Here is a 56,342-nt window from a genome sequence, read left to right as displayed (position 1 = left end):
CCTCGCGATGTTGCCAGACGCGCTGCACGAGATGACTTGTCACGCCGAAGTATAGCGTGCCGCGATAACCGCTCGCGAGCAGGTAAACACACAGGTGTCCTTTCCAACCGCTCTCTCCGTGAATAAGGACGCGGGCCTCATGCCCGCGTCCTGAACTCACCCTACAGTGCCTCGGACGCGAAATCCGCCAGGCGCGAGCGTTCGCCACGCCGTAGCGTGATGTGTCCGGAATGGGCCCACAGCTTGAACCGGTCCACGGCGTAGGTGAGGCCCGACGTGGTCTCGGTGAGGTAGGGCGTGTCGATCTGCTCCACGTTGCCGAGACAGACGATCTTCGTGCCGGGACCCGCACGCGTGATCAGCGTCTTCATCTGCTTCGGCGTCAGGTTCTGCGCCTCGTCGATGATGAGGTAGCGGCTGAGGAACGTGCGCCCGCGCATGAAATTCAGCGAGCGGATCTTCACCCGCGAGGCGAGCAGGTCGTTCGTCGCCTGGCGACCCCACGAGCCGCCTTCCTCGGGGTTGGCGAGCACCTCGAGATTGTCGGTGAGCGCGCCCATCCACGGCGTCATCTTCTCTTCCTCCGTGCCTGGCAGGAAGCCGATGTCCTCGCCCACGGAAACCGTGGCGCGGGTCATGATGATTTCGCGGTAGCGCTGTTGATCCATGACCTGGGCAAGGCCCGCGGCGAGCGCGAGCAACGTCTTGCCGGTGCCCGCGGTGCCGAGCAGGGTCACGAAGTCGACGTCCGGATCCATCAGCAGGTTCAGCGCGAAGTTCTGCTCGCGGTTGCGCGCGGCGATACCCCATACGCCGTGTGCCGCGTGGGTATGGTCGTCGAGCAGCACGAGTCGGGCGCGACGGGCGTCCTCGTCGCCGTGGACGTCCAGCACCCGCAGTTCGACGTCGTTTTCGCCGGGCATGTAAAGGCACTGGTGCGGATACCAGTCTTCGCCCTCATGCATGTCCATGTCGTAGTAAGTGCGCCCGCGCTCGTTCCACGAGCGCACTTCGGGATGACGGTTCCAGAAATCTTCCGGCAGCGCGTCGGTGCCGGTGAAGAGCAGGGCGAAATCGTCGAGCGCGCGATCGTTCTCGTAGTCCTCGGCGTCGATGCCGAAGATCGATGCCTTGATGCGCAGGTTGATGTCCTTGGTGACCAGGATCACCGGACGGTCCGGGAACTGGTCGCGCAGGTCGATCACCGCCGCGAGGATCTGGTTGTCGGCCTTGCCGTTGCCATGGCTGGCGCGCTGTTGGAAAAACAGCCGCCCCACGGCGCCGCGCTTGAGCTTGATCCCCTGTGGATTGGCCAGTTCGAGGCCGTCCTTCAGCGGGCCGCCGCGCTCGATCAGCTCGTTGATGAAGCGGCTCACCTGGCGGCCATTGCGCGAGACTTCCGAGCCACCTTTCTTCTTTTCGTCCAGTTCCTCCAGCACCGTCATCGGGATGAAGACGTCGTGCTCCTCGAAGCGGAACAACGACGTCGGATCGTGCAGCAGCACGTTGGTATCGAGGGCGTAGATGCGCTTGCTTCCGTTCATGCGGAAGTGACCTCATGCGGAGGTGGCGAAACCCGGCCGATGCAAGGCCGGGGGAGGGTGCCGCGTGACGCGGTGGCCGTCACGCGGAGGGGATGCTCTCGAGCACGGCCTGGGCATGGCCGGGAATCTTCACGCCACGCCACTCGGCGGCAAGCCGGCCATCGGGGCCAATCAGGAAGGTGCTGCGCACGACGCCCATGTGGCGTTTGCCGTAAAGCACCTTTTCGTGGATGACGTCGAATGCCTTGCACCACGTTTCGTCGGCATCGGAAACGAGCGGAAACGGCAGTTCATGCTTGGCGGTGAAGTTGGCGTGCGATCGTGCCGAATCGCGGGATACGCCGATCACCTCGGCACCGCGTGCGCGAAATTGCGCATAGAGATCGCGGAAATCCTTCGCCTCGTTCGTGCAGCCGGGCGTGTTGTCCTTGGGATAGAAGAACACCACGACCCATTGCCCCGAGAGGGCAGGGAGCGACAGCGTGCCGCCGTCGCCGAGGTGGCCTTCCAGTGCGGGTACCGTCTTGCCCTTGTCGATCATGCGTGCCTTGTTCGTCAGAATTTCACCGGATCCATGATGGCGTCGAGATTGAGGCCATCGCACAGCTCGAGGAAGTCGTCGCGCAGCGCGGCGATATGGGTTTCGGAAGGGATACCGATCGTGATCTGCGCCTGGAACATCTCGGCGCCCGTCTGCATCGCCTGGTAGCGCATGGACGAGAGCTGCTCCACGCTGATGTCGCGGCGCGAGAAGAACTCGATGATCTTCACCAGGATGCCCGGCCGGTCGGCGGCGATGACTTCGACGAGGTAAGGCAGAAGGTGCGCCGTGGGTTCGCGAGGTGCCGTGCGGTAGTGGACGATCTGCAGGTCTTCGTCGCGGGCCAGCTTGCCCACCGCGGTTTCGAGTTTCGCCACGGCGTCCCAGGCGCCGGAGGCCAGGAGCATCACGGAGGTGTCGTTGCCGATCGTGGAGACGCGGGCGTCGGCCAGGTTGCACCCGGAGTCGGCGATGCGTTTGGCGAGGGCGAGGATCGGCGCGCGATGCGCCGGCGACAGCGTCGAGATGAGGAGCTGGTTGTCGGTGGCGGCGCTGCGTGCTGCGGAACGATTCAAGATTTCACTACCCATGGCGCGACCCGCGGGGCGCGGGGCGTCGCTACGGGCCCGAGCTTACCGGTGGGGGTCCCGGACCCGCAAGGGCGGCCTGCCCCGACACGTAAAACCGACCGAATGGACGTGCCGGGGGCGCCCCGGTAACATGCGAAGTGCTGTCTACTGAACGGGTTTCACCTTGGACATCTCCGGAAGCATCACCGCGCTGGCGACGCCCTTCGCCGCCGACGGGGCCCTCGATTTCGCCGCGTTCGCCCGGCTGCTCGACCAGCAGCTCGCCGGTGGCACGCAGGCCGTGGTCGTCGCCGGCTCCACAGGCGAATCGCATTTCCTTGAGCACGACGAATACGAGCGCCTGCTCGCGTTCGCGGTGAAGCACGTCGACAAACGCGTGCCGGTGATCGCCGGCACGGGCGAGGCCGGTACGGCGAAGACCGTGGCGACCACGCGCCGCGCGAAGGCGCTTGGCGCCGATGCGGCCCTGGTGGTGGCACCGTTCTACGTGCGTCCCACGCAGGAGGGCCTGCGCCGGCATTTCCTCGTCGTGGCCGACGAGGGCGGTTTGCCGGTGGTGCTCTACAACGTGCCGTCGCGTACCGGTTGTGACATCGCTCCGGAGACCGTGGCGGCCTTGCGCGACCACCCCGCCATCGTCGGCATCAAGGAGGCCCGGGGCGACAGCGAGCGCATTCGCGCCATCGCGGAACTTGTCCGCCCGGATTTCGTCTACCTCAGCGGCGACGACGGCTCGGCCCACGAGGCCATGCTCGCCGGCGCCGCGGGCACCATTTCGGTGGTGGCCAACCTCGTGCCGCAGGCCTTCCGTGAGTTGTGCGATGTTGCCCGAGCCGGCGACGCCGCCCGCACCGCCCAGGCCGCGGCTCGCCTGGCCCCCCTGATCGATGCCCTCAATTGCGCGCCCAATCCCATTCCCGTCAAGGCCGGCCTGGCCGCGCTGGGGCTGGGTTCGGCGGCTCCGCGCCTGCCCCTGGTCGAACTGGCGGCCGGTCCGGCGCTGAACCGGGTGCGCGAAACGCTCGCGGCTCTGGCACCATTGGCGTCCGCGGCCTGACGCCCTTCCTTTCAACGGATCCAACGGAACTTTCGTTCATGAAGAAAACCTCGTACGCGCTGGTCGTCCCGGCACTGCTCCTGTCCGTCCTGGTCGTCTCCGGCTGCGGCGCGTTCCGCTCCAAGAAGGACTGGGAAAGGGCCCAGCAGGAAGCCCCGCTCGAAATCCCGCCGGGCCTCGACACCCCGTCGACCAGCGCCGCCCTGGTGATCCCCGACGTGGGCTCCGGCGCTGCCGGCGGCGACGCCCAGGCGACCCAGGGTGCCGCCCCGGTGTCCGACGGCTTCGTGCTGACCGATGCGCCGGATGCCGCCTATCGCCGCATCGGTGAGCTCTTGAGCGTGGGTGACCTGGGCAAGGTCACCGCCCACGACGACGCCACTCACACCTATCAGATCGCCGTCAGCCAGGGCGCCGCGTCCGAGGAGCGTCCGGGCCTGTTCCGCCGCATGTTCGGTGGTGGCAAGCACGACGACGAGGGCGCTTCCTCGTCGTCCAACGGTCGCAAGCAGCACATGGTGGTGCTGACGATCAACGAGAGCGGCACCGGTAGCGAGGTGCGCGCGCAGGGTGACGCCGATGGCGTGCGCCGTGTCATCGACGCGCTGAAGTCGCGGATGGGAAGCAAATAACCGCACCGTCCCGCGTCCTCGAAAACGCCACCCCCGGGTGGCGTTTTTCGTTTCGGGCCGGGCTTGGAATGTCCGGAAAAGGGCAGGCGTCGCCTACATCGAAAGAGGCATTGCCGCATCGTTCGTCGTGGCGAATCATGAGGCTGGGGCACGGAGCCCCGGGTTTTGGACCCTCAACGACAAGGATGACGTCATGGACGCTCGCCGGCCGCTGCTTCGCCTCGCCGCTGTGCTGCTTCTGGCCGGACTCGCCGCCTGTTCGGGCCTGAAAACCCGGCCCGGAGAGGGGGCCTACCCGCCGCCGCCCGTTGCCGCGCCATCGGCCGCGTCCTCCATGCCAGGCGACACCGGTCGCCTCAGTGGGTCGGATGTCGCGAGGCATCTCCAGGAGCGCTATAACGAAAACAGGGCCACGTGCGATCGGCTTCCGGCGGTCCTGTGCTCGGGCATCCTGTTGCGGGCGACGGTTCGCGGTGCCTATTACGTATGGAATCCGCGGCCCACGGCGCCGATCAGGAACGGCGTGTCGTTTTCCTGGCTGCGCAAGGATTCCGGCTTCAGCGCCTTGGCGTTCGGCTACACCAATGGCTTCATCGTGCTTCCGTATTTCTATGCCGACGCGCCGAGCGACGGTTATACGCAGTTGACGGTGTTATGCATTTTTCCGTTCGATGCCGACACCCACAACCGCACGGGAGGCAGGAACGACGGCTGCGGCGCCAACACCACGGCGACCGTGGCGAATACGGGCCCATGCCAGGATCAGGGCATCGTCACCGCCAGCCAGTGGATGGCGCGTTTCGGCAACGTGCCCAATCGCTATACGGACCAATGCGGATTCGCGCTCCATCCGTCGGCGACATCGGCCAGCGCAGCCTTCCAGGCCCAGGCGGACATTCGCAGTCAGTTGCCCCGGTATTTTTCGCTCCAGAATGAGGTCATGGTCGGCACCTGGGCGCAAAACGACGCGCGCCTCCCCCTCGAAGCGTTTTTCTATATGGCGGGCAGCCAGACGGGCAAGTCGGAAGCCGGGCAGAACCAGGCCGATTTCAAGTCGATGACGGGGCGGTGGGTGCCGGTCATCCGCATGACCCTTCCGAGCCGGGCTGGTGGGGCGGCAGCCTTCGTTTACGACGCGGCCGATCAGCAGGTTCGCTGAGCGGCGCCCGCGACAGCCACGGACCCACACGCGGAGGGGGTATTCCATGCACAGGCAATGGCGTTCGATAGCGGTGCGCCTCGGCGCGGGGCTCGCGGTGTCGCTGGGTTGCTCCGCGATGGGCTCTCCGGCGATGCGGGGCGCGCACGATGCCGAAGGCGAGTCGGTGGCCCGGGGCATCCAGGCGCGATACGACGACGAAAGTACCGTCGGGTGCAACGGCTCGCCCACCGCGCCGGCCTTCCTGTGTTCCGGGGTGATCCTGCGCAGCACCGCTTATCCGCTGCCAGGAGGTCATGCATGGGACCCGAAGGGAGCAAGCAATCCCAAGCCGGGTGGCATCTCGTTCTCGTGGATGCGTCGTGACGCGCAGTTCAACAAGGTGGCGCACGGCTACACGCAAGGCTTCATCCTGGTGCCGGTCCTGAAGTATGGGGGGCGCCCGTTCCGTAACATGGAGGTGATGTGCGCGTACCCCATCGACGCGGCGAGCGACCTCCGCGCCAAGGCCGGTTGCGGTGCGCACCGCAGCTACCCGTCCGATAGCGGTCCTTGCCAGGCACAGGGCATTACGACGGCGAACGCGTGGGTGAACCACTATTTCAAAGTGTCGGGCGAGTACAAGCGGCACGATCACCAGTGCGGCTTTACGATGACGTCGGGCACGCCGAACGCCACCGCCGTTTTCCTCCAGGCGCTCATCGCGATGCGGGAGATCAAGGACGAGTCGTTCCGCAACCAGAATGAGCTGGTGATCCAGGAGTGGTCATTCGGTGAGGACGCGCGATTGCCGATCGAGGCGTTCTTCTACATCTCGGGTCAGGACGGGCCTTTGGGCGCGATGTCCTATCAGCAAGACCTCTACAAGACGACCGGTCGATGGGTACCTGTCGTGCGGCTCACGTTGGCCTCATCTCCCGGCGAGAGGGCGACGTTTTCGTTCCGTTCGATGGACCAGTCGGTGCCCTGACGCGTCAGGGGCCCAGGCGAGAAACGGGTTCATCGCGGAAGTCCGGGGACCCTCCCCGCGATCGACCTTATGGGCCCGGTGGAGGGTTCGATCCCGCGAGTCGTGCTGGTCTGGTCCCCAGAGCGCGTTGCACTTGGGCGTTTGGGGAGGAGACCTTGGCGTCCACCCTCGCTGCTCGGGCAGTCCTCCGCGTTCGACAGGGAAAGGCGGCTGACGCGACCACGCGCTAATTGGCCTGCGTCCGCTCCCTTGTGCGGAACTCGCCTCGAGGGCGGACACCGAAGGCTCTGGCCTTACCGTCCGCGTCGGCGGCAACGCCTGCATCCATGCGACATCCTCGCGCTTCCGCGAAGAGCCACAAAAAAGCCCCTGGAAGGGGCTCTTTGGTGTCAGCGCTTGAGCTGCTCGATCTTGTTCGGTTTGTTTTCCCAATCCTTGGCGTCGGGGAGGCCATCCTTGCGCTCGGTGATGACCGGCCACGCTTGGGACAGTTCGGCGTTCAGCGCCACGAACGACTCTTGCCCAGCGGGCACGTCGTCTTCCGGATAGATGGCGTTGATGGGGCATTCCGGCTCGCAGAGGGTGCAGTCGATGCACTCGTCCGGATTGATCACCAGGAAATTCGGGCCTTCGTGGAACGCGTCGACAGGGCAAACCTCGACGCAGTCCGTGTACTTGCACTTGATGCAGTTGTCGGTGACGACAAAGGTCATGCGGAATCAGGCGCCAGAGAAAAAGTGGCGCTCCCTACGAGGTTCGAACTCGTGTTCCCGCCTTGAGAGGGCGGTGTCCTGGACCACTAGACGAAGGGAGCGGGGTCGTACGGGAAGTACGAAGCGCGCTAGTATACCTGAGTTCCGACGCTCGGCAATGCTTTTTTGGTCCCTCGTCGGAAGGCAACGAATTCGTTACATTTAACCATCCGTACCCGACGCCGGTTGTCGACGGGACACCCACCCGACCGGGCGCGAGGGCGCTCGCCAGGATCGTAGCCGCTTGAATCCCGAAACCAGGAGCGACGCGTTGCCCGCCATGCGCATCATCCCGCGCGAGCAACACTCCATCTCCCGCAAGAACATCAGCAAAGCCGCGCTTCGCGTGCTCTACCGGCTCCACGAAGCCGGATTCGACGCCTACCTCGTCGGCGGTGCCGTGCGCGACCTCTTGCTGGGTGGTCACCCCAAGGACTTCGACGTGGCCACCAACGCCACGCCCGACGAGGTGAAGGGGCTGTTCCGCAACTGCCGCCTCATCGGCCGGCGGTTCCGGCTGGCTCACGTGGTGTTCGGCCCGGAGATCATCGAGGTGGCCACCTTCCGTGGTACAGGCGAGGAGGGCGCGGAAGGGGGCGACCGCCACATCGTCGACGGCCGGATCGTGCGCGACAACATCTGGGGCAGCATCGAAGAAGACGCCGTACGCCGGGATTTCCGGGTCAACGCCCTCTACTACGACATCGCCGATTTCAGCGTGCGGGACTACGTCGGCGGCATGCAGGATCTCGAAGACCGCAGCATGCGCCTCATCGGCGACCCGGAGCAGCGTTACCGCGAAGACCCGGTGCGCATGCTGCGCGCCGCGCGTCTGGCGGCCAAGCTCGGCTTCACGATCGACCCGGCGGCGGCCGCGCCGTTCGCCACGCTGGGGCACCTGCTGGGCGAGGCATCCCCGGCGCGCCTGTTCGACGAATCGCTCAAGCTGTTCCTTGCCGGCCACGGCCTGAAGAGCTTCCGCATGCTCGAAGCCTGTGGCTTGCTGACGTTCCTGTTTCCCGCCACCGCCCGCGCCCTCGAACGCGGCGACGACGCGCTACGCGCGCTGGTGGAACAGGGTCTGGCCAACACCGACGCGCGTATCGCCGCCGGCAAGTCGGTCACCCCGGCGTTCCTCTACGCGGTGCTGCTGTGGGGTGAGGTGCGCGACCAGGCGCAGGGCTGGATGGCGCAGGGTTTCGACATGAACGAGGCCTGGCAGCGGGCCGCCGTGCACGTGGTGGGCGAGCAGTGCCAGCGCGTGGCCATCCCGCGCCGTTTCACCTTCACGATGGAAGAGATCTGGGCCCTTCAGCCGCGCTTCGAGCAGATCCATCGCAAGCGCGTCTTCCGACTGATGTCCCATCCGCGTTTCCGCGCCGCGTTCGATTTCCTGCTGCTGCGCGCGCACGAGTCGCCGCGCATGCGCGAACTGGGCCAATGGTGGAATCACGCCCAGCAGCTGCCGCCGGAGATGCTCGCCGCGGCGCTGGGTGGCGGTGGCGTGCCGCCGAGCGACCACACCGTGGCCGCCACGGCCCCGGCCCGCAAGCGCCGTCGGCGTCGCAAACCCGCAGGCCGCGGCAAGGGCGATTCGGGCGGCGCGTGAGCGTGATCGCCCTGATTGGCCTGGGAGGCAACCTCGGGGATGTCCGTGGCCGGCTCCGGGACGCCATTGACGCGCTGGAGCGCGTTCCCGGCGTCCATGTCACGGCACGCTCGCGCATCTATCGCACGCCGCCGTGGGGCCACCTCGACCAGCCGGATTTCATCAACGCGGCCATCGCGGTATCGACATCGCTGGATGCCCATGCCCTGCTCGATGCCCTGCTCGCGGTCGAGCGCTCGCTGGGGCGCGTGCGTGACGGCGCTCGATGGGGGCCACGTACGATCGATCTCGACCTGCTCGCGTTCGGTGATGCGGTGATCCACGACGACCGGCTCGACGTGCCCCATCCGCGGATCCCCGAGCGCGCGTTCGTACTGCTGCCCCTGGCCGACATTGCCCCCGACGTCGTGCTGCCCGGCATGGGGCGGGTCGCCGACCTGCGTGCCGCGATCGATCACGGTGCCTGCCAGGTGCTGGAGTAGCGTCGGGCTTCCTTGAGCCCGGGCGCGTCCGGGAGGACAATCCCTTTTCTTACAACGAGGCGACAAGAGCGTGTACGTGGAAAAAACGAGTGCGCCGGCGCGCAAGCCGGTGACCGTGCCGGGCCTGAAGGCGATGAAAGCCGAAGGCCGGAAGATCGTGATGCTCACCGCCTACGACGCGAGTTTCGCCGCGCAACTGGAATCCGCCGGGGTCGACGTGGCCCTCGTCGGCGATTCGCTGGGCATGGTGGTGCAGGGCAGGTCGAGCACGCTGCCGGTCACGATCGACGACATGGTCTATCACACCGCTGCGGTCGCGCGAGGGCTGTCTGCGACCCTGCTCGTGGCCGATCTGCCGTTCATGAGCGACCGCGACGTACCCACGGCCCTCGACTCGGCCGCGCGCCTGGTCGCGCAGGGCGGGGCGGCCATGGTGAAAATCGAAGGGGCCGGTCGCGTTTGCACGGTGATCGCGGCCCTGGCGGAGCGCGATATCCCGGTCTGTGGCCACCTTGGCCTCACGCCGCAGTCGGTGAACCGCCTGGGCGGCTACAAGGTGCAGGGTAAGACCGAGGCCGCCGCGGAGCAGCTGTTCGCCGACGCGCAAGCCGTCGAAGCGGCCGGTGCCGACCTGCTCGTGCTCGAGTGCGTGCCGTCGTCCCTCGCCGCTCGCATCACCGCCGCGCTTTCGATTCCCGTCATCGGTATCGGCGCCGGCATCGGCTGCGATGGCCAGGTGCTGGTCGTCTACGACATGCTCGGCCTCACCCCGGGCAAGCGGCCGAAGTTTTCCAAGGATTTTCTCGCCGGGCGCGATGCCATTTCCGCCGCCATCGCCGCGTATGCCGACGATGTGCGCGAGAAACGGTTTCCCGGCCCCGAACACAGCTTCAGCTGAAGACAGACCCGATCATGCAGACCGTTACCGATGCCGCCGCCCTCCGTGCCACGATCCGTGGCTGGCGCACCGCCGGCCAGGCCGTGGCGTTTGTGCCCACCATGGGCAACCTGCACGCGGGCCACCATTCGTTGCTGAAACTCGCCCGGGCCCGGGCGGATCGCGTGGTGGCGAGCGTCTTCGTCAATCCCACGCAGTTCGGCCCCAACGAGGATTTCGAACGCTACCCGCGCACGCTGGCCCAGGACCAGGTGGGGCTTGCCGAAGCCGGGTGTGACGTGCTGTTCGCGCCCGACGTGCCGACGCTCTATCCATTCGGCGCGGCGGCCAGCGTGAGCGTGCACGTGCCCGTGATCACCGACACGCTCGAGGGTGCCCATCGACCGGGCCATTTCGACGGCGTGGCGACGGTAGTGAGCAAGCTGTTCCACCTCGTGCAGCCGGATTTCGCCGTGTTCGGCCAGAAAGATTTCCAGCAGCTGAAGGTCATCGAGCGCATGGTGCGTGACCTCTCCCTGCCGGTCAAAGTCATGTCCGGCCCAACCCTGCGCGACGATGACGGTCTCGCCATGAGCTCGCGCAATCAGTATCTGTCGCCGAACGAGCGCCAGCGCGCCCCGCAGATCTACGCCACGCTGGTGCAGATGCGCGACCTGTTCCGGCAGGGCCATGCCTGGCAGGCCCTGGAGCAGGCCGCCCGGGCTCGCCTGGAGCGGGCCGGCTTCGTTCCTGACTACGTCGCCATCCGGCGGGCCGAGGATCTCACCGAGCCGGGCGTCGACGAGCGCGAGGGTCTGGTGGCGCTGGTGGCCGCCCGGCTGGGCGCCACCCGCCTGATCGACAACCTGCTGTTCGACTGAAGTCCTTCACGAACCGGCACTTGCGTTTTGCCGCCCCACGCCCCATAAAGCGCCTCGACAGAGGAGCCCCTTCCTGACGAGCGGGACATTCCTCCGTTAGAATAGGCGTTTTGCCACCGCCACATCCCCAGAGACCGCCATGCAGCTCAACATGCTCAAGTGCAAGATCCACCGCGCCACGGTGACTCACGCCGAGCTGAACTACGAAGGTTCCATCGCTATCGACGGCAACCTGCTCGACGCCGCGGGCATCCGCGAATACGAACAGATCCACGCGTGGAACATCAGCAACGGCGAGCGCTTCGTCACCTACGCGCTGCGTGCGGACGAAGGCTCGGGCATCATCTCGGTGAACGGCAGCGCGGCGCGTCGCGTCTCCGTGGGCGACCTGGTCATCATCGCCGCGTTCGCCAGCCTCTCCGAGGCCGAACTGGCGAAATACCAGCCCGATCTGGTGTACGTCGACGCATCCAACCGCATCACGCACACGAATCATTCGATTCCCAAGCAGGCCGCCTGAATGCGATGGGCCGGCGGCTTCGTCGCCGGCCCACCACAGCTTCTCTACGCTGCACTGCGGTAAGATTCCGGCTTCCCTCCGTCGCAGCCAAGTGGAAGCCATGGATTCAAAGCACGCCCCCCTGCCTTCGTTCGAAGCGCACGCCGCCCGTCTGGCCGGCACTCATCTCCGCACCCTCGTCAACGATGACGCACGCGCGCAGCGCCTGCGCCGGCGGGTGGGCCCGATCCTCCTCGACATCACCCGGCAAAAGCTCGACGTCCCTGCGCTCGACGCCGTGGGTCAGTACATCGAAGGCACGGGCTGGCAAGCCGCGCGAGACGCGATGTTCGAAGGCAAGCACATCAACACCTCCGAAGACCGTGCCGTGCTGCACACGGCGCTTCGCGGTGGCGCGTCGCGTCATCCCGCCGCGCCGGCCGAGGTGCGCAAGGAGGTCGCCGACGCGCTCGACAAGATGGAGCAACTCGTCAGCGCCGTGCATCGCGGCGAAGGTGCCTCGGTGGGGCTCATCGATGGCGTGACCGACGTGGTCAACATCGGCATCGGTGGTTCCGACCTCGGCCCGCGCCTGGCCGTGCACGCGCTCGAACAGTTTCACGTCAAGGGCATCCGCAGCCACTTCCTCACCAACGTCGACGGCCAGGCCGCCACCGACCTGATGAAGCAGCTCGATCCGGCGCACACGCTGGTGATCCTCGTCTCCAAGAGCTTCAACACGCAGGAAACCCTGCTCAATGGCGGCGTGTTCCGCCAGTGGATCCTCAAGGCGAACGACGGCGACGAAACCCGGACGTCCAAACACTTCATCGCCGTGAGTTCCAACGTCGAGGCGGTCAACACCTGGGGCGCATCGCAAGTGCTGCCGATGTGGGATTACGTCGGCGGCCGCTTCTCGCTGTGGTCCGCCGTGGGTGCGTCGATCGCCTTTTCGATCGGCATGCAGGGATTTCGCGAGCTTCTCGCCGGTGCCGCCGAGGCCGACGATCATTTCCGCGACGCTGCCTGGCAGGACAACGTGCCCGTGCTGCTTGCCATCGCCGAACTGTGGAACCGCAACGTGCTCGGCCGCAGCAGTCGCGCGGTGGTGCCCTACGTCGACTCGCTTGCCGACCTGCCGTCTTACCTCCAGCAGCTGGAGATGGAGAGTCTCGGCAAGCACGTGCACCCGGACGATGGCAGCGAGGTCGCCCAGTCCACCGTGCCGGTCGTGTGGGGCAGCATCGGCACCAACGCCCAGCACGCGTATTTCCAGGCACTGCATCAGGGCACGGACACCGTGCCGCTCGAGTTCATCGGCCTGGTAAAGCCCGCGCACCCGCTGCGCGAGAATCACGACGTGCTGTTGTCGAACCTGCTGGCGCAGGCGGCGGCGTTGTCGCTGGGCAAGACCTTCGACGAGGCGCTCGCCGAAGCCAAGACGGGCACGGACGACGAGCGCCGTGCGCTCGCCGCCCAGCGCACCTTCAAGGGCGACCGCCCCAGCACCGTGTTCATGCTCGACTCGCTTACGCCGCATTCGCTCGGGGCGCTTATCGCGCTCTACGAACACAAGGTATTCATGCTGGGTCACCTGTGGGGGATCAACGCGTTCGACCAGTGGGGCGTCGAGTTGGGCAAGGTGATCGCCAAGCAGATCTACCCTTCGCTGGCTAACGACAAGAGCGCCGGCGACCTAGGTCAGTTCGATGGCGCCACGCGCGGCCTGATCGAGGCCATTCGCGAACGGCGCTGAGCGCTGCTTCCATGCCATGACAAAAGCCCGGTTCGCCGGGTTTTTGTTTTTTCGGTGCCGAAAAACGTTCTTTCGCACCTACAGCCGATGACGGATCGAAAACCACCGCGGCGCGATGCAGACTGCCTCTGGGGATAAACAAACCTAAGGAAGGTGGCGCCATGGATGGTCGTCGGAATGGGGCATTGGCTGCCCTTGTGTTCGTGTTGTTCGTGCTGGCCGGATGCGTGTCGCCGGTTCGCGGCCCGATGCAGGGTGTGGCCGCCACGCCTCCCACGGAAAGCGGCCCGACGGTTGCGAACCATCTTCAGTCGCGCTACGACGACACCTCGCGGGATTGCCGGGGCACGCCGGCGGTGCTGTGTTCGGGCGTGCTGATGCGCGGCACGACGTGGTCGACGGCGTTTCACTCGTGGATTCCCAATCCGTCGACATCGGCCGGTGGCGTGTCGTTTTCGTGGCTTCGCCAGGATTCCAACTTCGTCGCTGCGGCTTACCCGAACGGGTTCATCGTCTACCCGCACTTCTACTCCGACGACCCTTACTTCTACCAGCTGGTTGTCAATTGCGGCTACGTCGTCAACGCGGGAACCGGATCGCTGGCCGACAAGTGCCGGGTGCCTTGTCATCGGCAAAACATCTTCACGTCCGCCCAATGGCTGGCCACGTTTCCCTCCGGTGCCGGATGCGCGTTCAAGATTGCTCCGGGCGATGCCGCCCCGAATCCTGCAGATGCGTGGATGCAGATCGTAAACGTTCGCCAGGCACGCAACATCACCACCTGGAACGAAATCCTCGTCGCCACGTGGCCGCAGAACACGCATGCCAACATGCCGCTGGAGGCGTTCTTCTACACGAACGGCAGTGCCTCGGGACGGAGCAGCGCACAGAATGACCAGAGGGATTTTCGGGCGACGGCGGGACGATGGGTGCCGGTCATCCGTTGGACGCCGGCCACGTCCCTCGGCGGCCGGGCCCGGTTCGAATACAACGCGTCGGATCAGGCCATCACCCAGTGAGGCGTATGTCATGACGACACAGCCTGGCCACGGCCGGGCTGTGTCGTTACACCTCGAGTGTGGCGAGGTCGCCTTTTTCCTCGAGCCACTGCTTACGATCGCTGGCGCGTTTTTTCGCCAGAAGCATGTCCATGAGCTTCTGTGTGCCGTCGTCGACGTCGACCGTGAGCTGCACGAGGCGGCGCGTGTCCGGATGGATCGTCGATTCGCGCAACTGCGAGGGATTCATCTCACCCAGGCCCTTGAAGCGTGTGACTGAGACCGCGCCCTTCATCTTTTCGCGTTCGACCTTGTCGAGCATCAGGCGTTTTTCTTCCTCGTCGAGGCAGTAGAACACCTGCTTGCCCACGTCGACGCGGAACAGCGGCGGCATGGCCACAAACACATGGCCCTCCCGCACCAGGGCGGGGAAGTGGCGCAGGAACAACGCCGTGAGCAACGTCGCGATATGCAGGCCGTCGGAGTCGGCGTCGGCGAGGATCACGACCTTGCCGTAACGCAGCCCGGAGAGGTCGTCCTTGCCCGGGTCGCAGCCGATCGCGACTGCGAGATCGTGCACCTCCTGCGAGGCGAGCACGGCGCCGGACTCGACCTCCCAGGTGTTGAGGATCTTGCCGCGCAGCGGGAGGATCGCCTGGAAATCCTTGTCGCGGGCCTGCTTGGCCGAACCGCCGGCCGAGTCGCCCTCGACCAGGAAAAGCTCGGTGCGGGTCAGGTCCGTGGCGGCGCAGTCGGCGAGCTTGCCGGGCAGGGCGGGGCCCTGGGTGATCTTCTTGCGCACCACCTGCTTGGCGGCCTTCAGGCGCGCGCTGGCGCGCTCGATGGCGAGTTGGGCGATCTTCTCGCCGAGGTCGACGTGCTGGTTGAGCCACAGGCTGAAGGCGTCGTGGATCACGCCTTCGACCACGCCGGCGGCGTTGCGCGAGGACAGGCGCTCTTTGGTCTGGCCGGCGAACTGGGCGTCCTGCAGCTTGATGCTGAGCACGAACGAGAGGCGCTCCCATACGTCTTCCGGTGCCAGCTTGACGCCGCGCGGCAGCAGGTTGCGCAGGTCGCAGAACTCGCGGATGGCATTGGTGAGGCCCGAGCGCAGGCCGTTCACGTGGGTGCCGCCCTGTGCCGTGGGGATCAGGTTGACGTAGCTCTCCTGCACCAGCTCACCCTCGGGCAGCCACGCGAGCGCGACATCCAGCGCATCCGTGTCGCGGGCGAAATGCTTCACGAAGAGGTCGGCCGGCAGGGCTTCGGCACCCTGGAGCTCGCCGCGCAGGTAATCGGGCAGGCCGTCTTCGAAGTACCACTCGGTGGTTTCGCCCGTGGATTCGTCGAGCAGTCGCACCGTGAGGCCGGCGCAGAGCACGGCCTTGGCGCGCAGCAGGTGCTTGAGTCGGGAGACGAGGATCTTCGGCGTATCGAAGTATTTCGGGTCGGGCCAGAAGCGCAGCGTGGTGCCGGTCTTCTTCTTCGGCACCGTGCCGATCACCTCGAGATCGCTTGCACGGTCGCCGTCGGCGAAGCGCATGCGGTATTCCTGGCCGTCGCGACGGATGGTGACGTCCACCCGCGTGGACAGCGCATTGACCACCGAGACGCCCACGCCGTGCAGGCCGCCGGAGAACGCGTAGTTCTTGTTGGAGAACTTGCCGCCGGCGTGCAGGCGCGTGAGGATCAGTTCCACGCCGGGCACTTTCTCTTCAGGATGGATGTCCACCGGCATGCCGCGACCGTCGTCGGTCACCTCGACCGAGCCATCGTTGAAGACGGTGACCTCGATGGTCTTCGCATGGCCGGCGAGGGCTTCATCGACCGAGTTGTCGATCACTTCCTGCGCCAGGTGGTTCGGGCGGGCGGTGTCGGTGTACATGCCGGGGCGGCGCTTGACCGGATCAAGGCCGCTGAGGACTTCGATGTCTGAGGCGTTATAGCGAGTGTTCATGCGTCTGGCAGGTCGTTCGTAGCCGGGCAGGATGGGCTTTCGCCCGTCGGGTGGTCAAGCCTTGCAGGTGGCGGTATCAGTCGCTGAGACGCTGAGGCGGTCGCTATTCGCCGATCCGGCGTCCGCCCTCCGGTCGCCGCGGCGTCGCGCCGGGCGGCCCTCCACCCTAAAGGGTGGACGCCGGTCACAGCGGGGCGCAATGCCATTCGAGCCACGCCCGGTCGTCTCCCCCCAGCAATGGCGACAAAGCGGCCCGCACCGTGGCGTGATAGTCGTCGAGCCATGCCCGCTCGGAGGGCTCCAGCAGCCGCGGATCCAGCGCGCGGCGATCGAACGGGCATAGAGTGAGGGTCTCGAAGGCCATGAACTCGCCGAATTCGGTCGTGTCCGCCTGCACCACCACAGCGAGGTTCTCGTGGCGGATGCCGTGCCGGCCGGGCTTGTACAGGCCGGGCTCGATTGAGGTGATCATGCCGGTCTCCAACGGCACGAGATCGCCACCGGCGCGGGGCGGCCGAATGCCGTGCGGGCCTTCGTGCACGTTAAGGAAATAGCCCACCCCATGGCCGGTGCCGTGGCCGAAGTCCATGCCCGCGGCCCACAGCGGTGCGCGGGCCAGCGCGTCGAGTTGCGGACCGCTCGCCCCGGCGGGGAAGCGGGCGCGCGACAGGGCGATCATGCCTTTGAGGACGAGCGTGGCGTCGCGGCGCTGCTCGTCGGTCACCGGGCCCAGAGCCAGCACGCGGGTGATGTCGGTGGTACCGCCCAGGTATTGGCCGCCGGAGTCGACGAGCAGTAGCCCCTGCGCCGCCAACGGGCTGAACCCGGCCTCGGTGGCGCGGTAATGCGGCAGGGCACCGTTGGCCTGGTAGCCCGCGATGGTGGAAAAACTCTCGCCCACGAAGCCGGCCTGGGCGGCGCGTGCCTCGCGAAGAAACGTGTCGACATCGAGTTCGCTCAGCGCCTCGCCGGCGGCGAGGCCCATTTCGATGCGGCGGAAGGCGCGCGCCAGCGCCGCGCCGTCGCGGCGCATCACCTCGCGGATGTGATCGAGTTCCCCGGCCGTCTTGCGTGCCTTGCGCGCCGTGGACGGCGCGGCGGCATGCAACCGCTTCACCGCCTCGGGCAGTCCTTCCATGACCGACACCACGACCCGGGCCGGGTCGATCATCAACACGGCGTCGTCCGGTAGCGCCGCCAGCGCGGACGCGGCGGTGCCGTAGTCGGCGATGGCGATGCCGTCCGCGGCCAGGGCGGCCTTGACCTCGGCGGGGATGCGCGTGGCATCGACGAAAAGCGTGGCCTGGTCGGTCGCGACGAGCAGGTGCGCGAGAAAGACCGGGTTGTAGTCGACATCCGCGCCGCGCAGGTTGGTGAGCCAGGCGATGTCGTCGAGGCTGGAGAGCAAATGATGCGTGGCGCCGGCCCGCGTCATGGCCTGACGCACGTGGCCCAGCTTTTCGTCACGTCCGACGCTGGCGAACGGGCCGGGGTGCGCGTAGATCGCCGACTGCGGCCGGGCCGGGCGCTCGGCCCAGGCGGCGTGCGGAAGGTCGAGATCGGTGCGCAGCCGGGCGCCGGTCGGCCGCAGGCGCTCGGTCAGGCTTTCGGCACCGGCCAACGACAGGCTGTCGCCCGCCACGGCCACCACGTCGCCGTCGCCCAGGCGTTCGACCAGCCACGCCACGTGCTCGGGCGTGTGCGGCACGTTCAGCTTCATCAACGGCAGCCCGCTGCCGGCCAGTTCGGTCTCGGCCTGCGCGAAATACCGTGAATCCGTCCACAGGCCGCCACCGGTGGCGGTCACCACCAGCGTGCCGGCCGAGCCGGTGAAGCCGGAAAACCATTCGCGCGCCTGCCAGCGCGGGGGCAGGTATTCGGACAGGTGCGGGTCGGCGCTGGGCACGATCACGGCGGTGACGCCCTCGCGGGCCATGGCGGCGCGCAGGGCCTGGAGGCGGGCGGGGATGGGGGAGGGGGGAGTCGGGGTCATGCGGGCATGGTGCGACGGGGGACGGGAGATGGGAAGTGGGGGCACACTTCCTGGCGGACGGCCAAAGGCGTCGGCGGCGTCCTGGTGGGCCCATGGCGACCGGGCGCCGGGACGTGCGCCCCCACTTCCCATCGCCAACCCCTAAAAAAAACCACCTCTCGCGACACGTCGCGCACTCGGGTAAAATACAAATTTCCAGCACTGGCTGCTCGCATGACTCCCCTGATTTTCGTCACCGGCGGTGTGGTGTCTTCCCTCGGGAAAGGCATCGCAGCGGCGTCGCTTGCGTCCATTCTCGAGGCGCGCGGTCTTTCGGTCACCATGATGAAGCTCGATCCCTACATCAACGTGGATCCGGGCACCATGAGTCCTTTCCAGCACGGCGAGGTGTACGTCACCGACGACGGTGCCGAGACCGACCTCGACCTGGGCCACTACGAGCGCTTCGTCCGCACGCGCCTCACCGGCAAGAATTCCATCACCACCGGCAAGATCTACGAGTCGGTGATCCGCAAGGAGCGTCGCGGCGATTACCTCGGCGCCACCGTGCAGGTGATTCCGCACATCACCGACGAGATCAAGCACGCTATCCACGAGGCCACCCGCGGCTTCGACGTGGCCCTGGTCGAGATCGGCGGCACCGTGGGCGACATCGAGTCGCTGCCGTTCCTGGAGGCCATTCGCCAGCTGCGCATCGAGCACGGCCCCGAGAAGTGCGTGTTCGTGCATCTCACCCTCGTGCCTTTCATCAAGGCCGCGGGCGAGATCAAGACCAAGCCCACCCAGCATTCGGTGAAGGAGCTGCGCTCCATCGGTATCCAGCCCGACGTGCTGCTCTGCCGTTGCGAAGAGCCGTTGCCCGACGGCGAGCGCCACAAGATCGCGCTGTTCACCAACGTGCCGAAGAACGCCGTCATCAGCACGATCGACGTCGACGTCATCTACAAGCTGCCGATGTGGCTGCATGAGCAGGGCCTGGACGACCTCGTCATCAAGCGTCTGGGGCTCGACGCGGGCCCGGCCGACCTGTCCAGCTGGATCCGCACCGTCGAAGCCGTGGAGCGCCCACGCGACGAGATCACGGTCGCCATCGTCGGCAAATATGTCGAACACAAGGACGCCTACAAGTCGCTGGGCGAAGCGTTGCGCCACGGCGGCATCAAGCAGTCCACCCGGGTCAACCTCGAATGGGTCGATTCCGAAGAGGTGGAGGCCCGCGGTGCCCGCGCCGTGCTCGGCGGCGCCGATGCGATCCTCGTGCCGGGGGGCTTCGGCAAGCGCGGCTTCGAGGGCAAGATTCTCGCCGCCCAGTTCGCGCGCGAGAACGGCGTGCCGTACTTCGGCATCTGCTACGGCATGCACGCGGCGGTGGTGGAATTCGCGCGCAACATCGCCGGCCTGCCGCAGGCCGACTCCAGCGAAAACGACCGCAACACGCCCGACCCGGTCATCGCCCTCATCACCGAGTGGACCACCGCCACCGGCGAGGTGGAAACCCGCAGCGAGCGCTCCGACCTCGGCGGCACCATGCGCCTGGGTTCGCAGGAGTGCCGCCTCAAGGCCGGCACCCTGGCGCGCGAACTCTACGGCGAAGACGTGGTGCGCGAGCGCCACCGCCACCGCTACGAGTTCAACAATCGCTACCGCCAGCCTTTCGAGGACCGCGGCCTGGTGATCTCGGGCAAGTCGATGGACGACCTCCTCGTCGAAATCGTCGAACTGCCGCGCCAGGTCCACCCGTGGTTCCTCGGTTGCCAGGCGCATCCGGAGTTCACCTCCACCCCGCGTGAGGGGCACCCGCTGTTCATCGGCTTCGTGCGCGCCGCGCGCGAATACAAGGCCGTGCGCGAGGGCGAGCCCCTGGCCGCGCGCTCGCAGGAGTCCATCGCATGAAGCTGTGTGGTTTCGAGGTCGGTCTCGACCAGCCGTTCTTCCTGATCGCCGGGCCCTGCGTCATCGAATCGATGCAGTTGCAGCTTGACGTCGCGGGCCGCCTGAAGGAGATCACCGATCGCCTGGGCATCCCCTTCGTCTTCAAGTCGAGTTTCGACAAGGCCAACCGGTCGTCCGGCGCGAGCTTCCGTGGCCCGGGCATGGAAGAAGGCCTCAAGGTGCTCGACGCGGTGAAGAGGCAGATCGGCGTGCCGGTGCTCACCGACGTGCACGAATACACGCCGATGAACGAGGTGGCTGCCGTGGTCGACGTGCTGCAGACCCCGGCGTTCCTCGCCCGCCAGACCGACTTCATCCAGAACGTGGCCCGCGCCGGCAAGCCGGTGAACATCAAGAAGGGCCAGTTCCTCGCCCCGTGGGACATGAAAAACGTCGTCCAGAAGGCGTTCGACGTGGGCAACCGCGACATCATGGTCTGCGAGCGCGGCGCCAGCTTCGGCTACAACAACCTGGTTTCCGACATGCGGTCGCTCGCGGTGATGCGTGAGACCGGTTGCCCCGTGGTCTTCGACGCCACCCACTCGGTGCAGTTGCCGGGCGGTCAGGGCACCAGTTCGGGCGGCCAGCGCGAGTTCGTGCCGGTGCTGGCCCGCGCGGCCATGGCCGTCGGCATCGCCGGCCTCTTCGCCGAAACCCATCCCGAGCCCGCCAAGGCGCTCAGCGATGGCCCCAACGCATGGCCGCTCGACCAGATGGAAGGCCTGCTCGAGACCCTCATGGACATCGACCAGGCCGTGAAGCGTCGCGGTTTCGAGAAGCACGCCTGACGATGCGGGCGCACGCGCACCGTCCGACTGGCCCGCGCGCGTCGCCTCGTCTTATATTCGCCTTTGCATATCGACCGCGGCGCGCCCTGGCGCGCCGCGGTCGTGTTCCGTCATTCCAACTCGTTACGGGAAGCGCATGACCACCTCGATCACCCATATCCACGCCCGCGAAATCCTCGACTCGCGCGGCAATCCCACCCTCGAAGCCGAGGTCACCCTCGCCGACGGTTCGTTCGGCCGCGCGGCCGTGCCCAGCGGCGCGTCCACCGGCACGCGTGAAGCGGTCGAACTGCGCGACGGCGACAAGGGCCGCTACGGCGGCAAGGGCGTGAAAAAGGCGGTCGAGAACGTCAACGCCGCGATCGCCAAGGCGCTTGCCGGCCATGATGCCGCCGACCAGAAGGGTCTCGACGACGCGCTGATCGCCCTCGACGGCACCGACAACAAGGGCAAGCTCGGCGCGAACGCGTTGCTCGGCGTTTCCATGGCCGCGGCGCACGCCGTCGCCGCCTCCAGGAAACAGGCGCTGTGGCAATACCTCATGGTCGACGGCGGTGGCTCGCTGCCCGTGCCGATGATGAATATCATCAACGGCGGCGCCCACGCCGATAACAATGTCGACGTGCAGGAATTCATGGTGTTGCCGGTCGGCGCGCCGAGCTTCGCCGAGGCGCTGCGCTACGGCGCGGAAATCTTCCACGCCCTCAAGTCCGTGCTGAAGGGCCGCGGCCTGAACACCGCGGTGGGCGACGAGGGCGGTTTCGCCCCGAACCTCAAGTCCAACGTCGAAGCGCTCGACACGATCCTCGAAGCCGTCGGCAAAGCCGGCTTCAAGGTCGGCGCCGATATCCTGCTCGGTCTCGACGTGGCCAGTTCGGAGTTCTTCAAGGGCGGCAAGTACGATCTGGAAGGCGAGGGCAAGGTCTTCACGCCGGAGCAGTGGGTGGACACGCTCGCCTCGTGGGCGAAGCAGTACCCGATCGTCACGATCGAGGACGGCATGGCCGAAGGCGACTGGGACGGCTGGGCGCACCTCACCAAGGTGGTCGACGGCGGTATCCAGCTCGTCGGCGACGATCTCTTCGTGACCAACCCGAAGATCTTCCAGCAAGGCATCGACCGCAAGATCGCCAACGCCATTCTCATCAAGGTCAACCAGATCGGCACGCTGTCCGAGACGCTCGAAGCCATCGCGATGGCCGACCGCGCCAAGTACGCGGCGATCGTCTCGCACCGCTCGGGCGAAACCGAAGACACCACCATCGCCGATATCGCCGTGGCCACCACCGCGACGCAGATCAAGACCGGTTCGCTTTGCCGCACCGACCGCGTGGCCAAGTACAACCAGCTGCTGCGCATCGAGGAAGCCCTCGGCGCCAAGGCGAAGTACGCCGGTCGCGATGCCTTTCCCAACCTCTCCAAGCTCCCCGGCTAAAGGCGGTCAGTGAGCAACGCCGCACTCCTGCGTTGGGCCGGGCTGATCCTGGTCATCATCCTCATCGCGCTGCAGCTGAAACTGTGGGTCGGCGGTGGGGGGATGGCCGAGGTCGAGTCCCTGCGCGCGGCGGTCAAGAAACAGACCGACGAAAACGCGGGCCTGCAGACGCGCAACCAGGCGCTTGCCGCCGACGTGGAAGACCTCAAGCACGGTGAGCAGGCCACGGAAGCACGCGCGCGCCAGGAGCTCGGCCTGATCAAGCCGGGCGAAACGTTCTATCAGGTGGTGGAGCCGGGGGCCGCGGCCAGCGCGCCCCCGCCTCCGCCGCCCGTTGGCCCCGGCGGCCAGTGATGGATGCGCTGTGGTGCGTCTTACCGGCCGCCGGCAAGGGCGTCCGGGCCGGCGGCGACCGGCCGAAGCAATACCAGTGCGTCGCGGGGCGCCCGCTTATCGAACACACGCTTGAGCGGCTCGCGGCGCATCCGCGCATCGCCGGGCTGATGGTGGTGATCTCCCCCGACGATACCCATTTCGCCTCCGTCGCGCAGGTGCACGGCAAGCCGTTGCTTACCGCGACGGGCGGCAGCGAGCGCAGTCATTCCGTGCTGGCCGGGCTGCATGCGTTGCCGGATAGCGTGGGTCCGGGCGATTTCGTGCTGGTGCACGACGCCGCGCGCCCTTGTGTACGGGGCGATGACATCAGCCGTCTCATCGATCTGGCCGGCGCGGGCGAGGGTGGCCTGCTCGGGGCACCGCTGCGCGACACGCTCAAACGGGCGGGCGCGTCGGGCCACAGCGTGGCGACCGAGCCGCGCGAAGGGCGCTGGCGGGCGTTCACGCCGCAGATGTTCCGACGCGACGCGCTCGCGCGTGCACTCGCCCTTGCCGCCGACGCGGGTATCGTCGTCAGCGACGAAGCGATGGCGATGGAGCGGGTCGGCGTGGCGCCGCTGCTTGTCGAAGGCTCGGAAGACAACATCAAGGTCACGACGCCCGCGGATTTCGCGCTGGCCGAGTTCCTGATCGGGAGAACACGATGATACGGATCGGCCAGGGCTTCGACGTGCATGCCTTCGGGCCGGGTGACCACGTCATGCTCGGCGGCGTGCGGATCGCCCATGCCCAAGGCGTGCTGGCGCATTCGGACGGCGACGTGGTGCTGCACGCGTTATGCGACGCCTTGTTGGGGTCGCTCGCGCTGGGTGACATCGGCAAGCATTTCCCGCCCAGCGACGACGCCTGGCGCGACGCGGACAGTCGCCGCTTCGTCCGCGCGGTGCGCGATATGCTGAGCGAGCGGGGTTACGCGCTGGGCAACGCCGACATCACGGTGATCTGCGAGTCGCCCAAGGTGAATCCGCACGCGCAGGTCATGCGCGAGGTCATCGCCGCCGATCTCGGCGTCGACATCGACCGGATCAGCATCAAGGCCACCACGACCGAAACGCTCGGATTCACCGGGCGGCGCGAAGGCATCGCGGCCCTGGCCACCGTGCTGGTGCAACGCGCGTGAGCGAGGCCGAGGTCCGGCCGGCGTCCCGCCTGTCCGACAGGCTGGAAACGATCCACGCGCTGCTCCGCCAGCGCCATGATCGGCTGGATCCGGATCGCGACGTGCACGATGACGACGGTGCCGCGCTGAATACCATCGAGGCCGAGCTTCAGGGGCGGCTCGACGAGCTGCATCCCGCCGATCTGGCCGACCTGCTGGAGTCCCTTCCGCTGGAGGACCGTCTCGCCGTCTGGCAGCGCGTCCGCTCTGACCGCGACGGCGAGATTCTGCTTGAGGTCTCCGACTCCGTCCGCGAGTCGCTGATCGCCGACATGGACGACCGCGAAATCCTCGCGGCCGTCGAGCCCCTGGATGCGGAGGAAATCGCCGACCTCGTCGACGACCTGCCCACCGAGGTGCTGCCCGAGCTCATGGCCAGCCTCGACGCGCAGGAACGCGAGCGCGTGCAGGCGGCCCTGTCCTACGCGGACGACCAGGTCGGTTCGCTGATGGACTTCGACATGGTCACCATCCGCGAGGACATCCGTCTGGAGGTGGTGCTTCGCTACCTGCGCCGTTTCGACGAATTGCCCGCGCAGACCGACAAACTCTTCGTGGTCAACGCCGACCACGTGCTGACCGGCGTACTGCCGCTGCATTGGCTGCTGGTGAATTCGCCGGACCGGATGGTCCACGAGATCATGGCCCCCGACGTGAATACCTTCCATCCCGAAGACGACGCGTACGACGTGGCCCAGGCCTTCGAGCGCTACGACCTCGTCACCGCGCCTGTCGTCGACGGCCACATGCGCCTGATCGGGCGCATCGCGGTCGACGCGATGATCGACCTCATCCGTGAGGAAGGCGAGACCGAAGCCTTGTCGCGTGGCGGCCTGCGCGAGGAAGAAGACATCTTCGCGTCGGTATGGAAGTCGGTGCGCAACCGCTGGGCCTGGCTGGCGATCAATCTCGTCACCGCCTTCATCGCCTCGCGCGTCATCGGCCTGTTCGAGCATTCCATCGAAAAACTCGTGGCGCTGGCCGCGCTGATGCCTATCGTCGCGGGCATCGGCGGCAACTCGGGCAACCAGACCATCACCATGATCGTGCGCGCCATGGCACTGGAACAGGTCGGCGTATCCCAGGTGACCCGCCTGTGGCGAAAGGAACTGGCCGTCTCGCTGTTCAACGGACTGGTCTGGGGCGGCGCGATCGGCGTGGTCGCCTGGCTGCTCTACGGCAGCGTGTCGCTGGGCCTGGTGATGACCGCGGCGATGACGCTCAACCTGTTGCTTGCCGCTTTCATGGGCGTGGGCATTCCGATGCTCATGACCCGGATGGGGCGCGACCCCGCGCTGGGCTCCAGCGTGCTGATCACCGCGGTAACCGACAGCGGTGGCTTTTTCATTTTCCTGGGACTGGCGACGCTGTTCCTGCTGTAAAGGCTCTCACGCAATGACCGACGACCTGCTTCCCCATGCTTTCGGCGCGCCGCCGCTGCGCGCCCGCCTGCGCGCCACGCCGGACGACTTCCGGGTGGACGAGATCCTCGGCTACGAGCCGGACGGTGCCGGTGAACATGCCTTCGTGATGGTTGAAAAGCGCGGCGCGAACACCGACTGGGTGGCGCGCGAGGTGGCGAAGTTCGCGGGCGTGCCGCCGTTGAACGTGGGCTATGCGGGGATGAAGGACCGCCACGCGGTCACGCGCCAGGTGTTTACGGTGCAGTTGCCGGGCAAGGCCGACCCGGATTGGTCGGCGTTTCCGCATGCCGAGGTGGTCATTACCCCGTTGGGTCGGCATTCGCGCAAGATCAAGCGAGGGGCCTTGCGAGGTAATCGCTTCGTGCTGGTGCTGCGCGATGTCGAAGGCGACCGTGCCGACGCGGAGGCGCGGCTGACCGCGATCGCCGCACGGGGCGTGCCCAATTATTTCGGCGAGCAGCGCTTCGGCCTTGGCGGCCGCAACGTCGAGCAGGCCCGCGCGATGTTCAAGGGACGCCGCGTCGACCGCGACAAGCGATCCATCCTGTTGTCCGCGGCGCGCTCGCATGTCTTCAATGGCGTGCTGGCCGAGCGCGTTCGCGCCGGGTCGTGGGACGCCGCGATGGACGGCGACATCTGGGGGCTCGACGGCTCCCGCTCGTGGTTCGGTCCGGAGCCGTTCGATGCGACGCTGGCCGACCGGTTGGCCCGGTTCGACATCCACCCCACGGGGCCGCTATGGGGGCAGGGCGACACGCCTGCCGGTGGCGACGCGGGCGAACTGGAGCGGACCGTGGCCGCGCGTGACGCCGATCTCGCGGAGGGCCTGGCCGGAGCGCGGATGGACCAGGAGCGTCGCGCGCTTCGCCTGCGCCCAACGGAGCTGACCTGGCGCTGGCACGACGATGGTGCGCTCGAGGTCGCGTTTGCACTCCCCGCAGGCGCCTACGCCACCACCGTCATCCGCGAACTCGTCACCGAGCCGTAGGCGGGGTGCCGGCAAGATCCACATCAGCGAGGCAGGAGCCACCCTGCGGGCGATCCGGTGGCGCCGGATTCCCGCGCCATGGCGAGAAGGCCTCCTTCGCACCGTGACGCCCTGAGGGTTCGCGGACACGGTTCGCTTCCCACCCTGGCGGGGCACGTTCGTGGCGACCGACGGGGTGGGGCCGGTCGTGACGGACCCGCCCTTTGGCCGACCCGGCAATCGTCGTTCCGTGCGGAATCGGCAATTTTCTTATTGACGCGGCGCGGCATTCGCGGTGTTCTTGCCCCGCCACGGCGGCGGCGTCGTCCGTGTCTACGGAACAAGGGGGCACCATGAAGAAGCATCTTTCTCTGGGGGCGGCGGGGGCCGCTCTCGCGCTGGCGCTGATTGCCGGTCCGGCGGACGCACGCAAGGCCGACGGTCCTCCGCCGGACACCATCTGCACCATCCTCGGCACGGCCGATCGCTACGTCGATACCACGGTGACCGTACGCGCGGTGGCGTCGTCCGCGGGCAAGGTCGCCTCGTTGAGCGACAGCGGCTGCCAGGGCAGTATCGGGTTGAACATGCAGGACGAGAGCGATAGCGACCGCAAGCGTGATGTGCTGTCGTTCCGCCGGGCGATGTCGTCCAGCGGTGCCCGAGCGCAGGCGACGGTGTTCGGCCGCTTCCACCCGACAGGCAATGCCCAGGCGCCCTACGTGATCGACGTCTATTCCGTTCGCGACGTGGCCGACGTGCAGTAGGCATCGTCGCGCGACGCGCGACGCGTGCCCGACGATCGGCGCCATCCTTGCGCATCGATGTCGGTCGGGCGCCAGCACGCGGCGCTCGGTCGTGGTCTCGTCACACACCATCACCGACGCGGGTCGCACACGCGCCGCGGGGCACGTCGCATGACGGTTCGCTGCGTATCGCGACATCGCTCCGTCAACCGCGTGTCATACACCCGATACATTGCCCGGCGCCGAAAAGACGGCACCTCAGGTGTAAGGAATCTTTAAGCGAGCGCTCCTACGCTGCGCGCATGTCGCACGCCGCCCGTTGCTTTCGATGGATCGCCGAACACCCCTGGTGCCTGCTGCTGTGCTGGCTGGTGCCGGCCTGCCTGCTGCCGCCGGTCCCGATCGACGAAACGCGGTATCTCACCATTGCCTGGGAAATGCGCCAGAGCGGCGATCTCATCGGACTGACCTTGAACGGCCAGCCCTACATGGACAAGACCCCGCTGCTCTTCTGGTTGATCAACGCGAGTTGGGCGCTGTTCGGCGTCGCCACGTGGGCCGCTCGCCTGGTCGACGTCGCATTCGCGGCCGGCACCGTCGCGTTGCTGGGTGCGCTCGCCGGGCGCGTGCAGGACGACGGCGCCCGTCGTGGTGCGGGATGGCTACTTGCGCCGGTCCTGATTTTCGGCACCTTCGGCAGCGTCATCATGTTCGATGGCGCGCTGTCCTTCTTCGTGGTGCTGGCGTTGTACGCCGTGGTCGTCTGGCTTGGCCGGCGGGATGCTGTCGGGCCGCTGCTGCTCTTCGCGGCCGCGGCACTCGGGTTGTTGAGCAAGGGGCCGGTGTTCTTCCTGCATGTGCTGTTTCCGCTCGCCTTGTTGCCTTGGTGGCATCGCAAACCGGTCGACCATCCGTGGCAGTTCGCACTGGGCGTGGTGGCGGTGATGCTTCTGGCGGCGGCGCCGCTTGCCTGGTGGGCTTACGAGAGCGCGGCGCGGTTCCATGGCGTGCCTGTGTTGGACACCCTGGCGCGGCAATCGGTCGGCCGTGTCGCGGAGAGCTATGCCCACCGCCGCCCGCTGTATTGGTATGTGCCTTTGTTGCCGCTGGTGTTGCTTCCCTGGCCGCTGTGGTTACGCTGGCGCGGCGTGCACGTTCGCGACGCGATGGCCGCGCCGCTCGGACGGATCGGCCTGGCGGCCAGCGTGCCGGCGTTCGTCGCGTTTTCGCTGGTCAGCGGCAAGCAGGTGCATTACCTGATCCCGTTGCTTCCCGGGGTGGCGCTGTTCACGACGGCGATGCTCCGTGGCCCGGTATCGCTGTTGTCACCGGGACGCGTCGCGGTGGCGATCGTCGTGATCGCCCTGGCATGGATGTGGCCGTTGGCGACGGCTGCGCCGCTGTCGGCGTCGGTCTACGCGTCCGCGGCGTGGGGCCTTGGGGCGCTGGCGGTGGGCGGGGCGGTGCTGCGCCGTTTCGGTAGACGGGACGCGCAGGGCCACCTTGTCGTGACGTCGTCGGCCTCGACGCTGTTGGCGGTCTCGCTCGTGCTGCTCGTCGGCACGCGGCTCGAGGCTGGGCTGGACCCGGCGGGACTGGCCCACCTCGTTGGCGATCTCCAGCGGCGTGGCGTGCCCGTGGCGATGACCGCCGACGAGCCGGGCATGATCGGCTACCTCGCGCGGCTGCCCCGGCCGCTGCCGGTGACAGACGATCCGGTGGCGTGGGCACGGCAGCATCCTCGCGGCATGCTGCTCCTGCACGCCACGCATGGCCCGAGACCCGCCTTCGTGTCGCCCGCCATCGATCTGGTGGATGGCTGGGAGGGACTGGCGACGTCCGCCTCGTTGACCTCGCGCCCCTGACGGTGGCTCCGTGCATTGTCGCTCCGGTGCCGAGGGGGACATACAGGGCAACGCAGGTCGCTTAGCCCCTCGGACGTCCAACGAAAAAGGCCCGGGCGACGGGCCCGGGCCTTTTCGTCGTCCCGTGGCGACGCTTACTGACCGAGGAAGGTCTCGGCCTTCACGTACGGCAGGTCGTGCGCCTGGGCCACCGGCTCGCAGGTGACCTTGCCTTCGCACACGTTGAGGCCGTTGCGAAGGTGGGCATCCTGCGCGAGCGCCTTCTTCCAGCCCTGGTTGGCCAGCGCCAGCGTGTAGGGCAGGGTGACGTTGTTGAGCGCGAAGGTCGACGTGCGGGCAACGGCGCCCGGCATGTTCGCGACGCAGTAGTGCACCACGCCGTCGACGACATAGGTGGGATCGGCGTGGGTGGTGGCGTGCGAGGTTTCCACGCAGCCGCCCTGGTCGATGGCGACGTCGACGATGACCGAGCCCGGCTTCATCGTGCGCACCATGTCGTGGGTGACGAGCTTGGGTGCGGCGGCGCCCGGCACCAGCACGGTGCCGATCAGGAGGTCGGCGCGACGCACCAGTTCTTCGATGGCGGCACGCGTGGAGAACACGGTGGAGATCGAGGTGCCGAACTGCGCGGCGAGGCGCTTGAGCGCATCGGCCGAGCGGTCGACGACGGTCACCTTGGCACCCATGCCCACGGCGATGGTCGCCGCATGGGTACCCGACACGCCACCGCCGAGGATCACCACTTCGGCGGCCGGCACGCCGGGTACGCCGCCGAGCAGCACGCCGCGACCGCCCTGGGCCTTCTCCAGCGAGTGGGCTCCCACCTGCGGGGCAAGACGGCCGGCGACCTCGGACATCGGGGTCAGCAGCGGCAGCGAACCGTTGCCGGAGGTGACGGTTTCGTACGCGATGCAGACGGCGCCCGAGTCGATCAGGTCGCGGGTCTGCTCCAGGTCCGGGGCGAGGTGGAGGTAGGTGAACAGGATCTGGCCCTTGCGGAGCTTCTTGCGCTCGACGGCGAGGGGCTCTTTCACCTTCACGATCATGTCGGCGTCCGCAAACACCTGGTCGGCCGAGTCGACGATGGTGGCGCCCGCGGCGACGTAGTCGGCGTCAGCGATGCCCGCGCCCACGCCGGCACCGGCCTGCACCATCACCTGGTGCCCGTGGTGAACCAGCTCCTGCACGGAGGACGGGATGAGGCCCACGCGGTATTCGTGGTTCTTGATTTCCTTGGGTACACCGATGCGCATCGACGAATTCTCTTCGGTAGGGCGGGGGGATGGGCGAGCGGCCCGGGCGGGCGCTGCCAACGGCGCATTATGAGCGAACTTCCCTGCAATAGGTCGCCGATTTATCATCGATGGCGCAGCCTTGTTCGAATATCTGGCGGTTACCCCTATCACTGGTGAAATTTCATGCCAAGCCACGATCCAAATCTCGACGACCGTGATCGCGCCATCGTGCGCCTGCTCCAGGAGGACGGTCGCCTCACCAATCTCGAACTGGCGGCGCAGATCAATCTCTCGCCGTCGGCCTGCCTGCGCCGGGTGAAGCTGCTCGAAGACCGCGGCCTGATCGCCCGGTACGTGATGCTGCTGGACGAGAAGACGGCGGGACTGCCTGGCACGGCCTTCGTGCTGGTCACCCTCGACCAGCAGGGGCGGGCGGCGCTGGACGCGTTCGAGACGGCGATCCACGACCACCCGGAGGTCACCGAGTGCTGTCTGCTCGCGGGCGCGGCTGATTACATGGTGCGTGTGGTCTACGCGGACGCGGCGGACTTCGAGCGCATCCACACCGAAATCCTGACCCAACTGCCGGGAGTGGTGCGCGTGCAGTCGACCCTGGCGCTGCGCACGGTGAAGAAAACCACCGCGCTGCCGGTTTAGCCGTTGGGATTGGTGAAGGCCCATTCATGGCCCGATTCTCCGGCCGTGAGCGCCGTGGGGCGACGATGGCCACAGGAGGGCCCCCATGACCACGTCTGACCTGCGCAACCCGCTCAAGCGGGCACGGAACATCGGCTCCGCGAAATCCGGGGCGGCCGCCTGGATGGCGATGCAATTCACATCGATCGTCCTGGCTGCGCTGAGCGTGTGGTTCGTGGTGCTCGTGCTGTCGTTGATGCACGGCGACTACGCGAGCATCCGCCACAGCCTTGGCCATCCGGCGAACGCGACCCTGATGGCCGTGTTCGTGGTGCTGGTCGCCTGGCACACCGAACTGGGCCTTCGCAACATCTACGAGGATTACATCCAGACGCACTGGCTGCTCTTCTGGAGCGTGATCGTCACGCGCTTCGCCCTGTTGGTCATCACTGCGATGGCGCTGCTGTCGGTCATCCGGCTGGCCCTGGCCCGCTGACACGAGGAGACATCCATGAGCGACAACGGCTACCGGTGCGGTCATGCCGCACGCGAATGCACGGTGCCCGACGGTGGCCGCTTATGCAGCCGATGATGCGAGGAAAACGCTTCGACCACGGATCACTCCCGTTGCGAGTGCGGACACGAGGCCTGCGAACACCGGATGCATGCCGAACGGCGTCATTGATCGTCGACGCCGTTGCGTCGGCGATGCACCAGATGCACGAACCTAACGGGTGCCCGGCGTCGATTCCTTGTCACCCCGGTCGCGTCGATGCGTATCGACGTCCTCGTACATCTTCTGGTTGAGCTTGCTCTGCGCATGCTCCGACATGAAGCGGCGCGAAAACACGAGCGCCTTGTTCACGGCACCTGGCACCACGATGCGCTCGCCTTTCATGAGCGCACGATAGCCCTCGTCGGCGACCTCTTCCGGATCCATGAGGTGACCTTTCTGAAAAGCGACGCTCTCCCCGATGTCGCCCTTGGGGAAGAAATCCGTATCCGTCGGGCCGGGACACAGCGCTGTGACGGTCACTCCGGAGCCTTCCAGTTCGGTTGCGATCGCTTCGCTCCATGACAGCACGAAGGCCTTGCTCGCGTGGTAGACGGACATCGTGGGGCCGGGTTCGAAACCGGCGATGGAGGCGGTGTTGAGTAGCCTTCCGCTGCCTCGGGCGACCATCGCCGGCAGGATGAGCGAGGTCATCCGGAGCACGGCCTCGACGTTCAGGCGCAGCATCGACAGGTGGGTCGCGAGCGGCACGTCCGCGTAGTTGCCACGAAAACCATGGCCCGCGTTATTCACCAGGATGTCGACGGTACGACCCGACAGCGCGTGCGAGATCGCCTCGAAACTGTCACGGTCCTCCAGGTCGGCGGCGATCGGCGTGACCTCAACCGCGTGACGTTGCTGGATAGTCCATGCGACCTCGTCCAGCTCGGTTTCCTCGGGCGCGACCAGGAACAGCGGATGCCCTTCCGCCGCGAAGCGGTGGGCGAGGTGCAGGCCGATGCCGCTGCTGGCACCGGTGACGAGAACGGTTTCGACGGTCATGCGCAGCTCCTTTGATCAGGCCTGGGGCGAGGGTAGGTGCACTGCCGTGACTTCGCGGCATGGGGCACGTGAACGTCAGGGGCGACCCGCACGCCTTGCGGAGTCACCTTGCCGCGTCATGGTCGTTCAGCAATCTCGCGGCACCTCGCGCAGGACGTCACCCCTCGCGCGCGCCCGCGTGCCCACCATGGCATCGAGTCAATCCACGAGGATGTTCCGATGACGAAAGAGACCGAAAACCTGCTCGACTGGCTGCGCAACGCCCATGCCATGGAACAGCAGGCGGAGCAGATGCTGCGTGCGCAGGCCAAGCGCATCGAGCACTACCCCGACGTGAAGGCGCGGATCGAGTCCCACCTGCAGGAGACCCTGGGTCAGCAGGATCGGGTGAAAGGATGCATTGAACGCCTCGGCGGCACGACGTCCGCCATGAAGGACATGATGGGGCAGGTCATGGCCTTCGGTCAGGCCGCCGGTGGCGCCATGAACTCGGATGAGATCGTCAAGGGGGCCATCGCCAGCTACGTGTTCGAAAACCTGGAGATCGCCACCTACACGACATTGATTGCCGCCGCCGAAGCCTGCGGTGATCTCGAAACCAAGCGTGTCTGCGAACAGATCCTGCCGCAGGAAGAGGCGATGGCGGAGTGGGTGCTCACCAGCCTGCCTTCACTCGTTAAGTCGTTTCTCGCTCGTGATGCGACCGACGGCGTCGAAGCCAAGCGTTGAGCAGGTCACGTCGGCACCGGAACGCGTCGGTGCCGGAGCGTCCCTGCTTATCGGTAGACACCCAGTTGCTTGAGTAACGTCAGGTTATCTTCCAGGTGCCAGTTGTCGGTAATGCGCCCGTTGGTCACCTTGACGATATCGGTCGCGAAGAAGTGGATGGTTTCCCCGTGTCCCTGGCGTTCCTGGAACGTGCCGGTGAAGTGCCCTGCCATGTCCAGGTGGCTGACCACGCGGTCGCCGACCACCAGTTGCTGGGTTACGGTTACCTTGAGGTCGGGGACCGCCGCGAGGAAAGCCTTTGACGCGGCGGCGGGACCGCTGGGGCCCTGGGGACGTCCGGGTGGCAGGGTATGGTCAACGAAGCCGGGGGAGATCGCGCGGTCAAGCAATGCCTGGCTGCCGTTGTTCCAGAAGCCGTAGAACGCCGTCGCGGGTTCGACCCGTGCCCGCACGGCCGACGTACTCAGGCTGTGGTCGACGATCCGTTCCCTGGGTGCGGCCAAGGCCAGTGCCATGTCGTCGTCGACATGTGCGGCCGAGGCCGTACCGGCCACGGACAGGCAGAGCAGGGTGGTGAGAGCGTGTTTTTTCATGGCGCCAATCTACATCGCTGTCTGGACCCGAACATCCACCCGCCAGGATAGGTTCTATTCCTGGTGCGTTGATAATCGTCTCGATGATCCCCCGCCCCGAAGGTCGGGCAGTGGGCATCCGTAAAACGGCATGCCCTGACGACGTGTCCACGACGCGTGGTTCGATGTCATGCGTCTGTTCGTTCGCACAGGAGGACACCATGTCGACATCCCATTCCACCGTTTCCGCCGTGGGCCGAACCGTGCTCTACCGCATCGGCGTGGTCGCGCTCGTCGTCATCGTCGCGCTGGATGTCATCGCGCTCGTGGCGTATCTCATGACGTGATCGTTCTCGGTCGGACACGCGCGGTTGCCGAAACCATGACGCCATCCGCGAAAGGATGGTCCACGCCCCCTCGTCATGGAGTTCGCGATGCTAGCGACCACCTATCGCCGTCCTTACAAGGTCAGCGCCCGTCACGTTCCCGATCCCGTGATCGAGCATCCCTTCGATGCCATCGTGAAGGTCTTGCGCTCGTGCATCTGCGGGTCGGATCTTCATCTCTACCACGGCCTCGTACCGGATACGCGCGTCGGATCCATCTTCGGGCACGAGTTCGTCGGCGAAATCGTCGACGTGGGCGTTGGCGTGCAGCGGCTCAAGGTCGGCGACCGTGTGCTGGTGCCGTTCAATATCTTCTGTGGCACCTGCTACTTCTGCCAGCGCGAGCTTTACAGCAACTGCCATAACGTGAATCCGGAGGCGACCGCTGTCGGCGGCATCTACGGCTACTCGCACACCACCGGCGGCTACGATGGCGGCCAGGCCGAATACGTGCGCGTGCCCTTCGCCGATATCGGACCCACCGTTATACCCTCCCAGATGCATATCGAAGACGCGGTGCTGCTGACCGATGTCGTGCCCACGGGTTATCAGGCGGCGGAAATGGGCGACATCCGCGAGAACGACACGGTCGTGGTTTTCGGTGCCGGGCCGGTCGGTATCATGGCCGCGCGATGCGCGTGGCTGATGGGCGCGGGGCGGGTGATCGTCGTCGATGAAGTCGATTATCGGCTCGATTTCGTGCGCCGCTACGCCCAGTGCGAGGTGATCGATTTCCGCTCCGTCGGTGACATGGCCATCCACATCAAGAAGATGACCGAAGGCCGCGGGGCGGACGTCTGCATCGACGCGGTGGGCTGCGAGGCATCCGGCAGTGCCATGCAACGCCTGACCGGCATCACGATGAAGCTTCAGGCCGGTGCGGCCACGGTGCTGCACTGGGCCATCAATTCGGTGCGTAAAGGCGGCAACGTGTCGATCGTGGGCGTGTATGGCCCCACGTTCAACGCCGTGCCCATCGGCAATGCGCTCAACAAGGGCCTGACGTTACGCATGAACCAGGCCAGCGTGAAGCGCCACCTGCCGAGGCTGATCGAACACATCCAGGCCGGACGCCTCAATCCGCGCGAGATCATTACCCACCGCGTGCCGCTGGAAGAGGTCAGCGACGCCTACGAGATGTTCTCGGGCAAGAAGGACGAGTGCATCAAGACCGTGCTGATTCCGCCCGGCGCCGACCGCGTCACTGCCTGAGGATACGCCATGAACCGACCCGACATCCCCGGCTGGGGCGCCGACCTGGACCGCGCGAACCGCCCCGCCGTACCCATGGAACGCACGCCCCCCCGCCTGGAAGGCGTGCACTGGGACGACCCGCCGCCTCAGCCGATGCGTGTGGAAATTCTAAAGTCCACCGAGCACCTGCGCATGCCCCCGGTCTTCGGCACGAGCGTACCCCCGCGCGGCGTCAGCGGCTGGATACGCCGGCGTGCCTTCCGTCACAGCGAAAACGACCTGCGTCACTGGTTGATGCTGCTCTTCGCCGATCGTGTCGACGCCGTCGAGGGGGTTGTCTCCGATGCGCGGAGATCGCCCCGCGTTCGTTCGGTGGCCGCCATCGCCGGCGCGACGCTCCTCGGTGCGTGGCTGGTTCGCCGATGGCCGTAAAGGCATGCGCGTCCATGACCTGGGTTGCCTGTCGACCCGTCCGCTTAGTGGTCGTGGATCCGGGGTTGCCTGCGGACGCCGTCGCCGGGCATCGACGGACGTCCCGTTGGGATTCGTGTTCGCGTTTTCACGGCCCGCGTGTCGCCGGGCCACATCCCCGCGCCTAGTCTCGTCGCCTTACCCACGCGAACGGAGACTTTCCATGGCGATCACGTCGATCGACGATCTTTTCATTCACGAACTGTCCGATATCTACAGCGCTGAGAAGCAGCTCACCCGTGTGTTGCCCAAGCTCGCCCGCGCCGCGCAGCTGCCTGAACTCAAAAAGGCGTTCGAGGCACACCTGGAAGAAACGCAGGGACAGGTCGAGCGCATCGACCAGATCGTCGAGGCACTCGACATCCGGCTCAAGCGCGTGAAGTGCGTGGCGATGGAGGGCTTGGTCGAGGAGGGCAAGGACGTGATCGATTCCATCGAAGCGGGCCCGCTGCGAGATGCCGCCCTGATCGGCGGTGCGCAGAAGGTCGAGCATTACGAAATTGCCGCCTACGGCACCTTGTCGGCCATCGCCAAGCAGTTGGGCTACAGGGATGCCCTGCCTCTGCTGCAAGCGACGCTGAAGGAAGAGAAAGCGACCGATGAGAAGCTGAGCCTGCTTGCCGAGCAGGCGGGCAACCAGCGTGCCGCGGAGGCGTCGGCGGGCTGACCAACGGCGTTCGCCGGAGGCGCCGCGCCACGCGGTGCCTCCGGGTGCACGGGAGCGGCATCTATCCAGGCGCGTCACGCTGCATGGGCAGACGTCTTTCACGAGAGGGTACCGACCTCGCCACGGACCCACTATCCAACCACGAGAGACGACGATGGGACGCACGGCACGCATCGTATTCACCCGGCCGGACGATATCGCCCGCATCGAGCGATGGGTCAACGAACTGGCCATCAACGCGCACGTTCGCATCCACCTGGTCGACGGCCACGTCGTGGAGGGCATCGTGATGGTCACCCCGACGGTGCAGGTGTTCCATGGTCAGGACGGCGACCAGGGCATCAATGGCACGGTCAAGCTGGAGGCGCCTGTCCAACCGGGGTGGAGCGGCATCGTGTGGCTGGGCGACATCGCGCGCGTGGAACACCTGGATTCGGTGACGATGGGTGCGACGAAGGCCTGAAGGTATCGCGGCCGGCGCCTCGGCGCGAGGGTGTCATGACCGCCACGCGGCCTGGCGTGACCTGCCGGGGTTCACGCCGTTCGCATCGGCGGGTCGCGACCTTCGCGGGCGCCCGGGATAGCTTGGTGAAGCCATTCATCGTCCGCGGCGACAGCGTGGTCACGCGATGCGCGACACGCTGATCGCCTCATACCCTGGAGATATGACCATGCGCCCACGTCTTTCGTCCTGCCTGATCGTCGCCTCGCTCTCCCTGGGCACCGCGACCGCCATCGTTGCGCAGGACACCCCGAACGCCCAATCGTCCACGTCCATTGGCGCCGCTACGCATCCGCCGGGCTCCGACAAGCCCGATGCGACGTTCGTCAAGATGGCGAGTGCGTCCGGGCTGGCCGAAGTCGCGCTCGGCAAGATGGGTGCCGCGCAAGGGGGCTCGTCGGCGGTGAAGGATTTTGGCCAGCGGATGGTGGCGGACCATACCGCGGCCAACCAGCAGCTCATCGCCATCGCATCCCGGAAGGGCGTGCCCGTGTCGCAGCAGCCGCTGCCCGCGGACACCAGCGCGGCGGCGAAGATGCAGCAGAAATCCGGCGCCGACTTCGACAAGGATTTCAAGAAGCGCATGGTGATGGACCATGAAAAGGCGGTGGCCCTGTTCGAAAAAGAAGCCAGCAGCGGTGACGACACCGAACTGAAGGCCTTTGCGACCCAGACGCTGCCCACCCTCCGGCATCACCTGGAGATGGCAAAGCAGCTTCCCGACGGCAAGGGCTACCGGTAGTAAACGTGCGGACACCGGTACCGTGGGTGTCCGCTCCGTTCGCTCAGGTCAGCAAGTGATTGGGCTGCCCGGCGGCGAGGTACGCGAGCAGGTCGTTCAGCGGCATCGCCGCTTTGACGAAATAGCCCTGGATACGGTCGCAACCGTTGTCCCTCAACCAGCTGCGTTGGCGCTCGCGCTCGACGCCCTCTGCTACGACGGCCATGTCCAGTGTGCGTGCCAGCGTGATGATCGAACGGCAGATCGACGCCGCCCGCTCGTCGACGCCCAGGCCGACGATGAATGATCGATCTATCTTGAGCGCGTCGATCGGCAGGTCACGCAGGTAAGACAGGCTCGAAAATCCCGTGCCAAAATCATCGAGGGATACGCGGGTGCCTTGTTCGTTGAGGCGCGTGAGTGCGGCCAGCGCGTAGCCGGGCTCCATAAGGCTGCTTTCGGTCAGCTCGACCTGTAACGCGTGCGACGGCAATCCATGGGCCAAGGAGGCTGACCGCACCTCGGCAGCCACGTCGGTGCGGCGGAACTGCACCGCCGACACATTGACCGCGATCGATAGGTGCCCGTGGCCCGCCGCGGTCAGCGCCGCATGCGCACGCGCGGCCGTGCCGAAGGCCCAGTGGCCCAACGGAACGATCAGTCCCGTTTCTTCGCACAGGGGGATGAACGCGTCGGGGGCGATCGATCCGCCGTCGGCCTGCGGCCAGCGAACGAGGGCTTCCAGCGAGCGGATCTGGCCGTCGCGGGCGTCCACGATCGGCTGGTAATGCACCGTCAATTCGCCCCGCTCGATCGCCTGTCGCATCCGCGAGGCCATCGTCAGTCGTTCCATCGAGCGCTGGGCCATCAGGCGGTCGTAGACCTGCACCTTGCCCGGGTCATCGTCGACGTGCTTGAAATGCGCCGCGAGGGCGGCATTGGCAATGACCTGGCCGGCATCGGCGCCGTCGGCGGGGTGGCGTGCCAGGCCGATCTGGGGGTCCAGCGTATGCAGGGCGTCGTTGACCGCGACAGGTTCGGTGACGGCATCGAGCAGCGCACTCATCGTCGCGTCGTGGCTGGCGGGGTCGGTGATGGCGACGAGAAAACGTTCGCCGGGGCGGTGCGCGACCATGCCGCGCACGCCGGCGAGGCGGCCGAACCGCGACGCCACGGCACGCAGTACGCCGCGGCCGGCATCGAGGCCGAAGGTGTCGGTCACGTGGTCGATGCCGCGCAAGTGCACGTAGACCACCTCGTACCAGGCGTCGCGACCCATTCCCTGATCGAGGTAGTCCACCAGCGCTTCGGTATTGGGCAGGCCGGTGATGACATCGTGCGTGGCGCGATAGGTGAGGGCGCGTTCCGTGCGCAGGCTGTCCGTGATGTCCTCGGCCAACACCAGCCGCGCGGCATGCCCTGCGAAGTCGAGGCTGACCGCGTGCAGGCGCACGTCGAGCGTGCTGCCGTCCTTGCGCCGGTGGATCCATACCCGGTCGGGCTGCCCTTCGTCGCCGGCGCGTACGGAAGCCACCACGCGGATCAGTTCGTCGGCATCATGGGCGTCTCGGATGTCGGTGATCCGCATGGCGAGGAATTCGTCGCGCGCGTAGCCATACGAACGGACCGCGGCCTCGTTGACCTCGAGAAACACCAGCGTGGTGGTGTCGTATACCCAGAACGGAATGGGGCTCTTGTCGAAGATGAGACGGAAGCGCTGTTCCGCGTCGGCCAGCCGCGTGGTGGCGGAGGTGAGATCGCTCACATAAGCCTGTTGCGCCCGGTCACTGACCCGCAGGCGGCGGAACATGTAGCCGAAGCCCAGGCAATAAAGCAGGTAGAGCAGGGCGCTGAGGACGGTGAAGCGATACCACGGGCCCAGCACGCTGGCGGTGGTGACGCCGACGCCGACCCACAGCGGATAGTGCTCGGGTTGGCCGACGGCGATCATCCGCTCGACCCCGCCGATACGGCCGGATACGCGCTCGCCGGGTGCGCCGGCGTGCCGCAGGAGAAGCTCGGCAGGCTGGCCGATCGCGTCGGGTACGTCGCCAGTGCGCGCCAGCACGATGCCGTAGCGATCGGTGATGGCGGCGATGGCGTCGGCGCCGGCCGGCAGGTGTTCGACGACGTCCTGTAGATCCTCCTGCCGGAGCCGGGCGAACACGCGGTTGCCGCCGGGGGCCGCGACGGCCAGAGGGAGCATCCACCGGCCGTGGCGGCGTTCGAGCTTGCCCAGGCGAAGGTGCCCCGGGTTGGTGGCATCGAACCACCGGGGCAGGCTGGGGTCCCCTTCGCCGGGCGTAAGCGGCGCGCCGGACGCATCCACCAGCAGCAGGTCGGCCAGTTCGCTTCGACGTTCGGCCACCCCCGCGATGTGCCGAACGAGTTCCGCGGCGACGTCGCTCGGCACGGTGCCATCCGGCGACGCGCTGTCCGCCGCGATGCCGTTCATGGCCCGCTCCAGGTTCAGCAACTGGGCGCCGAGGATGCGTTGCCCCTCGTCGGCGAACGCCTGGTTCTGCGCCTGCGCGCCTTCCACACGACGCTGGTGGTCGGTCTCGACGATGAAGAGCAGGGACATGCCGAAGACGAATGCGAGGAAGCCTCCGACCAGACGGATGTGCCGCGTCGAATGCTCGGGTGACCCCTGGCCCATGAAACCCCTGTCGTGGACGGCGCTGTCCACGAAGCTAGCAACCTGCGTGCCGGGCGGCAAGAACGTGCGCGTGAAAGCGCGGTGGGCGACCGCGTGAAGGCGATCGCGGCGGCGCTTGGCGGCATGTGCACCCACCGCGCGCATCGTCAGGCGGCCTCCATCCGTACACGACGATGCCCTTTAGCCCCGCTTTGCCACCGAAGAACGAACGCCGGCCGGTCCACGCAAGGACGATAGGCCCACGCATGCCCCGGACGACTACCGCAGGCGACCGCCGATGCCGCAGGACGCGCCGGAGCCGCCGGGGCGGGACGACGAGCGGCGGCGCTGACCCGTCTCGCGTGGGCGTTGGCCTCAGGTCGCCGGCGTGGCGCCCGTCCTGCGGATGCCCCGTGCCAGCGCCAGCACGACCAGGGGCATCAGCATCAGCGGCAGGTTGCTCGGTCCGGGAATCCAGATCGCCAGCACGAAGGACAGCAGCGACATCATCGGCAGCGCGAGGCTGCGCCGGCGGATGGTCGCGACCTCCGCGCCGGTGACGTCGCCACGTAGATAGGGCGCGCGAAGCGCGCCGCGGAACAGGCGGTACTGGAGCAGGCCCCCGACGAGCAGGTTGAGGGCGTAGAACATCTCCGGGATGCGTTCGGCGGGATGGGTGCTCATCAGCGCCGACGAGAACGGCATGAAAGCGACCGCCATGAGCAGGGCGAGGTTGCGCCAGATGAGGGCCGGGTCGTAACGGTGCAGCAGCCCGAATACCCGGTGGTGCGCCGCCCACATGGCGCCCACCACGACGAAGCTGAGCACGAAGCCGAAGAAATGCGGCAGCAGCTCGGCCAGTGCATGCAGCCATGCCGCGTCGTCGTGCCCGTCCGGATGCGGCACGTGTATTTCGATCACCAGCAAGGTGATGGCGATGGCGAACACGGCGTCCGAAAAAAACGTCAGCCGCTCCAGTTGCGGCTCTTGCCCCTGCGACATGCCTGATTTTTCCCCTTGAACGTGCGCCGATGATGGCGTCGCCGATGACCTGTCGCAAGTCCGTGCGAGAGCGTCCCGGAGCGCGCGCACCGGAGGGGTATCATGGGCCTTTCCCTTTGACGGAGAGCCGCCGTGCCTCGCCAGCTCAAGATCGACTTCGTTTCCGACATCGCCTGCCCCTGGTGCGTCATCGGCCTGGGCGGCCTGGAGCATGCGCTGGGTGCCCTTGGCGACGAGCTGACGGCGGACATCGCCTTCCATCCCTTCGAGTTGAACCCGGCCATGGCCGCCGGTGGCGAGAACGTGCTCGAACACATCGTGCGCAAGTACGGCATGCCCGCCGCCGACGTGCGCGCTAACCGCGAGCGCATCAAGGCGCGCGCGGCGGACGTCGGTTTCACGATGAACACGTCCGACGACAGCCGCATCTACAACACGTTCGATGCGCACCGGTTGCTGGCGTGGGCGAAAGGCGAGGGCCGGCAACACGCGCTCAAGCGCAGGTTGTTCGCGCTCAACTTCACCGAGCAGGCCGATCCGGGCGACCACGAAGCGCTCATCGCCGCGGCCGCCGACGCCGGCCTGGATCCCGCCGCTGCCCGCGACGTACTCGCATCGGACCGCTACGCCGCTGAGGTGCGCGCGGATGAAGCCCACTGGCAGCGCATGGGCATCACCGGCGTGCCCGCGGTGATCGTCAACGACACCTATCTCATCTCGGGAGGCCAGCCGCCCGAGGAATTCGAACGGCAGTTGCGGCATATCCTCCAGCAGGGCTGAACTAGCCACCGAGCATGCCGAGCGTGTGCAGCCACCGCTCCACCAGTTCGGGCCAGCGGCCAATCGGCAATCGACCGGCGCGCAGCCCGAACGCGTGGCCGCCCTCGGCGTAGATGTGCAGCTCGGTGGGCACGCCCGCCTTCATCAGGGCCACGTCGTAGGCGAGCACCTGTTCCACGCCGTCGACATGGTCGTCTTCGGCCTGGAGCAGGAAGGTCGGCGGCGTGTCGGGGCGCACATGGATGTCCGGGCGCAGCCCCAGATCCGTTTCGTCGCGGGTGTCGCTGTCGTCGTCTTCATGTATCCACAGGTGCCCCGGGTAGACCGCCACCGCGAAATCTGGCCGGCTGTTCAACCGGTCGGCATCGTCGACCGGCGTGTACGTGCGCTTGTCGAAATGCGTGCTCACCGCCGCCACCAGGTGGCCGCCGGCGGAGAATCCCATCACGCCGACCTTATGCGGATCGATGTGCCATTCGGCGGCGTGCTGTCGCACGAGGCCCAGCGTGCGCTGGGCGTCCTGCAAGGCGGTCTGCACCTTCGGGTAGTAGCGCTTGCCGTTTTCCCACGTGGGGCCGGACCCGGGCACGCGGTATTTCAGCAGCACGCAGGTGATGCCGCGCGAGGTCAGCCAGTCGCAGATCTCCGTACCCTCCAGGTCCATCGCCAGCATCTGGTAGCCGCCCCCGGGGAAGACCACGACGGCCACGCCGGTGTTGTGCCCCGTCGGCGAGTACACGGTCAGGGTGGGGATCGATACGTCATGGATGGCGGCGGTGCCGGGCTTGACGGACTCCGGCACGGGGGCGCGCAGCGCGTTGGGCGGCTGTCCCGGCCAGATCGGCACCTGGACGTGGCCTGGCGAAGGTTGCCACACGGCGGCACCCGCCGGTGCGGCGATCACAAGGGTGGACAGGAACAACGCGCGGACGAGCCTGATCATGGTCGTGCACCGGCAAGGGAAGGTGCGTGCGACGCTAGACCCTCACTGGGGCGCAAACCGGTATCGAGGTAGGGAAAAACGCTGGCAGCGATTCACTCGACCGGGCCGGGCGATGTCTCGCCTGGCCGCCATCGTTCGCCGCCGCGGGTGCGCACCCGCCAGGGACCGATTACCTCGCCGTCCCGTCCGACAGGGGCTGGGGAACGACCCCCGCGTTGCGTAACTCGCGCGCGACGATCTCCTGGAAGCTCATGGCGGGGTTTAACTCGCAGAGCATGCCGACCCGGATCCAGAAGCTGGCCTGGGCGTTGATCGAGCGGCTGCTGACGGTACACGCCCGGCGGATCCGATCGTGCAACTCATCGTCGATGTTGACGATACCCATGGCGTGCCCTCGAAAAAATGATACATGGATCGTATACGAATCGTATATCAGATCGCTATCGTCACCTTCACGTGAATGCTTTGCCGAAAACGGGACTTCTGTCGCATTATGGTGGCGTGTGTTCAGGGGGCCACGGAGCGTCTCACGAGGGGCGTCACGCCGGGGCGTGTGTCGTTGTTATTACCATGCCGTGTTCGGATTCATGACTTCAGCCGTGTCGATATCGAAGGAAACGCCCCGCGGCAGCATCGCCTGCGTCGGCATGGGCATCACGCTCGGCGCGCACCTGACGCCGATGGCACGCAGCTACATCGAAAACGCCGACATCGTGCTGGCCGCGTTGTCGGACCATGTGGTCGAACTCTGGTTGCAGCGTCTCAACCCCGTGTTCCGTAGCCTCACGCCGCTCTACCGGCCCGGCAAGTCGCGTATGAAGACCTACCGCGAGTGGGTCGAGGTGATGATGACGCAGGTGCGTGCGGGTAAGCGCGTTTGCGCCGTCTTTTACGGCCATCCCGGCATTTTCGCCTGGTCGCCGCACAAGGTGATCGAGGTGGCGCGCGCCGAAGGCTTCGTCGCGCACATGGAGCCGGGCATTTCGGCGGAGGATTGCCTCTACGCCGACCTGGGTATCGACCCGGGCCGCGCCGGTTGCCAGCACCTGGAAGCGAGCCAGCTGCTTTTCTTCGAGCGAACGCTCGATACCGCCGGTACGGTGGTGCTCTGGCAACTGGGCGTGGTAGGCGATCGCTCGCTCGGTCGGTTTCGCACGCCTGATGCCTATCGCGAGCTCCTGGTGGAGCGGCTTCGCGAGGATTACCCGAACGACCATGGCGTCGTCGTCTATCGTGCGCCGACGTTGCCCGTGGAACAGCCGCACGTGCAGCGCGTCACCTTGGGTGAGCTGACGTCCGCCGAGTTCACCGGTCACGAAACGCTGGTTATTCCGCCGGCACGCGAGCTGGTGCCCCATGCCGGCATGCGGGCGCGCCTGGATGCGCTCGATGCCGTTTACCTCACCGATGACGCGCACGTTTCGACGGCCTGAGCCCGATAACGAGAACCGGCGGCTTGCCGCCAAAACATCGCATCCGACCGTCGTGGTGTTTCGAGCGGCGGGCGACACCACCACAGAACACGGAGGAATACCCCATGCGTGACACGGTTGACTTGCTCGAGGCCATCGGCCGCGATTCCACGCTTCGCAACGCATCGCCGGACGAACTGGCACGGGCCCTCGAAGCGGCCGGCGCTTCCGCCGGCCTGCGTGAATTCGCCGCGAACGGCGATGGCGCCGAACTGGCCAAGGAACTCGGTATCGAGCAGATGCACGTCGAACATATGAGCCAGACCGGCGGGTGCGAAGGCGACGAAGACGATCCGAGTCACTACCCCGACGACGACCAGGGCGAGCCCCAGTCCGATCCGGACGACGATGACAACGACCCGTCGAAATGACCTGAGGTCCATGGCTCCGGCACGCAGCGGCTCCCGGCGGGCCCGGTCCATCGTGGCCGGGCTCTTGCTGTGTCTTTGGTTTTCGGGAGCGACCGCCGCACCGGCGTCCACCACGACGCCGTCCCGCATGCCGCTGTCGCAGGTCGACGCGATACGCACGACGGATCACGCGCGTTTTCTGACGATGCTCGACGCCCTGCATCGGGATATCGATGCGCTGGGCCCCCAGGACCGTCGATACCTTCGTTTTCTCGATGGCTGGCAGGCCAACTACGAAGGGCGTTACAGCGACGCCATGGCCGCCTTGCAAGAGGTCCTCGCCGGTGGCCAACAAGATGCGCTTGGCGTTCGCGCCACCGCGATGTTGATGAACACGCTCACCGGCCAGGGCAAATACGCGGAAGCCTACGCCATGGCCACGCGGGCGGCGGATACCTTGCCCAGCGTGACCGATCCGACGGCTCGCTTCGTTCTGCTGGCGAACCTGTCGCAGATGCTGACGTTCGCGGGGCAGCCGCAGATTGCGATGACCTACGCCGACATGATGCTCAAGGCCACGCCCAAGGGCGTGTCCCGCTGCGAGGCGATGGTGCAGAAAGTGGTGGCGCTGGAGGGGGCGCGCCAGCTGATGGCGTCCAGCCCCGAGCTTCTCGACACCATCGACGTGTGCAAGACGAACGGCCAGCCCATCTTCAGCAATACGATGTCGCTGATACTGGTGGATCGGTTGCTGGAGGAAAACCGGCTCGATGAGGCGCTGGCGACGCTCCGCCGGATCACGCCCAGCATCGAGGCCGCGCGATATTTCCCGCACCTGATCGATCTGTCCAGCGCGCGCGCGCGTATCTTCGAGGCCATGGGCAACAAGCCCGAGGCGCGTAAGGCGGCCCTGGAAACCGTCGCCATGAATCATCCGGGGGATACGAACGAGGCCCTGCGATTTGCCTATCGCGTGCTGTATTCCATCGAAAAGGCGCAAGGCCATTACGCCGACGCGTTGCTCTACTACGAAAACTATGTCGTGCAGGACCAGGGCTACCTGCGCGACGCGAACGTGCGCACGGCCGCCTACGAGGCGGCGAGCCAGCATTTTCGAGCCGAGAAGCTGGAAACCGAGGGCCTGAGCAAGGAAAACCGCATCCTGCGCCTGCAGCAGGCGCTGGATGCGAAGGCCGTCGAAACCGGCCGCCTTTACATCACCGTGATGGCGATCCTCCTGGCCTCCATCGCGTTCTGGATGGTGCGGATCAAGCGCTCCCAGCTTCGCTTCAAGTGGTTGTCGTCGTGCGACAGCCTGACCGGCATCTTCAACCACCAGCACTTCATGGGCGAGTCGGGGCGGGCGCTGCGGGCGTTGGAAAAAAGGGCGGGCGAGGGCTGCCTCATCTTCCTCGACCTGGACCATTTCAAGCAGGTGAACGACAGCCACGGGCACGCCGTGGGCGACGCCGTGCTCAAGCACGCGGTCGCGATCTGCAAGGGCCAGCTGCGCAAGGCCGACCTGCTGGGTCGCCTCGGGGGCGAGGAGTTCGGGATGTTCCTGATGGATGCGCCGCGATTGCAGGGCACGGTGGTGGCCGAGCGGATACGCCTTTCGCTCGCGGCGTCGCCGCTGATCGTCGACGACGTGGTGGTGTCCATTTCGGCGAGCATCGGCCTGGCCTGCACCGACACGATCGGCTACGACCTGCAGCGCCTGTTCCGCGGCTCGGACGCGGCGCTCTACCTGGCCAAGCGCACCGGACGCAATCGCGTCGTCGTCGACGGCGACGACCGGAGCGCGGCGACGCCGTTACCAGCGCACACCCGCCCGGTCGATTCCACCACCGCGTGATCCCGGGAGGTCCGTCGATCGGGCCTCACCGTGACGCGGCGCTTACGGGCCGCCCGACGCGGCGCGGATCGTCGCCTGGTTGATCGCCCGCACCTGCGCGGGGTCAACCTTTTCCATCTGGCGATCGTAGGTGTAGAGCCCATTGTGCTCGCCTTCGACGTCGGTGATCTGCGTGTAGACGCTGCCCGACACGCCCTTGGCGGCGGCCTTGTCGCGCAGTACGGCGGTGTTGGCGACGTAGCCGGCGTTGAGTGCCGCGCGGTCCTTCACGCCCCCATAAGGATTGATGGCCGTGTTCGGCCAGACGTGGCCGGACAGGTCGAGGGTCAGGCCACCGTGCTCGCCATCGATCGACGCGCGGGTGGCGTCGGGACTCGGCAGGCCCGGGCCCTGGTAGTCATGCACGTCGATGATGTCACCGGCATGGGTGTCGCCCTGGGTATCGCAGCAGTTGTAGCCGCTGCGGGCATCGACCAGCCGTGATGGATCGAGCGCCTTGATCTGCCTGGCGAGGTCGCCACCCGCGGCGATGCTCCATTGGCCCCATCCCTCGTTGAAGGGAATCCACCCGATGATCGCCGTCTCGCCCTTGAGCTGCTGAACGATCGACGTGACGTCCCGTCGAAAGCGTGCTTTGTCGGTCGCCGTGAGCCGGTCGTTGTGCCCGTTGGGCATCGAGGGCATGTCCTGCCATACCATCAGGCCGATCCGATCGGCCCAGTAGTACCAGCGCGCGGGCTCCACCTTGATGTGCTTGCGGATCGTGTTGAAGCCGAGGTCACGGGTTTTCTCGATGTCGAAGCGCAGCGCCGCGTCGGTCGGCGCCGTGTAGATGCCGTCTGGCCAGTAGCCCTGGTCGAGCGTCGCGAGCAGGAAGACGGGCTTGCCGTTGAGCACGATGCGATTGAGTCCGTCCACCTTGCGGACGGCAACGGTGCGCAACCCCGCATAGCTGGTGACGTCGTCACGGCGCTCGCCCCGCGAGAGCGTGGCCCTGAAGGTGTACAGGAACGGATCGTCCGGGCTCCAGAGACGTGGCTGGGCGATCGGTACCCGAAGGGGCTTGTCGGCCGGCCCGGTCGCTTCGCCGACGGGCTTACCGTCGGCCAGTGCGACGACGTGGAGCGTCGCGCCTCGCGCGTCGCCGTCGACCTGCGCCGTGGCCGTGAACGCGTCGAGCGTGGTGGCCGGGACGAAGGTCAGCTGGCCAAGGCTCGTGGCCGGCACCGGCTCCAGCCACACCGATTGCCAGATGCCGGAGGCGGCCGTGTAGAAAATGCCTTCGGGGGTGAGGCGCTGTTTGCCCACCATGATGTTTTCGCTGTCGACGGGCGCGTGCACGGCGACCACGATTTCCTGGTCGCCCTCAGGGTGCAGTGCCGCGGTGATGTCCGTGCCGAACGACGTGTAGCCGTTATCGTGCGTCGCCACCTTCGTGCCGTTGACGTAAACCGTGGCCTCCTGCGCCACCGCACCGAAATTCAGTCGTATATGCTGGCCGCCGGCGAGAAAGTCCGCCGGGATACGGATCGTCCGCCGGTACAGCATGAAGTCGGCATGCGTTTGCACGCCCGACAACACCGACTCGATGGGGTAGGGCACCAGTACCTTGCCGTTCATCGGATGGCCGAACGCGGGGGGGCTCTTGCCGTCGACGACGGCGAATTCCCAGAGCCCGTTGAGGCTCATCCAGCGGGGACGATCAAGCGACGGGCGCGCCAGTTGGGGGCGTGGGTACTCGGGCAACGCGTTGTCGGGTGACACCTTGTCCGTCCATCGCGTGGCCAGCGGCGCGGACGCGCCGCTCCATACGGTGGCCGCCTCCGTCGCCGTCGTGCCGGTGGGCAGGGACACGGCCAGTGCCAACGCCATGGCGGCGCGACGTATCGTGATGCGGTCATTCATGGTTCGCTCCTCGTCGGTCCACGCGGCGTCGCCGACATGGATGGTGGCGCCGACTGGGGATCGCTTCCCCATCGGGGGTTCGGCCTGGGGCCCATCGTCAGCACCAGCGTGGCGCCGTCGGCGATGTCGTCATGACTGAACCACGGTTTGTTCCAGGGCTTGCCGTTGAGCGTCGCCGACTGGATATAGACGTTTTGCTCGGTGTTGTCGCGCGCGACGATGTCCAGGACCTTGCCGTTGCCCAGCGTCAGGCGTACGCGGTCGAAGATCGGGCTGCCGAGGATGTAGTCGGGCGTCGACGGATCCACCGGATAGAAGCCCATCGCGCTGAGCACATACCACGACGAGGTCGAACCCTGGTCGTCCATGCCGGGATACCCGTAACCCGTGGCATCGCTGCCATACAGGTCGGCGAGGATGCGGCGGGTGAGCGCCTGGGTCTTCCACGGCTGGCCGCTCCAGGCATACAGGTAAGCCGCCTGCTGGTCGGGCTGGTTGCCCTGCACATATTGGCCGATCAGCCCGGTGCAGTCGCGACAGATGCCCTTGGCCGTATACGGCGTGGTGAAGAACGCATCGAGCCTGGCGTTGAACGCATCACGGCCGCCGAGCAGGTCGATCAGGCCCTGCACGTCGTGGGGCACGAGCCACAGCGTGGACCAGCCCGAGGCTTCCTTCATCATGAAATTGTAGTAAGGCTCGCCGGGATCGAACGGCGAAATCCACCGACCGTCTGCCGTGCGTCCACGGAAGAAGCCCACGGACGGATCGAAGACGTGGCGATAGTTCGCTGCCCGTCGTTCAAACATCGCGGCGTCGTCGGCCTTGCCGAGGCGGCGGGCTACGTCGGCGAGGGCGTGATCGTCCCAGGCGTATTCCAGCGTGGTGGCGACGCCTGCCTTGCCACCCGCGTAGGGCGGACTCGGGCTGCCCTCGGGCACGATGTCGGCGATCCAGCCCTGCCTGTCGTACTCGGCGAGGTCACCGCGCGGCCCCTTCGGATCGGTCGCGTTCTTGCGCAGGTACGCATACGCGGCGGCGTAGTCGAAGTCGATGCCACGGCGCCACGCCCCGTCGTAGAGCAACACCGCGTGGTCGCCGTGGAACGAGGTATTCATGTAACCGCGTTCGCGCGCCCGGTCGAGCTCGGAGCGCATGATGTCCTGGATCACCTTCGGCTGCAGCAGCATCAGCAGGGCGATCTGGTTGCGGCCCGTGTCCCAGAACGGCACCGGGCCGTAATGATCGTAGTCGGCGACGTTGTCGTGGCCCTGGGCGTCGACGTAGTGCTCGCCCTTGCGCGCGATCATGCGGGGGCTGGCGAACGCGTGATAGAGCGTGGAATAGAACAGCATGCGTTGCTTCGGGGTGCCACCGGTCACCTGAACCCGGTCGAACAGCGCGGCCCAGATAGCGCGGGCCTTCGCACGCACGCGATCAAAGTCCGCGTCGCTGTCCTGGGCATGCAACCGCTGTTCGGCCTCGGCCGCGCTGTGACCGTGCGCGATCCGCACGGTGACCTGGTCGCCCGCCCGGGTGTCGAACGTGACGTAGGCGCCGGCATAGTCGCCCGCGACCTGCCGCCGTCCCGCCTGCACGTCTTCGCGTCCCAGCCCCTCGCCGACGTGCGTCACGTCGGCGTGGAAGGTGCCGAAGGCGGCAAAAGGACGGGAAAACTCGGTCACGAAGAAGGGGCCGTCGGCGTCCCGGTCGCGTCCGCCCGCGGTCGCCACGCCGCGCACGGTGTGGTCATCCACCACCTCGACCTGCCCACCGTCGCGACGCAGGTTGACGATCACGTGCGAGCGGCGGCTTTCGGGAAAGGTGAACCGCATGAGGCTCGTCCATTGCGTCGCCGTGAGCTCCGCCCGAACGCGGAACGTCGCCAGGTCGACCGCGTAGTAGCCCGGTGAGGCTTTTTCTGTGGCCTTGTCGTAGGACGAGCCCAGGTAATCCGGTGGCACCGTCCAGTCCCCGACGACAGGCATCACCATCGGCGCGCCGCGCGCGCCGTACGTCGAGCCGCCGCCGGTGAAGCCGAACATCGTGGGCCGGCGGTAGTCGTAGGCCACGGGCACGCCCGTCGCGAAGCCGAGGTCGGTGTTGATGTTCACCGGCGCCGCCTCTGTGGCGCTTTCGGGCAGGCTGGCGCCCGGCGTGGTCATGCCGGTGTAGAGCGGTTCGCCCGGCGGCGGCGCGTTGCCGATCCAGGCGGGCCGGTCGAGCGGTGCGGTGCCGACCAGCGGATTGGCCAGCTCGATGCTCGTGGTACGTGGCGCCGACGCGCCGGTGGAGGAGGCGGCGGCCGCGCCACCCGAGAGGGCGAGCGCAACCATCGCCGCGCCTAGCCGGGTGCGGCCTTGGGGGAGGGAGATCATGGGAGGGGTCCTCGACGGCGAGCGCTCGCGGGACCGGGCACGTTGCCCGGCCCCGCGGGGACACCGTTATGTGTTGGGTCCACCGAACTTGTACGTCACGCCCAGGTAGTACTGCCGGCCCGGATACATCAACTGGACCAGGCGGGCCCGGGTGTCGCCACCCAGGTAGGTGTGTGGCGTCGACTTCGTCAGGTTGATGACCGAGGCGGTGACCATGAAGTGCTTGTTGAACTCGTAGTCGCCGTTCAGGTCGATCTGGTGGTAAGGCTGCGCGTAGATCGGCAGGCCCGACGCGAGACCCTGCATCGTCCGGCCGGTCCAGTTGTCGCTGGCGCGCAGCAGCAGGCCGTTCTTTTCATAGAACAGCGACACGTTCGCCGCGTACTTCGCGCTGCCGATCAGCTCAGACTTGCCCACCTGCGTATCGCCCAGGGAGACCGGCGTCTCGTTGGTCTTGTTGAGCGTGTAGTTGGCGATGTAACCGAAGCCCGAGTCCCAGGTGTGCTGGGCGTAGATTTCGACGCCCTTGGACGTGCCCGACCGGCCGTTGGCGTTGGTGCTGTACTGGAGGAAGTTTTCCGTGGCACCGCCGACGTTCACCTGGATATTGTTCACGGTGACCGGCACGACGAAGTTCTTCACTTCCTTTTTGAATAGATCGACGCCGACCACCGAATGCTCGGCGTAGTACCACTCGGCGGCGACGTCGAACTGCGTGGCCGTGAAGGGTTTCAGGTCGGCGTTGGCACCGCTGCCGTACCAACCGGGTAGGGGTGCGCCGAACTGCTTGCGGTCGTTGTAGTAGTCCTGGGTGTTGTTGGTCAGGCTGCCGAGCTTGGCCAGGTCGGTGTAATTGGCGCGGGCCATGGCCTGCGAACCGGCGGCGCGAAGCACGAGGCTGTCGGCAACGGTCCACGCGATGTTGAAGCTGGGCAGCAGCTTGTTGTAACGCTTGTTCGTCGTGGCCTGGCTGAAGTTTTCGATCACCGCCACTTCGCGCGGAAGGTATTGGAAATCGCCCGGTGCGCAGGCGCCGCCGCCGGCATTCACGCCCGAGGCCGGGCAGATGAGGATGTTGCCCGCCGGGTCGTGATAGTAAACGGCGTTGTTGGTGGTGATGTCGTTGGCGACCGTGAGGTCTTGCTTGGTCGTGACGAAGCGCAGGCCGACGTTGCCACGCACGGTGCCGGTATCGAAGTTGGCCTGCACGTAGGCTGCGGCGATCTTCTCCCCGATAGACGACTTGTTCTGCGGCTTGTTGTAGATCACCCGGTCGTAGGTCGCATTGAGGTGGTCGTAGTACGCCGGGAAATTGATCGCCGGAAAGATGCTGTCGTTGTACGCCTCGTTGCTGCCGTCGAGGTAGTTCGGCAACAGGAAACCGGCGGGCAACTGGCCGGCGTTGGGGTCGCAGGTCTGGAACTGCAGCGTGGTGCCCTTGCAGTACCAGCGTACTTCGTTGCTCTGCTGCTCGGCGTGCGCATCGGTGTATTTCACGCCGAACTGCAGCGACTGCATCCAGCTTCCGTCGAACGCCCACGTGAAATCGGCCTGGGCGAAGTTCTGCGAATTGGTCGTGTTGACCATGTTCGATCCGGTGGAGCCCAGGTCGACCTGGCCCGCGCCGGCAAGCATGTTCTGCAGGGTCTGCGGCGACGCGCTGATCCCCGGGGTGCCGGCGAAGTTCCACGCGGCGCCGTTGCTGCCGTCGACCCATTGGCCGTTGACGAAGTTGCGCGGCTTGGCGGCCATGCCCAGCTCCACGGAGGGACCGCCGGTGGCCCAGGTGCGGCCCACGTTGAACGAACCGCTCAGGGCGCCGCCCGAGTCCCACTCGCCTTCGAGGTTGAGCGTCTGGGACGTGGCTTTCTCCACCGAGTAGTTGCCGTTGAGCCAAGGAATTTCGGTGTTACAGACATCCACCGCCTGACGCGTCGCGCCGGTCGAGGGATTGACCGTGGCGTTGCAGCCGACGCCAGCCGGCGGGAGCTGGTAGTTGGCACCGGTGACGACGGTGTGCGAAGGATCGAACGTCAGCCCGTTGGGTGCGAGCAGGCGACCTTGCTGGTCGGTATACCGGCTGTTGCCCGGCAGGCCCCACTCGGGCACTTCCAGCGTATTGGTGATCTGGTCTTGCGTGCGCTGGAAACGGAAGTAGTTGCCGGTGAGCAGGAAGTGGTCGCTCGGCTTGAACTGCATCGTGGCCTGGACGCCCTTGGTCTTCAGGTCCAGGTCGTTGCGGCTGGTCGAGAACTGCTGCGGCATCCAGTAGCCGTTGTAGACGTTGCCCGCCTGGTCGACCACGCCACCGCCACCCCACAGGTCGATGTTGGGCGCGACCGCGGAGTCATAGGTGCCGCCGTGCACGTTGGTCGGCGGCTGGGTGCAGGTCGCGTAGTCGGTGCAGTTGTCCGACCACCAGTGCCAGCTCGACGCGTCGGACTGATAGGTGGTGGCATGGCGCTGCTGGTACGAACCGGCGACGAGCACGCCGAAGGTTTCGTCCTTGTTCTTCCACGACCACAGCGCCGATACCTGCGGCTTGATCTTGCTGCGGGTGTCCGAGCCGGCGCCGGTCGCGGTCACGAAGCCTTCGTTGACGCCCATCTCCAAGGGACGTCGCGTGCGCAGGTCGACGTTGCCGCCGATGCCGCCTTCGTCCAGGCGCGCCTCCAGGCTCTTGTAGAGCTTGATGTCGGAAAACATGTTCGCCGGGAAAAGCGTGTAGTTGAAGGAGCGGGTGAGGCCGGCCGATGTGTCGGCCGACGCCACGTAGTTGCCGTTCAACTGGGTCAGCGTGAGTTCCGGCGCGAGACCGCGGATGCTCACCGTCTTGCCTTCGCCGGATTCGCGGCTGATGACCACGCCGGGCACGTGGGCCAGCGCGTCGGCGATGTTCTTGGCGGGGAACTGGGCGATGTTCTGCGCGTTGATGACCTCGACGATGGAGTTCGCGTCGCGTTTGTCCAGCACATTCTGGTCGATCGACTGCCGGTAGCTGGTGACCACGACGGTGTCCAGGTTTGTCGGCGAGTTCTTGGTCTTGTCGTTCTTCGGCGTCGTCTTGGCCGCCGGTGCCGGGTCGGTCGTCGCCGAAGGTGCGGCGTCCTGTGCGAACGCCGACGTCGGCAGGGTGACGTACCCAGCCAGGGAGAGCGTCGCGGCGGCTAGCGCGGCGCAGAGCGGTTTGCGTTTGAGCATGTGCGAAAAGTGCTTCATGGATGGATCCCCTCGATGACATGCGCCTCTGCGGGCGCGTTGGTCCCCCGATCGTTACGTGTGCTGCGGCTTATGAGGGCATGCGTGCTCCTGTGGATTGGATCGATCCAAACAAAACGCGCGCGAGGCCCCTCGCCATCGCGCGCGGCAGGTGTCAGAACGGTATGCAGGGGAACGGCAATCGCGATCCGCACGTAGACCGTCGAGATGCCGTAGAGGCACGGCGCGTCGTGGCGCGCTCTATGCGCCGAACGTGGACGTCCGGGCGGTTACCGCTGTCACGCATCTGCTTCCCCATGCCTTCCCCCAACGAAGGCGGCGGGATGTCGGCGTCGAACGCCTATCCGCAGACACGCCCATGTCATGGTGTTTCGCCACGACCCTCGTCGAAGGGCGTCACCCGCCACGCCGACTTGGATCGATCTAATCCCCTGGGGTTACAAATTAAGACGCGGAACCCGGCGAGGTCACGCTGCGTCGCAAAACGTTGCGCCGTGCGGCGAGCGCCTCACGTGAAGCGCCGGGGAGGGCAGGATGGGCCAGGTCGGATAACGGTCGTGCTGCGCCGCATGCAGGAATTCACGTCGGTGAAGACGTGATTCTTGCGAAGGGGACGGCTTGCCCGTCGCTATTCGATGGGCACGCACGTGGCCGGGTCGGCACCACGGCGTGGGGTCAGAAGGTCAACGCAAGCGATTGTTCGATGGCGGCGTCGAGCTCGTCGATCGTGAACGGTTTGAGCAGCTTGATGGCGCCGATCGGCGCATCGCTGGCGTCCTCGTCCGGATCGGACAACATGACGATGGTGCGCAACGAGGGATTGCTCTCGCGGGCGACCTGGAGATATGCGCCGCTGCGATCCTCGCCGGGAGCGGGAACCGCAGCCACCAGGAAGTCGACCTGGGCATGATCGAGCGCCGCCCGGGTCGCGCCCGAATGCGTCTGCGCGACGAACACCTCGTAGCCGCGCTTGCGCAGGGCATCCGCCACCGTATCGGCCAGGGTGGCCCGGGGTTCGATGATGATGGCGATGGGGGGCAGTTCGTGATCGGTCATGGGGCGCTTGATACCGCGAACCGCGCTCCGGCGCCAGTCTTGACCCGGCGCGGGTCTTGGTATCCGCCCGCCCGAGGCGGGCGCAAAAATTTGCGTGAGCGGGGAGGACGTTTTCCTGGCCGTCTTTTTCACGTCCATCTCCACGCCGGGACATTAGCGTGACTCCCTTTCAGCTGGAGCCACATGATGCATTGGATCGACCACGAACACCTACCGGCCACCCGCGGCAAGGTCGCCCGCCTGCTGTTCAATCCCCACGGCGACATGGACGGCCTGTTGTTCCAGAACGGCATGGAGGTGCACATTCCACCGCATCTTTCCAGCGCGCTGGTCCGGCGCATCCGCCCGGGCGACTCGGTGAAGGTGCGCGGCCTGCGCGTGCGCGACCGAGAACTGCTCGTGGCGGTCGCGGTCGAGCCATCCACCGGCAAGCCGGTGATCGACCAAGGTCCCGGCGAGAAAAAGGGCGAGAAGAAGAAAAAAGACGCCTCCGCCGCCAAGGTCGAGCGCTGGGGCTACAGCGGCACCATCGAGCGCCCCATCCACGGCCCGCGCGGCGACGTGCACGGCGCGCTGCTCGACGACGGCGTGCTGCTGCGCTTTCCGCCCCACGCGGCGGCCAAGCACGCTGGCCTGTTCGAAAAGGGCCAGATAATCGACGTGGAAGGCGGCTGGCACAAGAACGCCCATGGGGTGGTGATCGCCGTGGACCACGCGGCGCCGGCGGGCAAGGCGCTGCGACAGATCGATTGATTGATCGCGGGTTGGCCCGCCGGGGAAACGGCGGGCCGATGTCGGGCTGCGTTAACTCTGGCAATGAGATAACTATTTGATCTTTTTAGTCATATTTCGTGAGTCCGCGAAACAGTGCGGCGACATCGCTACGCGTCGCGAAGCAACATGGTGACGTCGTATCCAGCAATAAGGCTGACGGTAGTGACGCATGGTGGCGGTGCAGGATGTTGATCCGCGCCGTTCACCAGGATGTCGTTTGACCACCCCCCAACTTTTCGAGCCATCCCAAAGTAGGGAAATTCGGCGAAACTAACCCCAACCTACGAGGTGGT

Annotated in this window: 53 protein-coding genes and 1 tRNA gene (1 of these 54 running past the window's edge); 35 read left to right on the top strand and 19 right to left on the bottom strand. The window is 66.5% G+C overall.

Annotated features, from left to right (window positions below; translation table 11 throughout):
* The 4 genes from PI246_RS05485 to PI246_RS05470 form a co-directional block, all read right to left on the bottom strand.
* Positions 1–160, bottom strand: partial view of a GIY-YIG nuclease family protein gene (locus PI246_RS05485; protein ID WP_320550306.1) — the start only. 185 nt of this gene lie to the left of the window's left edge; 160 of the gene's 345 nt are visible here — the first part of the coding sequence; its start codon is at positions 158–160; the stop codon falls past the left edge of the window.
* A gap of 1 nt (position 161) precedes the next feature.
* A complete protein-coding gene (locus PI246_RS05480) occupies positions 162–1,544 on the bottom strand; it encodes a PhoH family protein (protein WP_320550305.1) in 1,383 nt (460 codons plus the stop codon).
* A 79-nt stretch (positions 1,545–1,623) separates the two neighbouring features.
* Positions 1,624–2,085, bottom strand: coding sequence for a peroxiredoxin (locus PI246_RS05475; RefSeq protein ID WP_320550304.1), 462 nt, complete (start codon positions 2,083–2,085; stop codon positions 1,624–1,626).
* 14 nt (positions 2,086–2,099) lie between these two features.
* Positions 2,100–2,675 (bottom strand): glycine cleavage system protein R, encoded by a 576-nt coding sequence (locus tag PI246_RS05470; protein ID WP_320550303.1) that lies wholly within the window; start codon positions 2,673–2,675, stop codon positions 2,100–2,102.
* A 163-nt stretch (positions 2,676–2,838) separates the two neighbouring features.
* On the opposite strand from PI246_RS05470, the gene dapA reads away from it, so the two are divergent.
* From dapA to PI246_RS05450, 4 genes are read left to right on the top strand one after another with little or no spacing between them, the layout of a single operon-like run.
* Positions 2,839–3,732 (top strand): 4-hydroxy-tetrahydrodipicolinate synthase, encoded by an 894-nt coding sequence (gene dapA / locus PI246_RS05465; protein ID WP_320550302.1) that lies wholly within the window; start codon positions 2,839–2,841, stop codon positions 3,730–3,732.
* 38 nt (positions 3,733–3,770) lie between these two features.
* Complete coding sequence (locus PI246_RS05460; protein ID WP_320550301.1) at positions 3,771–4,364, top strand: hypothetical protein; 594 nt, start codon at positions 3,771–3,773, stop codon at positions 4,362–4,364.
* Positions 4,365–4,401: 37 nt separating this feature from the next.
* Positions 4,402–5,523 (top strand): hypothetical protein, encoded by a 1,122-nt coding sequence (locus PI246_RS05455; RefSeq protein WP_320550300.1) that lies wholly within the window; start codon positions 4,402–4,404, stop codon positions 5,521–5,523.
* 46 nt (positions 5,524–5,569) lie between these two features.
* The gene (locus PI246_RS05450; RefSeq protein ID WP_320550299.1) at positions 5,570–6,493 is read left to right on the top strand and encodes a hypothetical protein; all 924 of its coding nucleotides are present in this window, start codon (positions 5,570–5,572) and stop codon (positions 6,491–6,493) included.
* A gap of 389 nt (positions 6,494–6,882) precedes the next feature.
* On the opposite strand, the gene fdxA is transcribed toward PI246_RS05450, so the two are convergent.
* Positions 6,883–7,206, bottom strand: coding sequence for a ferredoxin FdxA (gene fdxA, locus PI246_RS05445; protein ID WP_320550298.1), 324 nt, complete (start codon positions 7,204–7,206; stop codon positions 6,883–6,885).
* 25 nt (positions 7,207–7,231) lie between these two features.
* Positions 7,232–7,307: transfer RNA gene (locus PI246_RS05440), tRNA-Glu, on the bottom strand.
* 182 nt (positions 7,308–7,489) lie between these two features.
* Between PI246_RS05440 and pcnB the strand changes: the two genes are divergently transcribed.
* From pcnB to PI246_RS05405, 7 genes are all read left to right on the top strand, one after another.
* On the top strand, positions 7,490–8,854 hold the full coding sequence (pcnB, locus tag PI246_RS05435) for a polynucleotide adenylyltransferase PcnB (RefSeq protein ID WP_320550297.1): 1,365 nt from the start codon (positions 7,490–7,492) through the stop codon (positions 8,852–8,854).
* 2 nt (positions 8,855–8,856) lie between these two features.
* Positions 8,857–9,336 (top strand): 2-amino-4-hydroxy-6-hydroxymethyldihydropteridine diphosphokinase, encoded by a 480-nt coding sequence (gene folK, locus PI246_RS05430; protein WP_407069784.1) that lies wholly within the window; start codon positions 8,857–8,859, stop codon positions 9,334–9,336.
* A gap of 70 nt (positions 9,337–9,406) precedes the next feature.
* Positions 9,407–10,234, top strand: a complete 828-nt coding sequence (panB, locus tag PI246_RS05425) for a 3-methyl-2-oxobutanoate hydroxymethyltransferase (protein WP_407069783.1) — start codon at positions 9,407–9,409, stop codon at positions 10,232–10,234.
* Between the two features lie 14 nt (positions 10,235–10,248).
* Positions 10,249–11,094, top strand: coding sequence for a pantoate--beta-alanine ligase (panC, locus tag PI246_RS05420; protein ID WP_320550295.1), 846 nt, complete (start codon positions 10,249–10,251; stop codon positions 11,092–11,094).
* Positions 11,095–11,233: 139 nt separating this feature from the next.
* Positions 11,234–11,614, top strand: a complete 381-nt coding sequence (gene panD / locus PI246_RS05415) for an aspartate 1-decarboxylase (RefSeq protein ID WP_320550294.1) — start codon at positions 11,234–11,236, stop codon at positions 11,612–11,614.
* Positions 11,615–11,714: 100 nt separating this feature from the next.
* The gene (gene pgi / locus PI246_RS05410; RefSeq protein WP_320550293.1) at positions 11,715–13,349 is read left to right on the top strand and encodes a glucose-6-phosphate isomerase; all 1,635 of its coding nucleotides are present in this window, start codon (positions 11,715–11,717) and stop codon (positions 13,347–13,349) included.
* 161 nt (positions 13,350–13,510) lie between these two features.
* A complete protein-coding gene (locus tag PI246_RS05405) occupies positions 13,511–14,368 on the top strand; it encodes a hypothetical protein (RefSeq protein WP_320550292.1) in 858 nt (285 codons plus the stop codon).
* 46 nt (positions 14,369–14,414) lie between these two features.
* Here the strand turns inward: PI246_RS05405 and parE are convergent, their stop codons facing one another.
* Positions 14,415–16,304, bottom strand: a complete 1,890-nt coding sequence (parE, locus tag PI246_RS05400; RefSeq protein ID WP_320550291.1) for a DNA topoisomerase IV subunit B — start codon at positions 16,302–16,304, stop codon at positions 14,415–14,417.
* A gap of 184 nt (positions 16,305–16,488) precedes the next feature.
* Positions 16,489–18,297 (bottom strand): aminopeptidase P family protein, encoded by a 1,809-nt coding sequence (locus PI246_RS05395; protein ID WP_320550290.1) that lies wholly within the window; start codon positions 18,295–18,297, stop codon positions 16,489–16,491.
* A gap of 213 nt (positions 18,298–18,510) precedes the next feature.
* On the opposite strand from PI246_RS05395, the gene PI246_RS05390 reads away from it, so the two are divergent.
* The 10 genes from PI246_RS05390 to PI246_RS05345 all read left to right on the top strand — a co-directional run bounded on the left by PI246_RS05390 (position 18,511) and on the right by PI246_RS05345 (position 29,009).
* Complete coding sequence (locus tag PI246_RS05390) at positions 18,511–20,190, top strand: CTP synthase (RefSeq protein WP_320550289.1); 1,680 nt, start codon at positions 18,511–18,513, stop codon at positions 20,188–20,190.
* Positions 20,187–21,017, top strand: coding sequence for a 3-deoxy-8-phosphooctulonate synthase (gene kdsA, locus PI246_RS05385; RefSeq protein WP_320550288.1), 831 nt, complete (start codon positions 20,187–20,189; stop codon positions 21,015–21,017). The genes PI246_RS05390 and kdsA overlap by 4 nt, the downstream gene beginning before the upstream one ends.
* Positions 21,018–21,153: 136 nt before the next feature.
* A complete protein-coding gene (gene eno, locus PI246_RS05380) occupies positions 21,154–22,452 on the top strand; it encodes a phosphopyruvate hydratase (RefSeq protein ID WP_320550287.1) in 1,299 nt (432 codons plus the stop codon).
* Between the two features lie 9 nt (positions 22,453–22,461).
* A complete protein-coding gene (gene ftsB, locus PI246_RS05375; RefSeq protein WP_320550286.1) occupies positions 22,462–22,806 on the top strand; it encodes a cell division protein FtsB in 345 nt (114 codons plus the stop codon).
* A complete protein-coding gene (ispD, locus tag PI246_RS05370; protein WP_320550285.1) occupies positions 22,806–23,495 on the top strand; it encodes a 2-C-methyl-D-erythritol 4-phosphate cytidylyltransferase in 690 nt (229 codons plus the stop codon). Before ftsB ends, ispD begins: the two co-directional genes overlap by 1 nt.
* Positions 23,492–23,968, top strand: a complete 477-nt coding sequence (ispF, locus tag PI246_RS05365) for a 2-C-methyl-D-erythritol 2,4-cyclodiphosphate synthase (RefSeq protein WP_320550284.1) — start codon at positions 23,492–23,494, stop codon at positions 23,966–23,968. Before ispD ends, ispF begins: the two co-directional genes overlap by 4 nt.
* Positions 23,965–25,389, top strand: coding sequence for a magnesium transporter (gene mgtE / locus PI246_RS05360; RefSeq protein WP_320550283.1), 1,425 nt, complete (start codon positions 23,965–23,967; stop codon positions 25,387–25,389). Before ispF ends, mgtE begins: the two co-directional genes overlap by 4 nt.
* 13 nt (positions 25,390–25,402) lie before the next feature.
* Complete coding sequence (truD, locus tag PI246_RS05355) at positions 25,403–26,419, top strand: tRNA pseudouridine(13) synthase TruD (RefSeq protein WP_320550282.1); 1,017 nt, start codon at positions 25,403–25,405, stop codon at positions 26,417–26,419.
* Between the two features lie 332 nt (positions 26,420–26,751).
* A complete protein-coding gene (locus PI246_RS05350; protein WP_320550281.1) occupies positions 26,752–27,165 on the top strand; it encodes a hypothetical protein in 414 nt (137 codons plus the stop codon).
* Between the two features lie 281 nt (positions 27,166–27,446).
* Positions 27,447–29,009, top strand: a complete 1,563-nt coding sequence (locus tag PI246_RS05345; protein ID WP_320550280.1) for an ArnT family glycosyltransferase — start codon at positions 27,447–27,449, stop codon at positions 29,007–29,009.
* Positions 29,010–29,143: 134 nt separating this feature from the next.
* Here the strand turns inward: PI246_RS05345 and ald are convergent, their stop codons facing one another.
* Positions 29,144–30,262, bottom strand: a complete 1,119-nt coding sequence (gene ald / locus PI246_RS05340; protein ID WP_320550279.1) for an alanine dehydrogenase — start codon at positions 30,260–30,262, stop codon at positions 29,144–29,146.
* 165 nt (positions 30,263–30,427) lie between these two features.
* Between ald and PI246_RS05335 the strand changes: the two genes are divergently transcribed.
* Together PI246_RS05335 and sdhD are read left to right on the top strand one after the other, a co-directional pair.
* Positions 30,428–30,901: an Lrp/AsnC family transcriptional regulator gene (locus PI246_RS05335; protein WP_320550278.1), complete on the top strand. Its 474-nt coding sequence runs from the start codon at positions 30,428–30,430 to the stop codon at positions 30,899–30,901.
* 85 nt (positions 30,902–30,986) lie between these two features.
* Positions 30,987–31,376, top strand: coding sequence for a succinate dehydrogenase, hydrophobic membrane anchor protein (gene sdhD / locus PI246_RS05330; protein ID WP_320550277.1), 390 nt, complete (start codon positions 30,987–30,989; stop codon positions 31,374–31,376).
* Between the two features lie 231 nt (positions 31,377–31,607).
* Here the strand turns inward: sdhD and PI246_RS05325 are convergent, their stop codons facing one another.
* Complete coding sequence (locus tag PI246_RS05325) at positions 31,608–32,435, bottom strand: SDR family NAD(P)-dependent oxidoreductase (protein ID WP_320550276.1); 828 nt, start codon at positions 32,433–32,435, stop codon at positions 31,608–31,610.
* Between the two features lie 219 nt (positions 32,436–32,654).
* On the opposite strand from PI246_RS05325, the gene PI246_RS05320 reads away from it, so the two are divergent.
* A complete protein-coding gene (locus tag PI246_RS05320) occupies positions 32,655–33,164 on the top strand; it encodes a ferritin-like domain-containing protein (RefSeq protein WP_320551193.1) in 510 nt (169 codons plus the stop codon).
* A 47-nt stretch (positions 33,165–33,211) separates the two neighbouring features.
* Here the strand turns inward: PI246_RS05320 and PI246_RS05315 are convergent, their stop codons facing one another.
* A complete protein-coding gene (locus PI246_RS05315) occupies positions 33,212–33,757 on the bottom strand; it encodes an ester cyclase (RefSeq protein WP_320550275.1) in 546 nt (181 codons plus the stop codon).
* 200 nt (positions 33,758–33,957) lie between these two features.
* Here PI246_RS05315 and PI246_RS05310 point away from each other — a divergent pair, with 200 nt between their 5' ends.
* The 6 genes from PI246_RS05310 (at position 33,958) to PI246_RS05285 (ending at position 37,698) form a co-directional block, all read left to right on the top strand.
* Positions 33,958–34,083 carry a hypothetical protein gene (locus tag PI246_RS05310; protein WP_320550274.1) on the top strand — a complete coding sequence of 42 codons (126 nt, stop codon included), beginning with the start codon at positions 33,958–33,960 and terminating at the stop codon, positions 34,081–34,083.
* An 87-nt stretch (positions 34,084–34,170) separates the two neighbouring features.
* The gene (locus tag PI246_RS05305) at positions 34,171–35,334 is read left to right on the top strand and encodes a zinc-dependent alcohol dehydrogenase (RefSeq protein ID WP_320550273.1); all 1,164 of its coding nucleotides are present in this window, start codon (positions 34,171–34,173) and stop codon (positions 35,332–35,334) included.
* Positions 35,335–35,343: 9 nt separating this feature from the next.
* Complete coding sequence (locus PI246_RS05300; RefSeq protein ID WP_320550272.1) at positions 35,344–35,748, top strand: hypothetical protein; 405 nt, start codon at positions 35,344–35,346, stop codon at positions 35,746–35,748.
* 202 nt (positions 35,749–35,950) lie between these two features.
* Complete coding sequence (locus tag PI246_RS05295; RefSeq protein ID WP_320550271.1) at positions 35,951–36,454, top strand: YciE/YciF ferroxidase family protein; 504 nt, start codon at positions 35,951–35,953, stop codon at positions 36,452–36,454.
* Between the two features lie 154 nt (positions 36,455–36,608).
* A complete protein-coding gene (locus PI246_RS05290) occupies positions 36,609–36,917 on the top strand; it encodes a DUF3247 family protein (RefSeq protein WP_320550270.1) in 309 nt (102 codons plus the stop codon).
* A gap of 208 nt (positions 36,918–37,125) precedes the next feature.
* Complete coding sequence (locus tag PI246_RS05285) at positions 37,126–37,698, top strand: DUF4142 domain-containing protein (RefSeq protein ID WP_320550269.1); 573 nt, start codon at positions 37,126–37,128, stop codon at positions 37,696–37,698.
* 43 nt (positions 37,699–37,741) lie between these two features.
* Here PI246_RS05285 and PI246_RS05280 read toward each other — a convergent pair whose 3' ends face one another.
* Together PI246_RS05280 and PI246_RS05275 are read right to left on the bottom strand one after the other, a co-directional pair.
* Positions 37,742–40,366, bottom strand: coding sequence for a putative bifunctional diguanylate cyclase/phosphodiesterase (locus PI246_RS05280; protein WP_320550268.1), 2,625 nt, complete (start codon positions 40,364–40,366; stop codon positions 37,742–37,744).
* Between the two features lie 324 nt (positions 40,367–40,690).
* Positions 40,691–41,317 carry a TMEM175 family protein gene (locus tag PI246_RS05275; RefSeq protein ID WP_320550267.1) on the bottom strand — a complete coding sequence of 209 codons (627 nt, stop codon included), beginning with the start codon at positions 41,315–41,317 and terminating at the stop codon, positions 40,691–40,693.
* A 132-nt stretch (positions 41,318–41,449) separates the two neighbouring features.
* Here PI246_RS05275 and PI246_RS05270 point away from each other — a divergent pair, with 132 nt between their 5' ends.
* A complete protein-coding gene (locus PI246_RS05270) occupies positions 41,450–42,097 on the top strand; it encodes a DsbA family oxidoreductase (protein ID WP_320550266.1) in 648 nt (215 codons plus the stop codon).
* A 1-nt stretch (position 42,098) separates the two neighbouring features.
* Here the strand turns inward: PI246_RS05270 and PI246_RS05265 are convergent, their stop codons facing one another.
* Both PI246_RS05265 and PI246_RS05260 read right to left on the bottom strand, forming a co-directional pair.
* Positions 42,099–43,040, bottom strand: coding sequence for an alpha/beta hydrolase (locus PI246_RS05265; protein ID WP_407069782.1), 942 nt, complete (start codon positions 43,038–43,040; stop codon positions 42,099–42,101).
* 169 nt (positions 43,041–43,209) lie between these two features.
* Positions 43,210–43,425: a ParD-like family protein gene (locus PI246_RS05260; protein ID WP_320550265.1), complete on the bottom strand. Its 216-nt coding sequence runs from the start codon at positions 43,423–43,425 to the stop codon at positions 43,210–43,212.
* Between the two features lie 202 nt (positions 43,426–43,627).
* Between PI246_RS05260 and PI246_RS05255 the strand changes: the two genes are divergently transcribed.
* The 3 genes from PI246_RS05255 (at position 43,628) to PI246_RS05245 (ending at position 46,717) form a co-directional block, all read left to right on the top strand.
* Complete coding sequence (locus PI246_RS05255; RefSeq protein WP_320550264.1) at positions 43,628–44,473, top strand: SAM-dependent methyltransferase; 846 nt, start codon at positions 43,628–43,630, stop codon at positions 44,471–44,473.
* Positions 44,474–44,577: 104 nt separating this feature from the next.
* Positions 44,578–44,883 carry a hypothetical protein gene (locus tag PI246_RS05250; RefSeq protein WP_320550263.1) on the top strand — a complete coding sequence of 102 codons (306 nt, stop codon included), beginning with the start codon at positions 44,578–44,580 and terminating at the stop codon, positions 44,881–44,883.
* A gap of 127 nt (positions 44,884–45,010) precedes the next feature.
* Positions 45,011–46,717, top strand: a complete 1,707-nt coding sequence (locus PI246_RS05245) for a tetratricopeptide repeat-containing diguanylate cyclase (RefSeq protein WP_320550262.1) — start codon at positions 45,011–45,013, stop codon at positions 46,715–46,717.
* A gap of 42 nt (positions 46,718–46,759) precedes the next feature.
* Here PI246_RS05245 and PI246_RS05240 read toward each other — a convergent pair whose 3' ends face one another.
* The 4 genes from PI246_RS05240 to PI246_RS05225 form a co-directional block, all read right to left on the bottom strand.
* Positions 46,760–48,622 (bottom strand): glycoside hydrolase family 2 protein, encoded by a 1,863-nt coding sequence (locus PI246_RS05240; RefSeq protein WP_320550261.1) that lies wholly within the window; start codon positions 48,620–48,622, stop codon positions 46,760–46,762.
* Positions 48,619–51,000, bottom strand: a complete 2,382-nt coding sequence (locus PI246_RS05235) for a GH92 family glycosyl hydrolase (protein WP_320550260.1) — start codon at positions 50,998–51,000, stop codon at positions 48,619–48,621. The genes PI246_RS05240 and PI246_RS05235 overlap by 4 nt, the downstream gene beginning before the upstream one ends.
* Positions 51,001–51,066: 66 nt before the next feature.
* On the bottom strand, positions 51,067–54,219 hold the full coding sequence (locus PI246_RS05230) for a TonB-dependent receptor (RefSeq protein ID WP_320550259.1): 3,153 nt from the start codon (positions 54,217–54,219) through the stop codon (positions 51,067–51,069).
* Positions 54,220–54,894: 675 nt separating this feature from the next.
* A complete protein-coding gene (locus tag PI246_RS05225) occupies positions 54,895–55,407 on the bottom strand; it encodes a hypothetical protein (protein ID WP_320550258.1) in 513 nt (170 codons plus the stop codon).
* Between the two features lie 51 nt (positions 55,408–55,458).
* Between PI246_RS05225 and PI246_RS05220 the strand changes: the two genes are divergently transcribed.
* Complete coding sequence (locus PI246_RS05220) at positions 55,459–56,028, top strand: hypothetical protein (RefSeq protein WP_320550257.1); 570 nt, start codon at positions 55,459–55,461, stop codon at positions 56,026–56,028.
* Positions 56,029–56,342: the final 314 nt, after the last annotated feature.

It is taken from the genome of Luteibacter sahnii, from assembly GCF_034063545.1.
Taxonomy (GTDB): Bacteria; Pseudomonadota; Gammaproteobacteria; order Xanthomonadales; family Rhodanobacteraceae; genus Luteibacter; species Luteibacter sahnii.
This window is presented reverse-complemented; position numbering and strand designations above follow the sequence as displayed.

Excerpts from the sequence above, each read along its gene's own strand:
- PI246_RS05480 (WP_320550305.1), bottom strand. The coding sequence starts at position 1,544 with ATGAACGGAAGCAAGCGCATCTACGCCCTCGATACCAACGTGCTGCTG.
- PI246_RS05475 (WP_320550304.1), bottom strand. The coding sequence starts at position 2,085 with ATGATCGACAAGGGCAAGACGGTACCCGCACTGGAAGGCCACCTCGGC.
- PI246_RS05470 (WP_320550303.1), bottom strand. The coding sequence starts at position 2,675 with ATGGGTAGTGAAATCTTGAATCGTTCCGCAGCACGCAGCGCCGCCACC.
- PI246_RS05460 (WP_320550301.1), top strand. The coding sequence starts at position 3,771 with ATGAAGAAAACCTCGTACGCGCTGGTCGTCCCGGCACTGCTCCTGTCC.
- PI246_RS05450 (WP_320550299.1), top strand. The coding sequence starts at position 5,570 with ATGCACAGGCAATGGCGTTCGATAGCGGTGCGCCTCGGCGCGGGGCTC.
- fdxA (WP_320550298.1), bottom strand. The coding sequence starts at position 7,206 with ATGACCTTTGTCGTCACCGACAACTGCATCAAGTGCAAGTACACGGAC.
- panC (WP_320550295.1), top strand. The coding sequence starts at position 10,249 with ATGCAGACCGTTACCGATGCCGCCGCCCTCCGTGCCACGATCCGTGGC.
- panD (WP_320550294.1), top strand. The coding sequence starts at position 11,234 with ATGCAGCTCAACATGCTCAAGTGCAAGATCCACCGCGCCACGGTGACT.
- pgi (WP_320550293.1), top strand. The coding sequence starts at position 11,715 with ATGGATTCAAAGCACGCCCCCCTGCCTTCGTTCGAAGCGCACGCCGCC.
- PI246_RS05405 (WP_320550292.1), top strand. The coding sequence starts at position 13,511 with ATGGATGGTCGTCGGAATGGGGCATTGGCTGCCCTTGTGTTCGTGTTG.
- parE (WP_320550291.1), bottom strand. The coding sequence starts at position 16,304 with ATGAACACTCGCTATAACGCCTCAGACATCGAAGTCCTCAGCGGCCTT.
- PI246_RS05395 (WP_320550290.1), bottom strand. The coding sequence starts at position 18,297 with ATGACCCCGACTCCCCCCTCCCCCATCCCCGCCCGCCTCCAGGCCCTG.
- PI246_RS05390 (WP_320550289.1), top strand. The coding sequence starts at position 18,511 with ATGACTCCCCTGATTTTCGTCACCGGCGGTGTGGTGTCTTCCCTCGGG.
- kdsA (WP_320550288.1), top strand. The coding sequence starts at position 20,187 with ATGAAGCTGTGTGGTTTCGAGGTCGGTCTCGACCAGCCGTTCTTCCTG.
- eno (WP_320550287.1), top strand. The coding sequence starts at position 21,154 with ATGACCACCTCGATCACCCATATCCACGCCCGCGAAATCCTCGACTCG.
- ispD (WP_320550285.1), top strand. The coding sequence starts at position 22,806 with ATGGATGCGCTGTGGTGCGTCTTACCGGCCGCCGGCAAGGGCGTCCGG.
- ispF (WP_320550284.1), top strand. The coding sequence starts at position 23,492 with ATGATACGGATCGGCCAGGGCTTCGACGTGCATGCCTTCGGGCCGGGT.
- truD (WP_320550282.1), top strand. The coding sequence starts at position 25,403 with ATGACCGACGACCTGCTTCCCCATGCTTTCGGCGCGCCGCCGCTGCGC.
- PI246_RS05350 (WP_320550281.1), top strand. The coding sequence starts at position 26,752 with ATGAAGAAGCATCTTTCTCTGGGGGCGGCGGGGGCCGCTCTCGCGCTG.
- PI246_RS05345 (WP_320550280.1), top strand. The coding sequence starts at position 27,447 with ATGTCGCACGCCGCCCGTTGCTTTCGATGGATCGCCGAACACCCCTGG.
- ald (WP_320550279.1), bottom strand. The coding sequence starts at position 30,262 with ATGCGCATCGGTGTACCCAAGGAAATCAAGAACCACGAATACCGCGTG.
- PI246_RS05335 (WP_320550278.1), top strand. The coding sequence starts at position 30,428 with ATGCCAAGCCACGATCCAAATCTCGACGACCGTGATCGCGCCATCGTG.
- sdhD (WP_320550277.1), top strand. The coding sequence starts at position 30,987 with ATGACCACGTCTGACCTGCGCAACCCGCTCAAGCGGGCACGGAACATC.
- PI246_RS05325 (WP_320550276.1), bottom strand. The coding sequence starts at position 32,435 with ATGACCGTCGAAACCGTTCTCGTCACCGGTGCCAGCAGCGGCATCGGC.
- PI246_RS05320 (WP_320551193.1), top strand. The coding sequence starts at position 32,655 with ATGACGAAAGAGACCGAAAACCTGCTCGACTGGCTGCGCAACGCCCAT.
- PI246_RS05315 (WP_320550275.1), bottom strand. The coding sequence starts at position 33,757 with ATGAAAAAACACGCTCTCACCACCCTGCTCTGCCTGTCCGTGGCCGGT.
- PI246_RS05310 (WP_320550274.1), top strand. The coding sequence starts at position 33,958 with ATGTCGACATCCCATTCCACCGTTTCCGCCGTGGGCCGAACCGTGCTC.
- PI246_RS05305 (WP_320550273.1), top strand. The coding sequence starts at position 34,171 with ATGCTAGCGACCACCTATCGCCGTCCTTACAAGGTCAGCGCCCGTCAC.
- PI246_RS05300 (WP_320550272.1), top strand. The coding sequence starts at position 35,344 with ATGAACCGACCCGACATCCCCGGCTGGGGCGCCGACCTGGACCGCGCG.
- PI246_RS05295 (WP_320550271.1), top strand. The coding sequence starts at position 35,951 with ATGGCGATCACGTCGATCGACGATCTTTTCATTCACGAACTGTCCGAT.
- PI246_RS05290 (WP_320550270.1), top strand. The coding sequence starts at position 36,609 with ATGGGACGCACGGCACGCATCGTATTCACCCGGCCGGACGATATCGCC.
- PI246_RS05285 (WP_320550269.1), top strand. The coding sequence starts at position 37,126 with ATGCGCCCACGTCTTTCGTCCTGCCTGATCGTCGCCTCGCTCTCCCTG.
- PI246_RS05275 (WP_320550267.1), bottom strand. The coding sequence starts at position 41,317 with ATGTCGCAGGGGCAAGAGCCGCAACTGGAGCGGCTGACGTTTTTTTCG.
- PI246_RS05265 (WP_407069782.1), bottom strand. The coding sequence starts at position 43,040 with ATGATCAGGCTCGTCCGCGCGTTGTTCCTGTCCACCCTTGTGATCGCC.
- PI246_RS05260 (WP_320550265.1), bottom strand. The coding sequence starts at position 43,425 with ATGGGTATCGTCAACATCGACGATGAGTTGCACGATCGGATCCGCCGG.
- PI246_RS05255 (WP_320550264.1), top strand. The coding sequence starts at position 43,628 with ATGACTTCAGCCGTGTCGATATCGAAGGAAACGCCCCGCGGCAGCATC.
- PI246_RS05250 (WP_320550263.1), top strand. The coding sequence starts at position 44,578 with ATGCGTGACACGGTTGACTTGCTCGAGGCCATCGGCCGCGATTCCACG.
- PI246_RS05245 (WP_320550262.1), top strand. The coding sequence starts at position 45,011 with ATGCCGCTGTCGCAGGTCGACGCGATACGCACGACGGATCACGCGCGT.
- PI246_RS05240 (WP_320550261.1), bottom strand. The coding sequence starts at position 48,622 with ATGAATGACCGCATCACGATACGTCGCGCCGCCATGGCGTTGGCACTG.
- PI246_RS05235 (WP_320550260.1), bottom strand. The coding sequence starts at position 51,000 with ATGATCTCCCTCCCCCAAGGCCGCACCCGGCTAGGCGCGGCGATGGTT.
- PI246_RS05230 (WP_320550259.1), bottom strand. The coding sequence starts at position 54,219 with ATGAAGCACTTTTCGCACATGCTCAAACGCAAACCGCTCTGCGCCGCG.
- PI246_RS05220 (WP_320550257.1), top strand. The coding sequence starts at position 55,459 with ATGATGCATTGGATCGACCACGAACACCTACCGGCCACCCGCGGCAAG.